We start from the raw sequence: 57,009 nt of genomic DNA, 5'->3' as shown, positions 1-57,009 counted from the left end.
GGCAGAATGCCGAGCCACCAATCACAGAAGATGTGGGGATATTTGTAGAGATCGTCGGAGTCCCCGGCATCAAGTTGCCTCTAGACAGTCTAGATACGCGGGACTTCAGGTTGCACGCTTGCCGCAAGGTTGGCGATCGCGAGGTTGCTCTGGTATTCATTCCTGAGACTCGTCGAGAAACGTTTCAAAGGAAGGTCACGCAATATCTTGACCCGGAGAAAGATGGGAAAGGTGGTCCTCGCAATCACAATTTGATCGACAGTATCGCCGAAATGCGCTTGGCGGACCTGCGTGCGTTTTGGACGGATGCCCCCAGCCTATTCCCCCAGGACTCCAATCAACAAATTTGGTGGGAGCTTTGGCTCAAGCGACGTAATGGCGAAGACCCGCAAATCATTGCGGCACAGCTATCAGAGAGGATCGGCGGGCGACTCGGAAATACCTCGCTAAGTTTCTTCGATAGCATGGTATTTCTGATCAGAGCTTCCTCTCAACAGTTGGAACGTGCCCCTGAGTTAATCTCTTCTCTTGAGGAGCTGCGGCGCGCCAAGGAAACTCCGAACGTCTTGGTGGAATCTTCGCCAAAAGAACAGCGTGAATGGGTGGGCGATTTGGCCGCACGGTTGAGAATTTCGGACGAGGCATCCGTTTCTGTAGCCATTCTCGATACCGGCGTAAACTACAATCATCCATTGCTATCTTCTGTCTGCAATCAGCCGCAATCGGAAACATGGCAGCCGCAGTGGCCGCGTTACGATGAGGTCAATGACCATGGCTCCAGACAAGCCGGCTTGGCGATATTCGGGGATTTGCATGACGCGCTGGTGAGTCGGTCTGAAATACCTCTACAGCATCGCATTGAATCGGGGCGTATTATACCGCCGCGCGGTGCGAATGACCCGGAACTGTACGGCGCAATTACTGTAGGTACCGCATACAAACTGGAAGCAACGAGACCCGAATGGCGGCGCGTCTATTCCCTGGCAGTAACGGCCGACTCGGAAAAGGAAGGCGGAATCCCTACCTCATGGTCAGCGGAAGTTGATCAATTCTCGTCGGGCGCAGAGGACGGGCAACAACGACTTTTCGTGATCTCAGCCGGTAACAATCGCTCCCTCTTGCCAAACGTAGACCACTGGGAGCAGCTACATCTTGCGGAGATAGAAGACCCGGCGCAGGCATGGAATGCCCTGACGGTTGGGGCATACACCGAGAAGACAACCAATGATGACCCAAGCTTTGATGGGTGGTCGCCCTTTGCCCGAGCTGGAGATGCAGCTCCTGCCTCTAGGTCATCTGTCAATTGGGGTTGGAAGAAGCAGGCACCTTATAAGCCTGATGTTGTAGCGGAGGGCGGCAATCGTTTGCTGTCTCCCGATGGGACGGCCATATCCGATGCTGACTCAGTTTCTCTTCTGACAACATCCGGAAAGGCGGCCGGTCAACTCTTTGAGGTATCCGCCGATACAAGTGCCGCCTGCGCATTGGTTTCACGCCAAGCGGCTATTCTCATGGATGAATACCCGGACTATTGGCCAGAGACAGTTCGTGGGCTCCTGGCACACTCAGCAGAGTGGACTGAGCGCATGTGGGAACGTTTCGGAGTTCTCAGCGGCCACCACAGCCCCAAGGTCGCCAAAGAGACGATGCTTAGGAGCGTCGGATACGGCGTTACCAACCTTGAGCGTGCGCGCTATAGCGCCGGTCATGAATTGACGCTGGTCGCACAAGATCATCTTCAACCATTCACCAAGAACGCGGATGCCTCGGGTTCGGCCGATCCCAAGCTTAACGAGATGCAGCTATATGAGCTGCCGTGGCCGGCAGATATTTTGCGCCAGCTCCCCCCAGAGTTAGAGGTGAAGCTGAGGGTAACGCTCTCGTACTTCATTGAGCCCAATCCTGGTCGGAGAGGCTATAGGCAACGATATAGCTACCAGTCGCATGGCCTGCGTTTCGAGGTCATTCGGCCTGGCCAGTCACTTGAGAATTTCCGAGCATTTATCAATGCGCTTGCAGATGCAGATGACTACATCGGTCCAGAAGGTGATGCAGATGGTTGGCAATTTGGCCCTCAGCTTCGGACGCGAGGCTCGCTGCACTCCGATATCTGGACTGGTTCTGCCGCAGCCTTGGCGGACATGCAAACAATCGCCGTTTATCCTGTGGGAGGCTGGTGGAAATACCGCGCAGCACAAGATCGCTGGCAGAACAGTGTTCGCTATAGCCTGATCGTCAGCATCGAGGTGCCAGATGAGACGGTCGACATCTATTCCGTGGTTGAGAATATCGTTCAGGCTCAAGTTGAAATCGCTGTCTGATATGCCCCGTAGGGCGTCCGTCGTGCTGCGGGCAATGCCTAGAAGGGGATGTCGTCAGCCCACGGAAGTCGTGATGCGTGTTGCTCTGCCGCCTTGGCCTTTGACTTGATCTTTATCTCCAGCGCCTTGATGAAGCGGATCGACGCCGCGACGTGATTGAAGATCAGCAGGCTTTACTCGTAGTTGAGGATAGGGTTGTCGTGAGCGAGGCTCTTGTTGTTGCGCACGTCATTGAAGGCTTCGAGCACCGAGATACTGGACTTCAAGATGCGCTCGGTCATGGCCGACTCAAGATGTCCACCATCTCGTAGCGCCTTGATGTACTCGCCGAAGACACTGTGCAGCGGCTTTTCACGAGTGATCGTGATGCCGTGTGGCTCGCACGTCACGCGGATGAACTTGTTGACGAAGGTATGCAGCCGATCCAGCCCGCCCTCGGGCTGATTCTTCTCGATGGCTTCGCGAACATGCTCTGCCACCACCTCGAAATCCCGTTCATCAGCGATGGCGGTCAGCGCATCCAATTCGGCCACTGGCTGGTCACTGAGAAGCCGCTGGGCGATCTTCCGACAGTCGTCGATGAGTAGAGGGTTGCTGTCGCCAAAGCACTGCTCATCGGTCGCATAGTCGATCAGCCCGCCAATGACACGCCCCGCGACATGATTGCCATCCACATCCCAGAACGTGCGCATCCTGTTGGCCTTGGAAGTGCCCCGTGCCTTGTACCTCTCGGCATCAATCTCGACTCGGTACTCATCGAAGAAATCGCCAAAGGTACGGTCGGAAAAGTTCAGGACGTAGCCGCCGCCCATGCCAAGCAGCTTTTCCAGCTTTCGACGCTCGCTCCCAGTCAGATCGGACATGAGCTCCCTTACGCCTTCATCTTGACCCACACTATGCCGACCGCGATGGTCAGGACGAGCCCGGCGAACACCGTGCTGGCATAGCGGTAGTACAGTTGTCTCAACGCCCAGCGCAAGGGCCGGGCCTCTGCTTTCTTCTGTTCAGCGATCAACTGGGTACACGCTCGTTCGCGCGCCTGTAACTCCGATGTGGCACGCTCCTCGGCATAGAGGACAGCCGCCAGATAATCGAGCATCCGGTGCTCGACGATGTTCTGCTTCCACGTTTCGACTGTAGCCAATGCCCCGGCCTGCATGGGGCGGGATCGCCCTTCGCGATGTTCGGGGTCGGTGTAGTCGAAGACCAGCCCGAACTGCTCATAAAACCAGTTGCGGCGCGCCTTGTTGTCACCGTGAGCCTGCCCGGCCAGCAGCTCGATGCTGTTGACAGTCGCCTCGGGCCACTGTTGCACCCACAGGACAATCTCATTCATCAGGTAGGTGCCGATCCGCTGGCCATCCAGCCCCGGCAGATCAAGAAACACCGCCCCCTTCGACATCGAGGGCGATGTCAGCGAGACAGAGTTGAAGTTGCGCGAATAGCTGCCATCAAACCGCCCTTTTCCGCCGTCCCGGTGCGAAAACTTGGCAGTGATGCGCTGATACGAGAGGCGGATCGACGCCTCGTAGATCGTCCCGTCGCGAGGATCGCGCCGATAGGTTTCCTCCCGCTCGACCAACACCCAGCCCAGTGCCTCGGCCTCCGGGCGCTCCTTGTCCTTGACCTCCAACACCAGAATGCGCGGTTTCACGCTCTGGCTGTCTCGCCACGCGTTATCGAAGGATGGCAGTGCCATGTCCACCTCTTTGGTTAGCAGGGCGTTGCACAAGCTAACCTACCAACCGGGCAGTCTTCGGGTCATAGACCACATCGGTGATTGAGCCATCCAGAATGCGCCGCACCGCTTCGTCGATCACATGCAGCGGTACAAGGAACCATTCCCTCGGCCTGACCGGGTGGCCGAAACGGTCTTGAATGGTGAGGTCGAGCTGCGCCGGCGCGAAAATGCGGTGGAAGATGCCTTCCAGCTTTGTTCGGTTGACACCCGCCAGCTTGTAGCTGGCGACAACCTCCACCTCCGCCAGCAGGTAGGTAGCATCGTGCGCCGCGTTGGCTATGCGGCTTTCGACCTTGCCGCCCGTGACTCCAATCTTATGAATCAGCTCCCGGTGTTCCGCAACGAAGGGATGACTGGACAAGCTGCGCAGCACGTAGATGGTGCCGCTCTCAATGTCATCCTCTTCCCAGGTCTCGCTGAACAGTGGCCCAGCGTTCGGGTCTGTCAATCTGCGCCCGGCCTGATCTTTGTACAAGGCGCGTTGCAGAGACCTGAGCAGGAGATTGCTTTCAGTGCCATTCGAGTAGATGACCCTGAGCCGCGCGTCCGGCTCACCATTCGGTGTTCGAAACACATCCCCCATTTCAGCGACGTAGACAAGCTGTCCGCCGAGAATGAAGAAGTTGCCTGTCGTGACGCTTGCATCTCTGCCGAAGGGGCGCGTCTGCCTGACGCCCGACTTGAGTTCGCTCTCCGCCTGCTGAAACAGAGGCTGGAAGCGGTCGAAATCCTCGCATCTCTCGCGGTTTGCGATTTCCTCTGCCGCCCGTATCTCGGCCCTGGAGCGAACATGGCGCAGTTCGGTGATATCGGATGGGCCTGCCGCGCCTTCGAGTTCGGCGAGCAGCTCTTCATCATCCATCGATTCCACTGAATCTGCCTGAGCGATTTCAGCCCCGCTTAGGAGCCCTTGATGATCGAGTGGAGCAAGGAGGGCTCGGCACTCATCCATCGCACGCAGACGATCCAAGCGAACAGCGTACAACCGTTCGAATATGCCCTTGTCTTCGCCGTGCTGCGGAGTGCGCCCGTGCCCCTCAACAAACCGCTGAATTTCCTCGAATCCCGCGATGATGCGCTCCTCGCGCACCGAGCGCCCGCCTTCCCTTTTGGGTACTGCGTACTCGGCCAGTTCTTCTCGCAGCTCGTTCAGATCAATCATAGCGCCCCTCGTCTTTGAATCGAACGAAGGCGGCGGCCCCTTCAGCCATTCGCTTCTCCCAGGCGTCAGTTGAACTGATCGACGGCAAACGGCCACGCTCTTTTTTGAACTTGACTGCCCGGACAGCGAGTTCTTTTGCCTCGTCGGGCGTCAATCCGGTGCGTTTGGCCGCAATCGCTGCTGCGACCTGTTTCAGGCTCTCCTCGCTCATCGTTTTGGCGAGAATCGCGTAGGCTTCGCTGAACGGATTAATGCGGTCGATAAGGTCGATGTCCAACTCCCGCACGTCCATCGCAAACTTGCGCACCCCATCAATGAGGGCTGTGTTGACGGCAGGCTCGCCATTGCCTTGGCCACCAAGTGCAAGTTGCTTGGCCTGCTGCGTCAGGTTGAGGGCGGCGATAGCATGTTGACGCACTGCTTCCTGATCCTCTTCATCAAGGTCCGGATACCTCTCCTTGATGATCTTGCCCATCCGAACCTGAGTCAGCTCCTCCGGGACCAGCTCTTCATCAAACAGGCCGCGCTCAATGGTGGTCTTGTCTTGAACGAAGGTTGCAATAACTTCGTTCAGGTCTTCCCGACAGATGCGGGCAGCTTCGTCGCTCTTGGGCTCGGACAGTCCCTTGATCTCGATCTGGAACTGCCCGGTGTCGTGATTGAAACCCACATTACACTTGTCCGGGTCATATCCCCCGTCGCCATAGTCGAACCCCGGTGCGGGCTCGTTGGTCGGATGTTTCGGCTTGAACTCGAAGCGAGGCGCAAGCACCTGCTCCATGAGTAAGCTAGCGGCGATGGCCTTAAGCGTATCGTTCACCGCTTCGGTTACGGCCTGCTCCGAAGCGTCGGGCTCGGCGATCAGATTGGTAAAGCGGGCGCGAGTCTTACCCGGCGCATCGCGGGTCGCGCGACCGATGATCTGCACGATTTCAGTGAGGCTGGACCGATAGCCAACTGTCAGCGCGTGTTCGCACCAAATCCAGTCGAAGCCTTCTTTCGCCATGCCGAGGGCGACGATGATGTCTACGTGATCGCGGTTGTTCTTCTGTGCCGGGTCTTTCAACGCAGCGGCCACCACGTCGCGCTTGGCTGAGTCGTCATCCACCAAGTCAGCGATCCGAAGAAGCCGCCCATTAGGGGTCATGACCAATTGGAAGCCAGTCGCTGGATCGGTCCCTTGCCATTCACCCAGTTCCTCGATGATGTGCTCGACCTCCCTGATCTTGTCCTTCGTGCTTTCGCGAGAGTTGACGTTCGGGATGTGGATGATGGTTTTCTCGGCTGGGTCGAGCACCTTGAGGATGTCATCGGCGTAGGAGCCCGAGTAGAAGAAGTAGCCGATGTCGAGCTGCTTCAGGTACTCGTAGCCATTGAGTTGCTCATAGTAGGTATAGGTGACGGTATCGAACTTCGACTCGTCCTGTGGTGCCAGCACGGCCTCGGCGTCACCCCGAAAGTACGAACCGGTCATCGCGATGATGTGCACCCGGTCGCGAGCGATAAATTGCCCAAGATGCAAGCCAAGCTTGTTGTCCGGGTTGGCCGAAACATGATGGAACTCATCCACCGCAATTAGCCGCCCGTCGAACGCCTCCACCCCAAACTGATCGACCGCGAAGCGGAATGTGGCATGGGTGCAGACCAATACTTGGTCATTGCTCTCAAGGAATGCGCCAAGTGACTTGACCTTGCCGCCGTTGTCCGAGCCGGGCGCATTGCACAGGTTCCATTTCGGCTCCACGCACCAATCGGTCCAGAAGCCGAACTTACTCAGAGGTTCATCGCAAAAACTGGAACCAATGGACTTTTCCGGCACAACGATGATCGCCTGCCTCAACCCTTGGTTGTGGAGCTTATCGAGAGCAATGAACATCAACGCCCGGCTCTTGCCAGAGGCTGGCGGCGACTTGATGAGCAAATACTGCTCACCGCGTCGCTCATATGCGCGCTCCTGCATCGGGCGCATACCGAGCGCGTTTGCTTTTGATGAACTTCCGTTGCGGGCATAAGAAACCGAGACGGATGGAACGGCATTCTTGAAAATTTCAGTCATTTCTGGCTCGCCTGTTTTCGTTTGGCGTTGTCATTCAAAATGGCTTTCTCAAGCCAGCCGGGCACGTCGGTGGTTTGGGAAGCAAATACGTTTTCTGGAACGTCCTGCCAGAACGCCACAATAGCGTCCGAGAATGCCTGAAATTGCGCATCACTCACCTTCAGGTGTGTGTGATCACGATATTCAACGCCAGATATGACGCCACCAGCACCTTGGAATGGGTCATCAAGATATTCGGGGTAATCTTGTTTCAAATCGACGAGAGACTTCCCCTCGCCATGCTTGTAGACATTCACCACCAGACGGCACGCATCAAGCGTGGGGAAATAGCGAGCGCCGCGAATTTTCCAGCCGAGGCAGTCCAACAAGTCGACGATCTGGCCGAAATCCGCAGACCAGACCTTCAAGGTCGTATTGTCTCCACGATGCCAGTGCCCTATTTCCCGCACGAGCCAGTCGCGCAACTGCTTATCCCATTCATGGAACATCCCGGCCACAACGCTTAGACGAGTTCGATCCCGCATGTCGCTCAGGAGACTATAGAACTCAATTCCCACGTCATTGGCAGCCTCATAGAAGGACGCGGGGTCATGTCGGTCAGGATCAAAGTTGTGGCGGCTTCTTTCCAGCCACTCTTCGGCTGCCTTGTCAGCCTCCGATTCAATGTCGTCAAACTGGGAGAGCAGGCGCTTGCGCGCCTGTTCAACGTAGAAGAGGTGGCCGTCGATCAGAGACTGCCGAAACGGCCCCCACATTTGGAACAGCACATAATCACTCATGCCGTTGTCGCCTTCCTCGCCTTCGACGTCTTGCCAGAAATGGCGATCATCTTTGTGTAAAGCTCAAACAGCTTTTCCAGCCGCTCGGTGTCATTCTTGAAGCGACGGCCGATGTAGATTCGCTCTAGCACCTCGTCGTTACGCTCGTGAGCCGCACGCAGGTTGTGCGGCATGTTTCCCGGGTCGTAGAGATCGGCAATAGTGGCCGGGAAATGCGCTTCGCGGGCTAGAAGGATGTCTTCAGCGCAGCGAGTGAGGTCTGCCTTGTTTTTCTCCGTCAGTGTTGGCACGGGGAAGGTATTCCAGCCCAAGGTGTTGGAGTAGCGGTAACGTGTTTCTAACTTGCCGCAGACGGTGGCAATCCAGACAAGGTGCAAGCGAGAGGCAATCAGCGCCAGATTCCAGAGGGGGGCGTCGTAGAGAGCGAGCGCCTGATCCTGAACCACGCACTCAGGCCCTAGCAGTCCAACTGGTAAGTAGGGGCGACTCTCTGAACTGACGCGCGGCATTACAAGCAAGTGCCTTGTAGCCGTTACCTGATCGCGGAATCGATATGGTGTTTCAGACAGCTTCTGCGCGGCCTTATCCTGCTTCGCAGCCCTTCGTGAGCGCACCACCTCGGTTGCCTTCGTGGCAACAGGAGCAAGCTGCATAGCTTCCGCTGCTTCGTGGTCTTCAATCCATAGGCACGCACGCGGCACAGCATTAATGAATTCTTGGGCGCCGTAAAGCGGACGAATATAGCGAGCGACATCGGGGGTTTCCTTAATCAGTTCACGAGCTTCCTCCACTGGAAAAATCAACGCCGCTCCATAATACGGGTGGTTGCCGAACTGCATGGGTGCCAAATCCGATAGCGGTGCAGACTGGGCTTGTATCTCGATGTTGGGCGCAGCTACCAGATAAGCGTTGATATTGTCGGTTTCACGTAGCACGGCTCCGCTTTCTTCACTGATGGAAAACAAGCGTCGTACTGGGCGGGCGTTACTGGAAATACCCACTATCACAACGGTCACGCCCGCGTTGTGAGCAGCAAGGTTGGCCCATTTAAAGGACGTATGGGCAAACTCGATTTGACAGCCAGTAGCGAAAACAGCCGGCCAGAGAATGGGAACTTGCTGCCCCTGACAAATGGAGTTAGTAGACACGAAAGCCGCCGCCGCAGGAGTGTGCTTGCCGTAGTCAGCGGCTTTCATGAACCAGCCGGCTACATAGTCCAGCGATTTCCAATTTTTTATCCGGCCATCAAAGATTCCGCCTAGTTCAGCCTTCTGCTCTGCCGATTGCCACTTTGAGCCCAAATATGGCGGATTGCCGCAGATATAGGTTTCACCGCCCTCATTCTCAAAATCAATTTGAGCCTGATTCAGTGGGGTTTCAAACAAATCATCGGCGTGCAGTTTTACACCAGTGCCGGTGGGCGGACAGATACTCAGCCAATCCAAGCGCAGAGCATTGCCGCTGGTGATCCAGTTCTGACTGCTGAGAGGCAGAAATTCCAGCAGGGCTTCTTTCTGCCCTCGATACAATACGTCGCACTGGTACTCGGCGATAATGAGCGCGAGACGTGCAATCTCAGCCGAGAAATCCCGTAGCTCAATGCCCCTGAAGTTGGTCAGCGGAATGTCACTCTTGCGGCCACGTTCGCCACGCCGTTCGTTGATCGTGTTTTCGATCTCCCGCATCTGCTTGTAGGCGATGACCAAAAAATTACCTGACCCGCATGCCGGGTCGAAAACTCTGATCCGCGCGAGACGTTTGCGGAGGTTGAGTAACGTGCGAGGGTTGTCACCGGCCTCTTCAAGCTTCATCCGTAGGTCGTCAAGGAACAGCGGATTGAGTACCTTCAAGATGTTCGGCACGCTGGTGTAGTGCATGCCGAGCTCCCCACGCTCTTCGTCATCCGCAACCGCTTGGATCATCGAGCCGAAGATATCTGGATTGATCTTTGTCCAGTCCAGACTGCCGATATGGAGAAGGTAGGAGCGCGCGATCTTGCTGAATCTCGGCACATCCACGCTGCCCGAGAACAGTCCGCCGTTCACATAGGGAAACCCATCGGCCCAGCGGGGCAGCTTCGCGTTCGCCCGGTCCGCGATCTTCGTGTTCATGGCGCGGAAGATTTCGCTGATCACCTCGTGCGTGTTCGAGGAGTCCCGCGCGCTCATCTGCTCGATGGTCGCAGTGAACAGACCTTCACCATTGAAGATGTCGGTGTCCTCCGCGAAGAAGCAGAAGATCAACCGCGCCATGAAGTGGTTCATCTCATGGCGCTGTGCAGCGGCTCCCCAGTCCGGATTGTCTTTCAGCAACTCGACGTACAGTCGGTTCAAGCGACTTGTTGCCCGGATGTCGAAAGAGCTATCGCGGACCTGCTTGACTGTCGTGATTCCGGCGAGCGGCAGGAAAAAGCCGAAGTGATCCGGAAATTGCTGGTAGGTACATGCGACCGTCTCCCCGGTCTCCATGTCCTCGGCTTCGAACCCCTCGCCATCGGTAGCTAGAATGAAGCGTGCTTTCGCCCTGGTCGTTGCCGAGCTGGCCTTCAGTGCAGCCAGCGTCTTCGTCACCTCTCCCGGCTGTGCAACCGCGATGTGAATGTTGTTCGTTTGAAGCACGCCGCCCAAGTCGGACTTGTTCGATGCGCCCGAACGCAGGCGCTTGATCGTCGTCTCCTTGTTTCCGAAGGCTTGTAGGAATGCAAACGGGAACTCCGTTCCATCGAAGGGCTGGAGCGCCAAGTCCGAGACGGCTGATTCAATTTCTACTGCGTTCATGAGGCATCTCGCCGGTGTGGCTCGGCTCCGCTTCCATCCGCCTGCGTGTCAGCAGCGAATGCGGGGCTGCGGGGGGCCACCTTGTATATGGTTGTGCGTGAGACCTTGTAGCGTTCCGCGATCTGACTGACCGGGATGGTCGGGTCAGACATCAGCCGCTTAATCTCCCGAATTTGTCGTGTATCCAGCTTCGGCTTGCGGCCACCGGCCCGGCCTCGTGCACGAGCAGCAGCCAAGCCTGCCCGAGTGCGTTCCCGGATCAGGTTGCGCTCGAACTCCGCCAACGCAGCGAAGACATGAAAGACCAACTTCCCAGCTGCGCTCGTTGTCTCGATCTTCTCGGCGATGCTCTCGAAGCCGATTCCCTTTTCTTCCAACTCGGCGACGATGTGCACGAGGTCGGGCAAACTGCGGCCAAGCCGATCCAGCCGCCACACCACCAGAGTGTCACCCGCTCGCAATGCCTTCAGGCAATGGTCCAGCTCTGGGCGGCCAGCAGTCTTACCGCTCGCGGCCTCTTCGTAGATGGACTGAACTCCCGCGAGGTGCAGCGCGTCGCGCTGCAAGTCCAGGTTTTGGTCATCTGTCGAAACTCGGGCGTAGCCGATCCGTTGATTCATGGACAGTTGCCGGACGATGAAAAAATGACGGGAATTTTAACAGGTCAGCGACCTTTTCGACAGCTATTCGGCATGTGCGCCACCAGTGCTCAGAAAACCACCGTTTTCTGGACGTGGGCGCTTATCAAGTGGCAACCCATCCCGCCCATGTCGTGGGTAGGCGATCATGGCTACTCAGCCATTGCCCGAGTTGGGGATCAATCCAGTTGATGACTGTCAAGCCGACAGCGTGCTGATCGAGCAGCGTTGGTGCCAGCCACAACAACGGCTCGTGATGAAAGACACGGTTTCGTAGGTCACGAATCTGGTTGAGTGCTGCCGAGATGTTGTGCCGCTGCCGTTGTGGTTTCGGGCAGCGGGCAAACACAAGGCGAAGGTCTTTCCAGAGGGAAGTCTGAAACTGCGTATTGAAAAGTGAACTCCAGAAGCCGAAAGTCAACTCGGCCAGTACCTTGTCCGGTGTCTGTGCTTCATGCCTTCGGGCCAGTTTCGCTTTGGCGTTGGCTACTTCTTTGTTCTGCCAGCTAAAGGCCGGATCGCCCACCCAGGACTCCCACCAATCTGTCCGGCCATAGAGCCTGCTCAAGCGGGCATGGATGCCGTTGCGCAAGGCGATCTCCAAGACATTGAGTAGCGGCACCATCGCTTCGGACAGCAGGACGTTGCTGGAATAGTCAGCCGCTGCCCTGGCGACATCGCCACCTCTTGCGGCCCGATAGCGCCCCAGTCGGGCAGGGGAAAAGTGCTTCTCTAGGTCGTTCCAGTTCATTCTTCGTCGTTTTGACTCATCGCGCAGTGCTGCTATACTGTGCGTGCAGCCCTAGGCTCAGTCCTCTCCCAGCCACCATACTGGTGATGACACTAGGTTCGTTCTGGCCCTGTTTGTGCAGGGCCACCCTCATTCCTCAACAAGCCCGCCTACTGGCGGGCTTGTTGTTTCTGGTTCCAACAATCGTAACCTAAGCAGCACATCATGCGCTTAGTTGTGCCCGCAGTGCCGCCTCTGCGGCGTCATCAAAGCCGACGTACCAAGTGCAGGCAATCAACCTGTCCCGGTGCTGCTGGAACTGCCACGCAGCATCGTCCAAAGCCAGCCACGGCTCATGCTCGCGCTCGGCCTGCCTTAACCAGTCGAGGATTTCGCCCTCGCGCCGGGCTGGCAGGTATTTGCCATCAATGCGCGGGGTGATTGGTGTTGCTCCGACGATCCGGGCAGCAATGTCGGGCGAGAATCGCGCCCGCAGGTCATCGAGCGGGAACTGCTCGCGCCACGTCGAGCTGATGACGATCTCCACTTCTGGATGATCGCGCATGACGGCCTCGAAGCGCGGTAGGTGGCAAAACGCTACGTCTGCCGGGGCGGCCTGCCTGTCATACTCGGGGTGCAGCACGCCGTCGAAGTCGAGGAACAGGATCACGTCTTGTCCTCGGTGTCGTCGGCTTTCATTCGCTGCGCAGACCATCGTTTCATCTTCTCCGCCTCAGTGGGGTCGTCCTCTATGGCATCCCAAACACTGGCGAATCGTTGGCTTGTCGCGTCGGCAGGCCGGAACTGGCCCATTGCCACGGCCAGCCAGTAGGCCGCCTGATACTGCGGCCACGCTGCAAACTCTGGATCACCTGCGCGATGCTGGACGCGCTCATAGAGCGTGCGTACTCGGTCAGCGACGGGGCTGTCCGGCTGCTCGATGATGGCGTTCAGCAGCCCGGAAAATGCCTCGCGGTCGCCACAGTTGATAATCTCGTCGATGCCTGCGAGTGACCCCAGCGGATCGCCGGAAAGTCGGACTGACTCCAGCTTCCCCGCCCAGCCCGCCGCAGCAATCTTGTTCATGTCTTCGATGGTTAAGGCCGGGGTAGTTCTGCCCGCACACAGGCCGAGGAAGCTGTCGATGGTCTGCTAGGCTCTCGGACGCTTGCCAGCTCTATCACGTCTGCAACGTCAAGCAATGCCCCGGTCAGGGCATCAGACCGCGCCTGTCTGGTATCGACGCGCATGTATTCATACTTCGGGCTGCAATAGGCGGTCGTGCCGCTGGCAACGGCCAGCGTCTTGATCGCCCATCGCCACCTGTCCCAGTGAGGACGATCCGGCCAGCGGTCACGCTGGGGCCAGTCGTCGGGGCGGTCGAGTGGATGCCGCCCAGCCTCGATGTCGTCCAGCATCTGCCCGAGGACTACCAGCGCCCGTGCCGCATCCGGCGACGGCTCGCCAAGCTCGGCAGTTAGTACAGCAAGCGCAGGGCGTGCTCTGGCGGCTGCTCGCTGTAGGTCGTTCATTCTGGCTCCCCTTTCGTCACCCAGATCGGCAACTCCAGCGGCAGGGCGATTTCGGCCCGGTCGCGGGCCTGCAATTGCGCCCGCGCCCACTGCCCGTCCCGCTCCATCTCTGCCCGCAAGGGCAGGGGATGGGCGGAACCCTCGAACTGCTCCCGGTCGAACAGCACCCCGGCTACGGTCAGCCGCTCAGGCATGGGCCGTTCCTGGCCGTGCTCGCGGACGAACACTTCGTCACCGCGCCGGATGATGTAGCACCCGGTCGGATCAGCGTTCAGCCGCTCCGGCACAGTATCTACAAAATCAGCCCGGTTCTCGTCGAACACCCAGATTTTCATGCGCAACCCTCCCGAATCGACATCGGATGGTGGCAGGAATGTGGCTGCATTGTGGTGAGGTGCCACGCTATTGCCACCATACGCACACACAGCCGCCACAGTGTCGCCACTGTCTTACCAATATCCCGCCACCATCGTCCCACCATGTCACCACCTTGTTACCGTCATCATTGACATCATGCCGCCACCGTCTTTCCACACTGTTCCCACCATTGCCAGTGGCATCATGGCGCGGGAGTGGCAACAGGGGAGTCCTCTTGTGGCGGTTGGGGATCGGCATCCCTCGCTGCCTGTTCCTGCATCACCCGGCGATCCTGTTCGGCCATGCCTTTTGCGCAGGCTTGAGCGAACATTTCCGGCGTCATACCCTGCTCCGCAGCGGCATCCATGTACGCTGCGAACTTCGCTTTGAGTCCAGCGAGCGGCGCAGCCAGCACGGTCAGGCTGAGGTCGTGCTCGAACTGAGCAGCACGCATAAATTCACGCTCGAAAACTTCCCAGCGAGAATCATTCGAGCCGGATTCCGGCGGCGCTTCTTCAGTCTCCTGAAGGTCGCGTAGTTCAGCTATGCGCCTCTCCATTGCCGCCATCGAGTCTTCAATGCGCTTGCGTTCGTGCCTCAGTCTGCGCAACGAGTTTTCCGCAAGGATGCCGCGAAGTAGATTGCCCCAGTAGGTATCAACTCCCTTGCGTTCGAGCGCAGCCGCTGCTGCTCCAAGCTTGACCTGTGGCAGCCGATCCAGCTCGGCAGCCTTCTCCAGATCGCCGCGCTCCAAAGCATCCTCACGCTGCACCGACAGCGTGCGGTGATCCCAGCGTTCATCCAGTCCGGCCTGCTCCATGTGCTTGTTGCCGATCAGTGCCCATTGCTCGCGCCAATATCGGAGCGTCGCTGGCCCAAGTTTCCGGTCGATGAACTCGCGCCCCTTGATCTTCGAGAACCCCTCTGGCGTCAGTTCGCGTGTCGGCATCAGAAGATGCGCGTGCTTGCCAACGGCACCTTTCTTGGAGCCATCCCATGCCTTTGGATCGTCGCCGTGGATGGCGACATCAACCGGTAATCCGTGCTGGTCAGCAACACTTTGGGCAAGATCGCGCACCATCGCTATTTCTTGCTCTGGCGTGAGTCCATGTGGCAGCACGACGATGAACTCGTGCGCCAGTCGCGCGTCCTTGCGAACCTCGGCGGCCTCTACAGCATTCCACAGCGCCTCGCGATGGCTGGCCCAGGACGGCGCACCGGGCGGCAGGACGATTTCCGTGTGACCGATCCGGCGCTTGCGCGTGTAGTCATGTACTACGCCTGTGCGGTAGTCCGTGACGATGCCGCCACTGCGGTAGGCAGCAGCGGCTGTGGCCGAAAAGCTGTGGCCTTGTTTGGCGGCATCCCGCTGTTTGCCCTTCTTGCCGCCGTCGCGGGATATGTAGTTCAGCTCCAGCCGGTACATGCCGCCACCCTCATTGAAAACCTGTTGGCACCGCCTCCCCCATTGAAAGCAGCTTGAGGGGGTCAAGGGGCGCAGCCCATTGCGCGGGCGTTGCGAAGCAATGCGTAACCGCGCTGTTGCGGCAGGCGCAACAGATGAAAACCACCACCATCTTGGCCCCACGCGAGGCGCACAACACACACGCAAATGATACCGCCAAAGGCGCGTTTTTGTCCTCAAAAAATAGTATTTATTGGCGGCGTGGCCGCAAGTTGAAAACTAGATGGCGGCACGTCCGCAGTTGCTCGCAAGCTACGAGCAGAGAAAATTTATTGCTATCCATATATGGACAATAGTCCATGTATCTATTTGATCTACAAAGAAAAATAACTATTTGAAAATACTGGGAAAACAGTCTTGAGAACCTCGGTACAAGAATCAAAAAACATGGACAACCTTGCTTTCAAGGTGCTTTGTAGAGCATTGACTATGCTTTATTTTGTGCAGATAGTTCAGTCTGGTACATGCCACATGGAGCAGAAAGAACGTGCAGCAGGCGGAGGAACAGAAGCGGGGGCGGGGACGTCGCCCGGCCAGTGAACTGGCAGAACAGCGCGAGCGGGAAATCGCTGCGTTGGCAGCAGCCGTGGAGAAACAGCAGAAGCGGCTCGAAGAGCTGAAAGCCGCGCAGCGCCGGGCGCAGAAGGCCGCACGGCGAACCTACATCAACCAGCGCAAGTATGCGGTGGGCGGTCTGGCACAGATCGCCGGGCTGCTGGAAGCCGATCCCGGTTTCGTACTGGGCCTGATGCTGGAAGCGGCGGAACAGCGCGACCGCGACGGCACATGGCCCAGCGCGGTATTCGAGAAGTACAAGCGCCGTGGCGATCAGGTTCTGGCCGAGCGTGCTGCTGCACGCAAGCGCCGCAAATCCACTGGCGACGACGATGATGACGATGACGTGGAGTTCGGCCCGGCAGCCGTGTCCATGCAGGAAAACCGCTATCAGGAAGGAGCACACTAAATGGCCGCCGCCGATCCATCCATGCCCTTTTCGCCCTGCGATTCCGCCGCAGGCGCTTGCACTGATGTCAGCGTCGGAATCCTTGAGTGGATCTTCGGCGGTGTCATCTCAAAACTGACACAGGGGGCCGATCCTGACACTGTTGATGCCAGCGTCAGCGTGATGGCTTCGATCTTCTCGGTCTTCAACTCGGGCCTGCTGGTTGTCGCCAGCTTGATCGTCAGCTACGTCGCCATCATGGGCGTTACCAACACGGCCAACGAGGGAGAAGCGATGGGCCGCAACTGGTCGTCGCTCTGGACGCCTGTGCGGATCGTCTCGGGTGGCAGCGTGCTGCTGCCGACCACCAGCGGCTACAGCTTCATTCAGCTCATCGTGATGATGTTTGCCTTGTGGGGAGTGGGCTTCGCCAACACCCTGTTCAAGATCGGCACAGAGAACGGGATCATCAACGGCGCACTGACTGCGACCAGCGCCCAGATGGGACTCGGAAGCGGCGCAAAGCCGAACCCGAACTATCCGCTCTACGACATCCGCCAGTTTGCGCAGGAATACCTGGCTGTCGCATGGTGCAAGCGCACCGTGAACGCATCGTTCGCCGATTTCGGCGGCGGCACGCCGAACGTCAGCGCAGCCGGGACACCTGACCAGACCATCGACGAAGGCGGCAGCAAAAAAGCGATGATCTATCAGGCGAAGGATCGAAATGCCGTCACCAATCTGGGTGGCGGTGTGCCGCTTTGCGGCTCGGTGAAGGTCTATAGCTATTCGGCTCCGGCTGCCATCGCCGCCGAAACCACCACGTCAGCGGCGTCCATCTTTGATCCGGCCAAGATTCAGGACAACGCCACGGCCATGTCAGCAGTCCGTGTCGCCGCTTTGAACGCCAAGGCGACCGCCGTCAACAAGGTGATGCAGGACATTGAGCAGTGGGTTGGTGAATGGCCCGCCACCATCAACGAATCCGGCTGGGAGAACGTCACGAGCGACCGTTTCAACCAGATCGTCAATCAAGCCCAAAGCACCCTGACCGCAAGCCTGACTGCTCAGATTGCAGCCGACACCACGCTGCAACAGATCATGCAGAAGTACGTCACTGACATCACCAAGGATGGCTGGGCAATGGCAGGCGGCTTCTATCAGCGTCTTGGGGGTATCAAGGAAGAGTTGGCCCGCATCTATGCTGAAAGCGTTGCGCAGGCTACCTCACCGAACCTCAACACGCTGCCGCAAGGGCCGCATTCATCGCTGGCTGCCAACAGCTATACCACGGTCTACAACGCCGTCATCAGCAAATCCGTGAGCGGTGCAAGCTACAGCACACCAGACACGCCACGGGCCGCCGATCTCAAGTCCAATTTGATTCCGGCCAGCTTGGATGACCTCAGCATCGACACGCTTGGCAGCCGTGGTGACAGCTTCATGTCGGGCTTCATTCAGTGGGGCATGGAGCGTGTGACCAGCACCATGATCGGCACCGATGGCGACGTGGACGCCATTGCTCGCATCAAAACCACCGGCGATGTGCTTGCGCTGCTGCAATCGACGGGTTTTGCTGCCGACCGGCTGATCCACACCTCGCTTTCTGGTCTGAAAGCCGCTGCGGCAGCAGTGGGCAGCGTCAGCTTCATGGGCAACAAGGTCGATGCCACACCGTTGGCCGATACGTTCTTGCAGTGGGTCATTTATAACTTCTTGACCCCGCTGGCCGAAGTCACAACGTGGCTCGGGCGGCTCGCGTTCTATTTCGGCGTGTTCCTGCCGAGCCTGCCGTACACCATCTTCATGATCGCAGTGGTGGGCTGGCTGATGGCGGTACTCCAGTCGATCATTGCCGCACCGCTGTGGGCCGTCATGCACATGACGCCTGACCGCACCTTCGTCGGCAGCCAGACGCAGGGCTACCTGCTCCTGCTGTCGCTCTTCATCCGCCCGGCGCTCATCATCACCGGCCTGTTTGCCGCGATGATGGTCGCCAATCCGGTGGTTGGGTACATCAGCAAAGCCTTTTGGGCGATGTATCACGCCAACGTCACCTCGGCGGAGTCTCTGGGCTGGTTCATTGAGTTCTTGCAGTGGAAGAACTGGCTCATCGTGTACGGATTCGTCCTGCTGCCCGTGATGTACATGATTTTCGGGCTGTCGCAGACCCTGCCGGACACCGTGCTGCGCTGGATCGGCGCGGGCATCAGCAGCATGGGCGAAACCCAGGCGACCGAGCAAATGCGGGCCAACTCGGAAAAATACGGCCCAAGCGCGTTGCAGGGTGGAACATCACCTCGCGGCAAAGACGATGCAGGCAATAGCAATCGCCTGAGCGGAGATCATGGCGGCGCTGGCAATCTGGGTGGCCCACGTAACCCATCTGGCGGCGGCGGAGGCCGCAGCGGTGGTGGCAACTATCCGCGCCTGTTGAGTGCCAACGGCCAAGGGGTTGCACCCCAGCAGCACGATGCTGCGCCTACCACGTCTGCATCAAGCGGTTCCGCAGCGCCCAGTGGGTCAACGCGCAGCACTGCCGCGGCGTCAGCCAGCGCCGGGTCATCACTCAATACCGGATCGCAAGGCGTTACCGGTACCCGCTGGGGTAACAGCGAAGACATCACCGACGCGGAATTCATCGAAGTGAAAGACACCCCGCGATCTTCTGCTGCACGCCCTGCATCCACTGGGGAAACTGCGGAAAAAGCCAGCAACGCCGTGCTCGCTCTTGGCTCCGCTGGTGTCATCAGTTCAGTTTCGGCGGATACCGCAGACAGTGACGTTGGCGGGAACGCTCCCGCTCTGCATTACGACACCCGCTATATCCCGCCGCCTGCCAGCACGGCTGATAGCGGCACCACAGTTATCAATCACGGCGACACAGCCGCTGATGGAGGGCAACCGGCATGAGCTATCAGTACGACTACACCGCCGAGGCGAATGGTCATGTCATCGGACTGCGGCGCGGATATGAGCAAGGGCACGCTGCTGGTCATGATGACGGCTGGAATGCAGCGGTTGCGGAATGGAACGCGCAGATAAAAAACCAGTGGGAGCCGCTCGTTGATCGGCTGACCGCCGAGCGCGACGAAGCCATCCGCGACCGCGACGAGCTGCTGGAGCGCGTTCGCCATGCGGGCCAGCAGACCCACAAATGGAGCAAGGCGTTTTACAGCCTGTTGTGCGCCCTCGATTCGGCGCTGGAGGTGCTCCAGGACGCACCGCAGGAGATGCGCACCCGGATGATGCTCGATCTCGCCAAGCGTGCCGAGTACATGCACGGCAAGGGCTGGATCGACTCGATGCCGCAGGACAACAGCGTCCTGCGTTCCCGCGCACGTCCAACCGCTGACCAGCTTCGTGGATGGTGGGATCAGGTTCTCCACCACGCCAAGAAGGCGGCGGAAACAGACCAGTCCCCCAGTTCATAAGGAAGGAGCCGTAGATGCCTCATCAAGAAGTTTCGCCCGGAAACGGGCGTGGATTGAAACCCGATACCGCCGTGCTGGCCGTCCTGCTCGCAGTTGCAGACGCCGTGCTGGCCCAGCGCAAACGCCGCAAACACCCTCGGAGGGCTTTCGGATGAACCTCAAGAACGGCGCGAAACGCGCAGCCAAATTCACGTTCGTCGATATGCCGCTGTCCATTCTCGGGTGGCGGCAGATCAAGGCCAACAATGGCTACATCCGCGATCTGTGGCGCACGCTGCGCAACCCGCAGTGCCCGGAGTGTGGGCGCGGTGTGATGCACCTGCCTGCCGATTCCCAGCCTGATGACAAGGCGCTTTATGGCTGGGAATGTTCGGCGCGGTGCGGTTTCCGTGTGCTAGCACCGGAAGACCCTGCCGAAATCCGCCGCATCGTGCAGGCACGATCCGAGACACGCGGCAAGCAACGATTGGCGTTTCTCGGCGACCCTGAGCGCGACAAGCTCATCGCCAGCCACCTGCGCAAGTCCCGCGCCTATTGGGGGGTCGTCGCCTTCGTATTCCTGATGGCCGTGTGGCAACTGGCCGTAGGCGCATCGCTGATGGTCGTCTTGAGCGTGCTGTCCATGTGCCTACCGTTCTCCATCCATGCGATCCGCTGGAGCTATCGGGCGTGGCAAGTGCGCTCCGGCACGCTGTTCGTGGAAGGCGCTTTCGGGCGCTACGTCTGCGACATGCTTTGGGTTCGGGGGATGCAGTGATGGGAGCCTCGATCCGCGCATTCCTGCTGCGCCTCGGCCGCGAGCGTGTCACCAAGGTGCTCTGCATCGTGGCCGCCGTGGCGGCTTTCATCCACGAGTACCGGCAGCTCGACAACCCAGCGCTACACGATCTGGTGGCTCCGCTGGCTCTCGCCATCGTTGTTCCGATCCTGTACCTGACGCCGCTTGTTTGGCTCCTGTTCCGCTATCTCACGAGGCCCGTCCATGAAACCCGCTGAAAGCTATCTCGTATTGCGCGTGTCGTGGCTGCGCGAGCACGACCAGGTCATCGGCGAGCTGGTCGAGCTGTGGCTCGACCGGCAGGCCAAGCAGCAGCCTGACCCCAAGCCCACCAAGCCCATGCGCATCAGGGCACAGCACAACAGCGACATCAGGAGCCATGCTCATGCATAGCAAGCACCTCATCACAATTACTGCGGTGGCGTTTTCCAGCATCGTCTGCGCCCAGATGCCCGTCCCGCTGCTCGACAACGAGCCAGCCGCACCCAACGCAGCACTCTGGGCCGTGGCTGGCCCGATGTTGCAGGCCGCGCTGGAGTGCCGCGAAGACCTGCCCGACCATCCTGCCACCCGTGCCATGCTGCCGCGCAAACCGGCTGGCGAGGAACAGCACTACCGGCTGACGCCGCCCAGCGGATTCAACGTGTTCGGCCTGCCTGTGGCCGAGATCGAGGTCTGGGTCGATGATGGCAGCGGCGATCTTGGCCATAGCTACACCTCGCACATCCGTGGCAGGACGCTGGCCGAGGTCGCCAAGGCTGCCAAGCTGAACAAGGGCAAGAGCTTCCCCAACCGCAAAACCAAAATGGGCAGCCTGATGGCCGATCAGCCATTTGGCCCGGAATCGGTGCAACTGACCTGCACCATCGACGGCACCTACGCCGCCCACGAAAACGAGTACCGGGAGCCATGACCATGCGCAACAAGCTGCTTGTTCTGGCCGCACTGGTGGCCGTGACTCCGGCACTGGCCGACACCTGCATGGTGTCCCCCACCGAAAAGCAAACCGTCTCCGGGCGCTTCGGCAAGTTCCGGGGCGGCGGCGCAGGGAACTTCGGTAGCGCCAATCAGAAGCCGCACATGCACGATGGTCTGGACTTCTCGACCAGTGGCGCGTCGCAGCCGCTGTACGCGACGACAGACGGGGTGATTACTTTCATCGGCAATCGGCGCTCGGCAGGCAACGCCATCTTGATCGAGCGCAGCAACGGTGACGTGGTGGCGTACTACCACATGAGCGGCTTTGCCACTGGCTTAAAGAAGGGCATGGAGGTCAAGGCAGGGCAGTACATTGGCTTGTCCGGCAACACGCCCAGCGACAAGATGGTGAAGCACCTGCACTTCACCTACGGCACAGCGCAGAAAGACGAGGCTCGTGCCAAGGCTTTCACTCAGAGCGCATCGAAAGGCACCTTCAACCCCGGCCAACTGCCGTTCGCGTTCAATCAGCAGCAGGGCATCGGCTGGAAGACCGACCCCGCCCCGTATTTCTGCGCAACGTTCCCGATCCAAGACGGCAATCCGCAGCACTACCCGATTCTGGGCAAGGACACGAAGGAGCAGCACGCGATCCTGTTTGGCAGCGTCCCTCCGGGCGGCGTGGCTCCGAACGTCAAGTTCGAGCCAGCGCAAGTCGCGGCGGCGAATGCGGACGCGGCGCTGGCCGCTGCCGAGGGCAAGTCGCCTGCCGAGTGGCTATCTGACACGGATGGCTACGGCGCTTTGCCGACTGCACCCATCGGCGGTTACGACACGATGAGCACACAAGAAATGCTGCTGACCGAGGCCGGACGCCGGTTCAGCGACGCCGAGTGGAACAACAGCGTCACCAAGGTATCCAGCCGGGCACTCTGGTCGGATTACGTCCATGCCGTTGGTGTCGGCAATTACATGGCCGAAGCGGTGTGCCGCAAGAAGGAACGGGTGGAAGCCCTGCTGGCCACTTACACGGCGCAGAAGCTCGCACGACAGCGCGAGCAGACTGCGGCAGCACATGATCGGGCGCAGCGCGGCGGCGTATTGCGCAGCATCCAATAGTGGAGGGAAGCAACATGTTTGTGTTTCTGCACCCTGACATAATGCAGCGCCTCTGCACAGAGCGAGAAGAGCGTCAGAGGTTTGTCCAGGCGATGCGATCATGCCCTGGCGTGATTCTGGAAATGCTGCCGTTCGCGCCCAGAAAGCGCAGGCCGGAGCCTAGGATCGTGCTGATCCCATCCAGTTGCCGACGACAGCGGGAGTACCGCCGCGAGGAACTGGTCATCTGTTGCGACCGATTCGATCTCATCGAGAAAATCACACTGCTGGCGTACATCTCGATGCTCCAGATGCGGATCGAGCTGGAGGTCATGGAGGGGCAGTAAGCCTACCCCTGCTGGGCCTTCATGATTGCGGCGGCAGCAACAGCCGCCGCTTCGTTGTCGGCAGCCTCACGCGCCCACCAGGCTGGCTGGGCTGCTGCACTCGACAGCGCCCCGGCTGCCCACATGGCAAGCTCCTTGTCACCCAGATTGACCGCCTGAGTGAATACTGCGCCAAGCTGCCGCAGCTCGTCGGCCAGTTTCTGATACTCGGCAGCGGTCGGCATCACTCACCTCGGCCCTTTTTGCCCGCCTTCGGCGCAACGCCTGCCGCAGCCAGCCGCTCTTCCAGGCTGGCAAGCTGCCGCTGAACATCGCCAGCCTTGGCGAGCTGGCCCTGAAGGTCAATCACCTGCTGCTCGGCCTTGGCAAGAGCAGAGCGAGTCTCGCGAAGCTCAACCTCCATGCGCGTCGCGTGCTCGGCACGTTCCTCCAGACGGCCAACCTTCAATTCCAGCGCCCGATTTGCCTCGCGCAGCGCGGCAAGCTCATCGGCGCGTACAGCGTCCTGCGCTTCCAGTCGGGCGATTTCTTCGGTCGCCTCGGCCAGTTCGGTCTTCATTGCGTTCACGCGGGCCTCCGCATCCTTGCGCACCGCCTCGGACTCCACCCGCGCCTGCTGGGCTACCTCGGCGTAGATGCTGCGCACGAGGTCTGCCCCGCGTGCCAACAGGGCGTCCGGCACTTCTACGGCAGCCTCTTCGCCTTTCTCGCGCCGGGCCTCCCAGTCAGCCAGCATCGGCTTGAGCGTAGTGAACGATCCGCCGACCCGCTGCTGGATCAGCCGGAAGGTGGGCTTGCCGCCTGCGGCGACGATGGCATCAGCGGCAGCATCAACTGCCTGTTGAGTGACGACTTGCTGCATGGCTACCTCCTTTACATCGTAACATCGTAACGTGTTACGTTATGATAACGTAACAGTAATGAAGGGACAAGAGGAAACAGCCTTTGCTCCCGCTGGTCGCTGCGCGTCCGCCCGTGGATAACGGCAAGCCGTTACCCACCGGCCTCCTTGCGGCTACTCGCATTTTTCAAATGCCTGATGGGCTACTTGCTGACGCCTCGCTGCGCTCGTTGTCGGCCAGCCGACAAGCGCGGAAAGCTGCGCATTCCCGCCTTGCCGACCGGCTCCGCTGGAAAACAGCCAGAAACGGCCTGTAGTGAGTCATTGCGTGCAGGCAATAGGGGGCATGGCCCGCTACGAGAAAACGCCGCACAGAGCGATTCTGGGTGTTTGCTGAAGGATTCCTGCGAAGGGGCAGGGTCAAGGGGTTGGTGCGGCCCGCAGCGAAGCGAGGACACGGCCCCTTGACGCTGAACCGTAGCGGACAGCCTGTGCGAGTGGGGGCAGGGACGAAGGGCGCAGCCCGCCACCCCTGCTCCCCGAGCCTCACGGCGGCGAGTGGCCCCCGGCAGGGCCGCCGGAGGCGTATTGGAAACAGCAGACGCCAAGTAGCCCATCCAGCATTTGAAAAATGCGAGTAGCCGCAAGGAGGCCGGTGGGTAACGGCTTGCCGTTATCCACGGGCGGACGCGCAGCGACCAGCGGGAGCAAAGGCTGTGGGGAACTCGCTTGCGAGTTATCCACAGTGCTCTTCTGGTAATAAGAAGGTAAAAAGAAGGTAAAGAGCGGTCGAACGCCCGGAAAGCCATATCTGGCGCGGGTTTTCAGAGGGGGGGAGCGACGCTATGCCACTAAAGCGCGACGCTATGCCACTAAAGCGCGACGCTATGCCACTGACGGCGCGACGCTATCCCGATGGTGGGAGCCACATAGCAAGCTGCGGCTTGCCCTTGGTGCTGTCCTCGAGGCAGCCCTTGGCGATGATCCCCAGCCGCTCCAGCTCGCGTACAGCGCGGGTTAGAGCGTCCCGGAAGTCGCGCATCCGCCCGCTGTACTCCATCTGTGCCTTGAGGCCGTCCAGCGCGTACCACTGCACCGGGTTGGCGCTGGTGGCGATCAGCCGTTGCAAGGTTTTGGCCATGTCCAGCCCACGCCCGATCTGCATCCGCTTATCCCAGTCGATCAGGCTGTATTCCCGGTTGCCAAACATCACTACCCACCGTGGGTCAAGGATGTAGGTGTACGTCTCGCTCTCGCCGTCGTAGTTGAGACCCTTCAGGATGTTGAAGGACTCCATCTTGCCCACGGTGTAGCGGGTTGAACCGTCTGGCTTGCGTGCCTCAAGGAACAAGATACCTTCGCGCAGTCGCTTCATGCTCCGATAGAGCCAGTCGTACTGGGTGCTGCCGATACTGCCCGGTTTGATCTTTCTCAGCAGCTTCTTGCGGTTCAGCGGCACAGGCGTACCCAACGGGAACGGTTGAGCGAAGGCGATCAATGCCATGATGAGGTCGCCGTCTGCTTCGTCCAGTTGTTCCCCGGTGTATTCCAGCACGCAATCCCGCCGTGTCACCATCACGGCTTGCCGATGGAATTTGCGTTTCCCTCGTGCGATGGGAGCAATGAGGCTCGATCTGTTCAGATGGTTTGGAAAGGCTCCAATATCGAAGCCAGGCAAGAACATCTGGCGGGGTTCATTTGCTGCCCGCTGCTCTGCCTGCTCTGCTACCTCGGCGGCTTTCTGCTTGATCCACGCCAGCGGATCGCGCTTGACCGTGGCTTCTGCCACGCCAGCGTCCAGCAAGCTGCCCAAGCTGCGCATCGTCGAATCCTGACCTTTGGCCTGCGGGAACGCGGCGATCAGGGATAGACAGCGTTGTTGCTGGCAGCGCGAGCGGCAGCGGCCTTCTGTTCGAGCCACGCATCAATCTCGTGCTCAAGCCAGCCGACAACTCTTTTGTTAAGCTGGATGGATACCGGGAATGTCGGATCACCACGCGAGATGCGCCAGAGAGTCGTCTCATTGATGTCGCCCAGCTTCTCGCAGACTGCCTTCTTGCGTAGAATTCTCATCGTCTTTACCCCTGCATTTCGATTGAATGCAGGCAGTCTCGGACGGCGGGCCGGTCTAGGTCACGGATTCCCAGAAGGGAATTTTTGCAGCAAAAAATCCGGCGGCAGCGATGCCGGACAGGCAAGCGATGTGCGGGCCTCGCTCCGGGTAGCAGCGGTTAAAGTGTATATGGAAGTGACTACAAGATGAGTGATAACAGAGGCAATGCCGCTTCCACACACGCTTTATGGCTAGATTTCTGGTTTAACGTCTGATCTTCCTTCCCTGGCAGTACCTGTGGCCCTGAAGCACCCTGGCATGACCAAGGTTCTCCAGGGCCACAGGCTTTCTGGCGGTAATGTCGGTCAGGTGCGCCTGCATCACCCCCAGACTGACTCCGCTCCATGGACTGTGATCCGCCGCCTTCCCCGGCAGCCTTCAAGCAGGGCTGGCGCAATGGGCTGCGGCATGGCGCAGAGAGCAGTGATTACGTTTTTGTCATCCGTCGGCTGCGCGCGAGCCGCTCATCGAGCAGGGTGGGCCGTCCGTCGCGGTCCAGGGCCGTCAAGAGGCGCGCTTGGAACCAGGGTAAATCCCGAGCCGATCCGGCGCGTTGGCGCTTCAAGTTTACGTTGCGTCATGGTTTACGCTTTCTGTCCTCAGGCCAGAGCGCCAGTCCGGCCGTATTCATGGAGCCAGCATGTCCGCCACTATCGTTTCCGATGATCGCATAGATACCCCGCAAGGCCAGTTGGCCGTCCGGCAATGGCAGCCGGCGCAGGGGCGGGCGGGCTTGGCGCCGATTGTTCTGCTGCATGATTCGCTGGGTTGTATTGCCTTGTGGCGAGATTTTCCGGAACGGCTGGCGGCTGCAACAGGCCGATGCGTGATTGCCTATGACCGGCTGGGCTTCGGGCAGTCCGACCCGCATCCCGGGCAGTTGTCCATGGATTATGTGCAGGATGAGGCCAGGACTTTCCTGCCGCAGGTCTTGGCACGGTTGCAGGCGGAGTCCTTCGTTGCGCTGGGCCACAGCATCGGCGGTTGCATGGGCATTGCCAGCGCAGCACAGCATGCCCATTGCCAGGGCTTGATCGCGATCGCCGCGCAGGCCTATGTGGACGATCGCATCGTGGCGGGGATAGTCGAGGCCAGAGATATGTTCGCGGATCCCGCACAGTTCGCGCGCCTGGAGCGGTATCACGGCGCGCAGGCGCGCTGGGTGCTGGAGTCCTGGGCAGGCACCTGGACGTCTTCGAGCTTCTCCAGCTGGAATCTGGATACCGAATTGCCACAGGTGCAATGTCCGGCCCTGGTGCTGCATGGCGATCGCGATGAGTATGGATCGCTTGCGCAGCCGCAACGTATTGCGGAGCGTGTCGGCGGACCGGTGACTTTGACGGTGCTGGAGGATTGCGGCCATATTCCGCATCGGGAAAAGCCGGAGGTTTTGCTGGGCACTATCGGGCCGTGGCTGGCCCGGATAGGGTAGTCAGGCCGCAGCGTCCTCGTGGGGGCTGGCATGTAATGCTGCAGGTGGCGCCAGCCGGTGTGCATAGTGCTCCCGGCTCAGGGTTTCCGACATTTGCGGGATGCCGGTCAGGCGTGCCAGTTGCGCTTCCCTGTCTTCCAGGAAGAGCGATGCGCCGATGGCATCCACCAGCCGGGGCACCAGCTTGGAGAGGCTGGAGATGTCTCCGACGCTGCGCGCGACTCCGATATGCGCCGCGTAATTGAAGATATGTATTTTTTCCAGCCAGGGCGCAGTGCCCGGTGTGCGTTCCTGCAAGGCGAAGCCTGGGCTGAGATAGGGAAATCGGGCCAGCGGGTTGCCTGAGTGGCGCGCCTCGGGGACGCGGTCGCTCCAGGTGGCTGCCTGTGTGATCCAGGGCTGGAGTTCAGGACGTAGCGCCAGATCGGTGTCAAAGCCCGTGCCGCACAACAGATGATCGAATTCGTGCGTTGTCGCCCCCGCCCGAATGGCGATCCGGCCTGATTCTGAATGGACGCTTGCCAGCGGCGCGTTCAGGTGCAGGCGGAAGTTTTCGTGGCGTGTGGCCCGTCCGACGGATTGAACCGGGGGCGGTGAACCTTGGTCCAGATAGTGCGTGGATATTTGCCAGAGTACTGCATCCGGGAGCAGGTGGGCATATTTGGCGCCGGGATAGGCTGCGGCCGCGAATTTGGCAATGGTTACGATTTCCGGGCGGCGTGACAGCATGTCCACCTGCCGCGCGCCAGCCTCCAGCGCGAGGGCGGCCATGTCGAATGCCGAGGTCGAACTGCCGATGACGCCGATGTGGCGGCCTTGGAGTTGCCGAGTGTCTATGTGTTCAAGGCTGTGGTGGTAGCGGTCTTTGGGCAAGGCCTGCCGAATGAGCTCGGGAATCCGTGGCTGGCCGCTACCTGCCAGGCCCGTGGCCAGAATCAGGCGTCGGGTGGTCAAGGTACGAGCCCCGCTGGCGGTGGCAAGCGTCAGCACCAGCAGCGAGCCTGCGGGACGAACGGCTGTCAGCCGGGTCTGGTAGGTGACGGGCAGTTCCAGGGTGTCGCGAAACCAGTCGAGGTAGGCTGCCCAGTCAGCGGTTGGGCATTTTTCCAGGGCGCTGAAAGCGGCTTCCCCATGACGGGCACGATACCAGGATGCTAGCGAAAGCTCGGGTACGCCCAGTTCCGGGCCGGGGTTGATCAGTGGTGTGCGTAGATTGGGCATGTAGGCGCGGGTATGCCACACGCCTTGTGCGTTTTCAGGCGCGGCATCGAGCAGGCGGATCCGGGAGATGCCTGCGCGTTTCAGTCCGAAGGCGATGGATAGCCCGGCCTGGCCCGCACCGATGATCACCACATCGGTATCGCTGCCTTCCTGTGGGGGCACCCAGTCCGGGGGAAAGCCGCCGATACTGTCCAGGGCGGTTCGTACCTGGGCGGCGTGGGCCGGGAGGCCCTGCGTGGAATCAGTCATGATGGCTCAGTCCGTAGTGCCCGCGCAGTGTTTTTGTCGTGTATTCCGTGCGGAACAGGCCGCGCTGTTGCAGCAGCGGCACGACATGGTCCACGAACTGTTCGGCGCCCAGGGGCAGCTCGGCAGGCATGATATTGAAACCATCGACAGCGCCGGAACGGAACCAGGTTTCTATTTTGTCCGCCACTTGTTCCGGTGTGCCGGTGATGGTGGCGTGTTCCCGCACGGAGTTGATTTCATGCAGGATATCCCGCACGGTGTAGTGGTTTTCCTTGGCGGTGCGCAGCACCGTGGCAGAGTGCCCGACGCCGTTCAGGGCTTCGGCAGGGATCTGGTGCCAGGGCAAGGGCTCATCCAGGCCGGTAGCGAGCACTTCCGGGGGAAGTTCGACAAAGGTGGACAGGCGGGCAAGGCCAGGGCTGACCGGAATGCGCTCCAAGAGATCCCGTGCGCGGCGCTGGGCTTCTTCTTCCGTGGAGCCGATGATAGTGACCAATCCGGGCAGAAGCTTGATGGTATCGGGAGAGCGCCCATGGTGGGCGGCACGCCGGCGGAGTTCCTCCCGATAAGCGCGAGCGCCGTCCTGCGTGGGTTGGGTGGAATAGACCGCATTGGCGTAGCGGCCAGCCAGGTCGGTGCCGCCTTCCGAGCCGCCGGCCTGGATGATGACGGGATGGTGCTGCGGGCTGGGCGGCACAATCAAGGGCCCGGCCACCTGGAAGTGGTCGCCCTGGTAATGGATGGGGCGTACTTTGGTTGCGTCGATATATACGCCGGATTCGGCGTCGGCCACGATGGCGCCATCCTCCCAGCTGTGCCAGAGCTGGCGCACGATTTCCACGAACTCCCGGGCACGGGCATAGCGCTCCTGCTTGGGCGGCGCGGCAGGCAGCGAGCTATTGCGGGCCTGCTCGTCGCCAGCGGTCACCACGACGTTCCAGGCGGCCCGGCCACCACTGACATGATCCAGGCTGAGCAGCCGGCGCGCCAGGTTATAGGGCGTGTTGTAGGTGGTCGATACGGTGGCGATCAGGCCCAGATGCGAGGTGTGTGCCGCAATGTAGGGCAGGCTGACGGTTGGGTCCAACGGGCGGAAAGTCCGGGATCCGGCAACGGGCGACCAGGAGGCCGTGTCGGCCAGAAAGAGTGCGTCGAGGTGGCCGCGCTCGGCAATTTTTGCCAGTTCGACGTAATGTTCGACGGTGATGAAACTGGCCGGATCCCGGTAGCCCGTACGCCAGCCGCTGGCGTAGATGCCGCCAGGAATCGGGTTTAGGTTGAGGATGACATGTGAGGCTTGCGACATGGGAATTTTTTCTGGGAAGGAATGGATATGCCTAGAAGAAAAAGCGGGGCAGCGGCGCATCGTTGACATGCAGATCGCCGATGGCCCTGGCTTTGAAGGCGGGCGGGTTGTGGCTGGCAATGGTGCGGGCGTTGCGCCAGTGGCGGTCCAGCGCCAAAGTGGTGCTGGTGGCTGAGGCGCCTGCGAGATCGAAGAGCCGTGTCGCAGCACGCGTGGCGAGGTCGTCCACGAGCAGCTTGGCCTGGGCCGCGGCCAAGGAGGCCGCCTGCGCTGCTTGCGCGGTCTCGGCCTCGGTGAGCCGGGCGCTGCGGGCTGCCTGCAGGGTGTCGATGGTCTGGGCGGCAGTCCGAATGGCGGCGCTGGCGGCAAATGACCAGGTGGAGAGATAGCCGATGCCTTCCAGCAGCAAAGGATCCTGGCGTGCGCTATCGGTCGTGCCGTGGGGGAAGTTGCGCGGGCGTTCCTGCAGGAGCCGGGTCGCATCGTGCAAAATGCCGTCAATCACGCCAGCGACCGCCGTTGTCAGGTAAAGCTGGGCAAAGGCGCCTTGTTTGGGCACGGCGCCAGGGCGGGCCATATCTTCCACCAGGATATCGGCGTCAGGAATAAAGACATCCGTGAAAACAGTGGTGCCGCTGCCCGTCAGGCGTTGACCGAAGCCATCCCAGTCGTCGATCAGCTCTACGCCTGGCGCTTGGGCCGGCACCATGACCCAGTGCTGGTGGCCCGCCGTATCGTATGCAGTGACGAACAGCCAGTCGGCATAGATGCAGCCAGTGCTGTAGAACTTGCGCCCGTTCAGGCGCCAGCCGCCAGCGATTTTGTGCAGCAGGCTGGCACCGCCCTTCGAGATCGGGCCGGTACGTTCGCTGTTGGCATCACCCAGCAGGGCACCGTCGGCAATGTGCAAGAGCCATCGCTGGCGCAGCGCGCCCGGCGGCAAACTCAGGATGATTTCAACGAACAGAAAGTGGTTGCGCAGGGCATGGGCGGCGTTAGGGTCGTGCGCCGCAATGAGGCGCACAAAATCCAGCAGTTGCGGAACCGTCCAGCCTGGGCCCCCCAGCTCTGCAGGCAGGCGCAGGGTTCCCAGCCCCCATTGCGCAAAGGTGCGCAGTTCGTCGAACAGCAAGGTGCGCTGCTGTTCGCGTGCGACCGCGCCCTCACGCAGCCGGGTGAGCCAGTGCTGCAATCCGGGCTGTTCAATGAATTGCGCGTTGTGGATCAGTGAAAGCGGTGCCGGCGCGTGGGTAGCGATACTCGGACTGGCCAATTCTGGCTCTGACATGGGGCAGGTTCCTGGGGACGGAAAGGCAACGGTGGAAAGCCGGGGCGGTGTCATGGCCTTTAACGGTCTAGCCAGACGTCATAGGCAATGGGGCCGGGATAGCTGCGCAACGGGGCGAAGGTGGTGTCGGCGTTCCTGACAGCGCTCGTGGCTGCAATGTTCTGGAATTCCTCGACAATGGGCAGCGCCAGCTTCAGATCCTTTTGCGTGTAGTCCGCCAATTGGCGAATCAGCTCGGTGCGTTGTGCGGGGTCCAGGGTGTGGCGCTGCTGGCGGTTCAGCGCATCGACTTTGGGGTCGGAGAGACGGCTGAAGTTGATGATGCCTTTGGTGGGCCACAGCAGGTTGAGTGCTGCGCCAACATCGAAGCCGGCCACCGTCACGTGGAAGATCGAGTAATCCCCTTTGTCGCGGTGGATGAAACCCTGTGCCTCGTCCGCGTTTTCAATGACCAGTTGGATGCCGGCTTTTTGCAGCAGCAGTTGTTGAGCCGCTTCAGTAAACAGTTTCTGGCGGCCGGTAAAGCCGCGGTTTAGCAATTTGAGCTCCAGGGCCTGGCCCTGGGCATTGGTGCGCACGCCGGCAGCGTTGCGGCCCGTCCAGCCGGCTTGATCCAGCAGTTGGTTGGCACGGTCGGGATGGTTGCCGTAGCTGCCTGCATAGCTGGGATCGTAGAACGCCGAGTCGGGGGCGATTTGCGACCAGGCATGTGCGCCGTTGCCACGGTAGATGGCTTTGACCAGGGTTTCCAGATCCAGTGCTTCGATGATGGCTTCGCGCACGCGAATGTCGGAGGTGCCGAAGCCGTCAGTATTGAAGAACCAGGTCCAGGGCACGATATTGCCGGTGCGTTCGATATAAACGTAGGCCGGATTGTCCTTGACCAGCGGGACATCATCCGGCCCCAGGGTCGTGATGAAATCCACCTGGCCTGAGGTCAGCAGGCCTGTGCGCACGGCAGGGTCCGGCACCCAGTTGAAGACGATTTGATCCAGATATGCCGGCCCATCGTGTCTGGCGGTGGGCGGAGCCCATTGATAGCGGTCAAAACGTTTGAAAACGAACTTCTGATCCGGCACGACTTCCACTAGTTCGAAGGGGCCTGTGCCTTTGAGCAGTACGCCACCTTGTTTGGCTTCGGCCTTGCTGATGGAGCTGGGAGAGGCAATGCCGGTGGCGTTCGATGCCAGGCTGGATAGGAAAATGGCGTCCGGTTGATTGAACCCGAAGCGGATGGTGTAGTCGTCGATCACATCCACGCTATCCAGGAATTCGGCCCAGTTGCGTTTGGGGGGCGTTAGCGTGAAGGTGTTGCTCAGCAGTTTGTCGAAGGTGGTTTTGACGGCCTGGGCATTGAATTTGTCGCCGTCCTGAAAAACGACGTCCTCGCGCAAGGTGAAGGTATAGACGAGGCCATCAGGTGAAATTTCCCAGGATTTGGCCAGCCAGGGATGGTAGTTGCCTGCGTCATCGGCTTTGACTAGGGATTCGAACTGGTTCTGGAACAGCGGAATCCAGCTGTTGTTATGTGACAGCAGGCCGGCCTGTGGCCAGCGATCAAAGGCGACGCGTAGCGTACCGCCATGTTTGGCGCCGGGCTCCACCCGTTTGTCCTGAGCGTGCGCGGGCGCCAGCGTAGAGAGGGAGAGAAGGGCACCCAGTGCCAGGGAGAGCAGCTTGTGTTTCATGGAGTGGCTCGGTACGGTTCAGGAGATGAAATGGGGAGTCAGGCCGCGACACGGGTCAGCGGATGCCTGGGCACTGCATTGACGAGGTCGATGACGTAGGGGTGGCGGGGATGGTGGAAAATGTCATCGGCGCTGCCGCGTTCGAGGATCTGGCCGTGGCGCATGACTAGGACGTGATCGCTGAGGTGGTGCACGACGCCCAGGTCGTGGGAGATGAACAGGTAGGCCAGACCGAATTCAGCTTGAAGGTCCCAGAGCAGATCCAGCACCTGGGCCTGGACGGAAATATCCAGTGCGGAGACCGGCTCATCGCAGACAATCAGGCGTGGCCGGGTGGCCAGGGCGCGCGCGATGGCCACGCGTTGCCGCTCGCCACCGGAGAGGTTGCGCAAGGGCTGATCGAGTTTGCGGGCACTCAGCCCGACGGCATCAAGCAGGCGGCTGATTTCTGCATGAACGGCGTGTTTGTCCAGGCGGCGGCTTTCCACCAGGGTTTCCTGCAGGCTTTGGGCCACGGTGTAACGCGGGTCAAAGACACCCAGCGTGTCCTGGGTGATGGTCTGCAGCGTGGTGCGCCGTGAACGGCGTTGCTTTTCAGGCAGCGTGCTCCATGGTTGTCCGTCCAGCAGGACCTCGCCCTGGTCTGGGGGCAAGATACCCATGATGATGCGGCCGACCGTACTTTTTCCTGAGCCGGATTCGCCCACCAGCCCTACGGTTTCACCGGCATGGATATCGAAAGTGATGTCACGGGCTACCTGGCGCGTGCTGCCGTCTCCCTGGCGATAGCTTTTCCAGACATGCTTGACGGAAAGCACGATATCGCCGTGGCTGCGATGTTGACGAGCGGGCAAGGGCACGGGGAGATCGGCATCCCCCGTGTGCTTGGCGCTTGCGGTGAGCGTCAGACGATAGCCGCGCGAGTCGCCGGACGGAATGGCACGCAGCAATTGCCGGGTATAGGGGTGTTGCGGGGCCGACAGCACCTGGCGGGTCGGCCCGGATTCGACGATTTCGCCATGACGCATGACCACGACGCGATCGGCAATGCGTTGGATCACGCCCATGTCATGACTGATGATGATCAGCCCGGCACCTGCATCGACCCTGGCGCGCAGCAGATCAAGTATCTGCAATTGCACCGCTGCGTCCAGCGCAGTGGTGGGTTCGTCGGCGATGATCAGCGCAGGGTCTGCGGCGATGGCGCTGGCGATCAGCGCGCGCTGGCGCAAGCCGCCGGAGAGCTCATGGGAATATTGCCGGGCCCGCAGCTCTGCATCCGCGATGCCGACGGCGCGCAGCAAGGCCAGGACTTTTTCTTTGGCCGTGCGCGCATCCAGGCGGGTATGGGCGGTCAGCGCTTCGCGCACTTCGTCGCCGATGCTGCGCAGCGGATCCAGCGATACCAGTGCATCCTGCAAGACGAGTCCGACACGGCGGCCGCGCAACCGGCGCCATTGTTTTTCCGCCAGAAAGCGCAGATCCTGGCCATCCAGTTCCAGGGCATCGGCCTGAACGGCCGTGCCTGTCGGGTTCAGGCCGACCAGCGATCGTACCGAGAGGGACTTGCCGGAGCCGCTTTCGCCCACGATGCCCAGAACCTCACCGGCATGAACCTGGAAGGATACGCCCTTGACGACGGGCCGCACTTGGCCCTGTTCATCCCTGAAGCCGATGGCAAGGTTGCGCACCTGGGCCAGGGGCGTGGCGGCAGCCGGACGGATGCCGGGCGGGACGGGCAAGGCCGGGGCATGCAGCACGGGGGGCAGGGGGAGCTTCATGCCGGGCGCCTTTTTTCGTAGGAGGCCTGCAAGGCATTGGCCAGCAAGGTCAGTGCGATGACCAGGCTCGTGATCATGACGCCCGGAAATACGCCCGCCCACCAGGCGACGCGCAGCGTGCTCAAGGATTCGGAGAGCATCAAGCCCCATTCCGGCGTTGGCGCTTGCGGGCCCAGGCCGAGAAAGCTCAATGAAGCCGTGCTGATCACTGCAAACCCCAGGCTGATGGTGACCAGCACTGGCAAGGTGCCGATGGCATTCGGCAGCACATGGCGCAGAATGGTTTTGTGGCGGGCTTGCCCCAGCAATGTGCCGTATTCGACATAGCCGGACAGCATGACGGTACGGGTCTGCGCGCGGATGACACGCATGAGTTTCGGCGTTGCGGCAATGCCCAGTGCCACGATCAGATTGCTGGTGCCCGGGCCGATGAGCGCGATGACCAGAATGGCCAGCAGCATTTCCGGGAATGCGCCCAGGATGTCAGTCAAACGCATGACAAAACCATCGACCAGCGTATTGCCGACACCCCCTGCGATGCCCAAGGGCAGCGCCAGCAGCAACGCGACCCCCATGGCGCCCAGGCCGATGCTGATGGAGTAGCGGGCGCCGTACACAATGCGGGAGAACAGGTCGCGTCCCAGCGCATCCGTACCGAAAAAATGTTCCGGACTGGGCGGAGCGAGCATGGCCATAAAGTCGCTGGCGTTCGGGTCACGGGTGGCGACCCAGCTTGGCGCCAGCGCCATGACAGCCAGTAGCACGAGCCAGGCGATGGCTAGCACCAGGCCCAGATGCCGGAGCGCCAAGGGGGAGCGGCGACGCAGGGTGGCCCAGCCGGAGCCGGCCAGGGAAAGGGAGGCGGACGGCATGGCTAGTTCCTTGCAGGAGACCTTGTCTGGCGCAGGCGAGGGTCGAGCAACCCCTGCAAGAGATCCACCAGGGTGCTGATGCTGATATAGACTGCTGCCGCGGCCAGCGCGATGCCCATGACCAGAGGCGTATCACGCGACAGCACGGCTTTGACGGTCAGCGTGCCCAGGCCGGTACGGCCGAACAGCTGCTCAACCACGAAGGTGCCGGTCAGCAGGCTGCCGACGATCCAACCGGCTACCGTGACCACTGGTAGCGCGGCATGGCGCAGGGCATGATGGTAGGAAAAGCCGATGGCGGAAATGCCGCGTGCCTTGGCGGACAGGGCGAACGGTTGTTGCTGCACCCGGCTGATTTCACTGCGCATGATTTGCAGGAGCTCGCCGCCGATGCGCAAGCCCAGGGTCAGGGCCGGCAGAATCAGAATGGCGAAAGCGTCCTGGCCCACGATCGGCAACAGGTTGAGCTTGAACGAGACCAGAAAGATAAGCAGGATACCGAGCCAGAAACTGGGGGCTGAGACCAGCAGCAGTTCCACCACGGAGGACAGGGCGGCAGCCCAACGCTTGCCGGTGCCGGTCAGAATAATGATGCCGAAAGCCAATGCCAGGGCGAACAGCATGGACAGGCTGGCCAAGGCCAGTGTGGCGGAGGAACGTTCCAGAATGACGTCCAGCACGGGGCGTCCGAGGATGTAGGAATGTCCGAGATCACCTTGCAGCAGGCGTGAAAGATAGCTGCCATACTGTTCCCATAGGGGGCGGTCCAGGCCCCAGGCAGTGGCGACTTCGGCACGGGCCAGTTCGCTGGTGGCTTGCCCGGCGATGATGTCCAGAATGTCGCCCGGTGCCAGCTTCATGCCGAAGAAAACCAGGGTGGCGGCAGTGAGCATGACGAATAGTGCGGCGCCCAGGCGCCGTGCAATGGCCAGCAGCCGCATCAGCCGCTGCGGCGTGGCCGGCCTGTGGTGCGTGGCTTGGGGCGTTACGGTGGGCGGGGCCGTGGCGATGGCAGGTATGGCCGTGAGATCCGTCATGATGTAGGCCTCAAGTCCGCCGCAGCAAGCGTTCGGCATTGCCGCCAGCGACGGCGGCAAGCGCGGCGCCGTGCAGGCCGGCACTGTTCAGGTGGGATAGCAGACGTGTTGCGTCAGGCTGTTTATCCACGATGGGGGCGTCGGAGCCGAACACCAGGCGCTCGGCGCCGAGCCGTTCGAGCAGATAGCGCGTGTTGGCGGGGTCGAAACCCATGGTGTCTAGATGGATGCCACGCCCTTTGGGCCCAAGCAGGGTACTGTCCAGGCCGTCGAAAAACGGTGCAAACCATAAGGCGCTGGCAGCGATGCCGGGCACGACAAGCTGCAGGTCATGCAATTCGTCCCACTGTGGCGCATCGAGCAGGGCCAGCAGGCTGCCTGCGTCCACGGCGCCGCGGGCCAGCAGCACGCCCGCGCGGGAGGTGCCGGCAAATGCGGCCGTCACTGCAGGCAAGCTGACCGGGTGGAAAAAGACGGTCAGCCGGCTATCGCGCAGCGCGCGCCAGGCCGGCAGGATTTGCGGATCATGCGCAAACGTCCCGGTGTTCATCTGGGCGGCGTCCACTACGACACCCGTAAAACCGAGGTCGGCGACACGCTGGATTTCCTGCGTGGCGGCCGGATTCCAGAGGTCTATTGTGGCCAGGCCGATAAGCGCTTCCGTGTGCTGCGCCACGACGCTTGCCAGATGATCGTTGATAAGCCTGATTTCTTCGGGATCGACGGCTGCAGTGCCGAAGACCATGGAGACTGGCGCGCTCAATACACGAGACTGAAACTGCCCGGCTTGGATCGGTGCCAAGACGTCGGCAATGTCCGTGATCCGTGCAGCGCTGTCGGGTAAGTGGGGCAGTGATCTCAGGACGCCGGTATGCCATCTGGGGCCGACGTAATGCACATGGAAGTCAGTGATTGCGGGTGGCATGGGAAAAAAACGTTCCGTAGTGGTTGGCGCTCACTTGCAAAGCAATCGAGGGGTCTGATTGCCGGTTTGAATAGCTGGCGGGGCGGTCGGATTGAAATTGTCGGAAATAATGAAAATTGCAATGCTGAAGGGAATGCAATGAATGATTCGTGGCCTTGTTGTTGGGCGGCGGCAGGATTCCCGATTGAATTGGCGTGACGATCTTCTATGCCGTCATTCAATGTATGGAAATAATTTCCAGTCATATGAAATGGTGTTAGGGTTTTGTGACTGGCCGGATGGGGCCAGTCTGCGTTTCAGATCCGATTTGCCCAGTGTCTGCATGGGTTCACGGACAGGTATGGAGGCAGCGGGATTTCAGTGGGCTTCATGAGCGACAGCTTTTTGTTTTGGGTTTTTATTTCGGTTTGTTAACTAATGAAGAGAATTCTATGTGGCCGAAATGAAGCCTAAAAAATACTATGAAGTAATTAGTTTATTTTTTGGTGAGCGCTGCTTTAATGATTTTCCGACCATGTCGGAAAAATGCGGACGATCGAAAATTGGATTTCAATGACGCGCAATAGATAGGAAAGTTTTTGATTCCATGCGCACATATTTTTTTGGGTTTTTGTCCCGATTGCAGGGAACAGGCTGCCCGGAGCATGCGTTGCCATCCTGACAATAGTGGGCGGGGTGGCACGGGCAGTCTTGTCTTGATTCAGCGTAAGCCTTTGCAAGCGCCTGCTTATGTTCATCTGATGAATACTTTTTTCATCATTACCACGAGAAATAGCTAGGGTTATTCCCAGTGGGATGTTCATCAGGTGAACAGTTGCAGGATTTCGATTGCCCTGCGCTTGTGGTGTGTGTGTAATCCACCGAACCTGCTGGACAGACCGATCTGTTAGAAAAAAAAACGGTGGGATCGCGCGGCAACGGGCCGGGGGCAAGCAAGGCCTTGCCCAGGCGAGGCCAGGCCCGGTGGCCAATCAAAATAAGGAGATAAAGATGAAACGAATTCTCATGGCGGCATTCTGTTCCGTGTCCCTGGCATGTGGAACGGTGGCCCTGGCCCAGAGCAAACCCACGACGCTGAAGTTCTCCAACTTCGCCGGCCCCACGGCCTACCTGACCAAAGGCATGTTCGAGCCCTTGATCAAGGATATCGAGGAAGATTCGCAAGGCACGCTGAAAATCCAGTTGTACTCGGGCGGTTCGCTGGTCAAGGCCGAGGATACGTTCGATGCGGTGCGCCGTGGTCTGGTGGATATGGGCTGGGGCGTGACGGGCTATACGCCAGGGCGTTTCAAGGTGGCCGATATTCCGGAGATTCCGTTCCAGGCACGTACGCTGCGGGAAGCCTCCACTGGCGTTTGGCGTCTGTACGAAGAGGGCCTGATGGATGGCTTCGATGATGTGAAGGTGTTCGCGCTGGTGTCCTCGGGCATCCTGACGGCGCATGGCGTGGGCGAGATCAATTCGCTGGACGATTTCAAGGGACAGCGTATCCGTGCCGCCGGGCCGCTGGCCAGCGCTTCGGTCGAGGCGCTGGGCATCATCCCGGTCGGCCTGCCTGTGCCGCAGACGGCGGAAAACCTGTCGAAGAAGACGCTCAGCGGCAGCCTGAACGATTGGAATGCGGTCTATACCTGGCAGGTGCTGGATTTCGTGCCGTATCACATTGACGTGCCGATGGGCTCCAGCACGGTGTTCCTGGTGATCAACAAGCGTGCCTATGACCGTCTGGCTCCGCAAGCCAAGGCCGCTCTGGAGAAACACGGTGGCGCCAACTTCGTCGATCGCTGGTCCGAGGGCCTGGGCGGGGAAAACGAGCGTCTGAAGCAATTGCTGCAGCAGAATCCGGCCCACACCATCGTGACGCCCAGCGCAGCCGATGTCGAGCGCTGGACAGCAGCCGTGCAGCCGGTAATTGAAAAATGGGTGGGCAGTGTTCCGCAGGGCGAACGTGTCTGGGAGGTCTATACCGAAGCCCTTGAATCGCAACGCGGAGCGCAATAAACATGAGCTCGGCCAATATCGCGGACACTGCCGCCAAGGCTGACTGGCAGGACCAGTTTTGCAAGGTCATGGCCTGGGCGGCCCTGACGCTGCTTCTGGTCGTGTCGGCCGGTACGCTGGTGGATATCCTGCTGCGTGCTTTCACGTCATATACGGTGCGCGGCCTGTTTGAACTGAACGGCTTGTTCATGGCCATTATTGTGGCCGGGTTCTCCGGGCTGGTGTTCGTTCGCCATTTGAACATCCGCATGGATGTGATGAAGGCCGTCGCTGGCCGCAACCAGACGGCAGTGCGTCTGCTGTGCGAGCTGGCGGAAGTCGCGGTATTTGGCTGGCTGGCCGTCGTCCTGTTGTTCCGTGCGCTGGATGCGCACGAGTACGGCGAAAAAACGATGGTCGTGGGCTGGCAGACAGCGGGCTGGTGGGCGGTTGCCGGGGTGCTGATGTCGCTGGCGGCGTTGACGGTACTGATTCAGGCGGCGCAGCGCTGGTATGCGATGCTGCGTGAGCGGGCCTACGCGCAGCCGGGGTTCTGGCGCGGCGCGCTGGTGACTGCCGGCACCATCGCCGCGTGTGCCGTCCTGATGGTGTTGTTCATCAATGAAGACAGCAGCCCAGGCATGCAGGCCAGCATGGCGTTTGTCGTGCTGTACCTGCTCATCGCCGCGCAGATTCCCATCGGGGTTTCGCTGGCGATTGTCGGGGTGGCCAGCCTGGCCTTGACGCTGGGAGGTGAGCAGGCGCTGGTCGTGTCGCAGAACGAGGTAGGCCGCGCGTTGACGAGTATGGATATGGCGGCCATCCCGCTGTTCCTGCTGATGGGAAATTTTGCCACCTGGGCAGGCCTGTCCGGCGATATTTTCAATTCCGGTACGGCCTTGCTGGGATCGCGTCGCGGTGGTCTGGCAATGGCATCGGTATTGGGGTGCGGCGGGTTTGGTGCGATTTGTGGTTCGTCCATCGCCACCACCGCTACCTTCGGCAAGGTCGCATTCGTGGAAATGGAGCGCCGCAATTACGCACATAGCCTGGCCGCCGGCTGTATCGCCGCAGGTGGTACGCTGGGCGCACTGATTCCACCGTCCGTGGTTCTGATCGTGTATTGCGTGGTGGTGGAGCAGTCCATTCAGGTCGCGTTCCAGGCCGCCCTGATTCCGGGCCTGCTGGCGTTGACGATGTATGTGCTGGCCATTTTCATCTCCGTGCGCCTCAAGCCCAGCCTCGCGCCTGATGTCGAGAAATTCAACTGGCAGGTAGCGCGTGACGCCATGATCAAGGCCTGGCGTCCGGTGCTGCTGTTTGCATTGGTGCTGGGCGGTCTGTATGGCGGCATGTTCACCACCCAGGAGGCCGCCTCGGTCGGCGCTTTGCTGTCCTTTGTCTTTGCTGTCGGCACCAAGGGCTTCACGCTGGAGAAGTTCAAGTCGTCCTTGATTGATACCGGTATCAATGCTGGCGCGATCTATGTGATTTTCATCGGCGCGAATATTTTCGCCAGCTTCATGAGCTTCACGGATATCACCCAACTGGTGTTGAGCCTGGTGGACATCAATACCATGCCGCATTGGTTGATCCTGTTCGGTCTGGTGCTGTTCTATCTGCTGCTGGGCACGGTGTTCGATACGCTGGCAGCCGTGCTGGTGACGACGCCGCTGGTCGTGCCCCTGATTGTCGGCATGGACTATGACCTGATCTGGTGGGGGGTCGTGACGCTGTCGCTGGTGGAAATCGGCATGATTACGCCGCCGCTGGGCATGAATGTGTTCGTCATGCGCAGCGTGGTGGGCGACCGCCTGCCCTTGGCGACCATTTTCCGTGGCGTGACGCCGTTCCTGCTGGCCGATCTGGTCCGGGTCATTCTGCTGACGGTATTCCCCATCATCACAATGTGGCTGCCAGGCGTTTTGAGCGGCAGTTGAGGAGCACAACATGAGTGAAAATCGCATTGCGCTGGTGACAGGCGCCGCAGGCGGCATTGGCCAGTCCGTCTGCCGTACGCTGGCGCAGCAAGGGCTGCAGGTGGTGCTGGCCGATCTGGACCCGGCGCCGCTGCCGGCCCTGGCCGCGGCGCTGCCCGGTCACGGTCATCGGGTGGCCGGCGTGGATATCAGCAGCATGGCTTCCGTCGAGCAGCTTTTCGCCCGCTTGAGTGAGGAGGGCGTGCGTCTGTCGGTGCTGGTCAATACGGCGGCGATTTCTCCGGTCGGTGACGGCGGTGCAGTCATCGACGTGCGCAATACCACGCCCGAACTGTGGGAAAAGGTGTTCGCCGTCAACGCTTTCGGCACTTATGCGGTCTGCCGGGCGTTTGTGATGCAGGCTGATACTTCGGTTCAGCATGGGCGCATCATCAACTTTGCTTCGTCGGCGGCGCAATTGGGTGGCTATCGCTCCTGCACGGCCTACGTGGCCAGCAAGGCTGCCGTCATCGCTTTCACCAAGGCACTGGCGCGGGAAATGGCGCCGTTGAATATCACCGCCAATGTGGTGGCGCCGGGCTTGATTGATACCCCCATGCTGCGCACCCGCCTGGATCGCAAGGATGATGCGGGAGCCGTGGGCCTGGTGCCGCTGGCACGCGTCGGGCAGCCCGATGAAGTGGCCGCTGCCGTGACTTATCTGGTGAATCCGCTGGCGGATTACGTGACGGGCAGTACGCTGGATGTCAACGGCGGCTATTACATGGTCTAAGGGAGCGGGGATGAAAATCTGGCATCAATCCAGCGTCGATCTGGACAACTACCCGGTGTACCGGGCATCGCTGGCGCGGCATTATGCGCGCATCGCCAATCCTGGTACGGAAATCGTTTTGCATGGTGTGCCGGAAACCATGTGGCACGGTAAATCGCCCAGTGAAGTGATGAAAGTGCCCTATGCCTATTACAAGGCGATGAGCCGGCAGCTGCTGCACAACGTGCATCGGGCCGAACAGGAGGGCTATGACGCTTTTGTGATCGGTACCTTTACCGAGCCGCTGCTGCGCGAATGCCGTTCACTGGTCGATATCCCCGTGATTTCCATGCCGGAAAGCACGGTCTTGATTTCCTGCTCCATGGCCCAGCAGATTGGGCTGGTGACCTTGAACGAGGAAAACCAGTGGTTCCTGAAGAATGCCATGCAGCGTCATCGCCTGGAGTCGCGCATCAGCGGCATCTATGTCATTGAACCGCAGTTGCCAGAGCGTGCCATCGAGCAGGTGTTCCTGGAGCCGGGTGATTACATTGAGGCCTTTACGGCCACTGCGCGGCGCGCCATTGCTGCCGGGGCGGACTTGATCGTTCCGGCAGAAGGCCTGGTTGCCGAGGTACTGGCGGCCAATGACGTTTATGAAATTGACGGCGTCAGCGTGCTGGATGGCGTGGGGGCTCCCCTGTCGTATGCGGAAATGCTGGCCAAGCTGCACCGGTTGACGGGTTTGCATGCCGGCCGGCGTTGGCATTACATCAAACCCAGTGCGGAGCTGCTGGCGCTGTATCCTCCCGACTGAGGAGAAAAAACGTGCAGCAAAACGATGTTTACCCCAGGGTTCGCGCCCTGGAGCGCGGCCTGGAACTGATCGGGGCGCTCAGCGACCTGGGTTGGGCCAACCCAGGCGAGCTGGCCAAGTACACGGGCATACATCGTGCCACGGTGTACCGCCTGCTGTTCACGCTGGAGCAGGCGGGCTACGTGTATCTCAGGCCGGGTGATGGGCGCTACTTCCTGACGACGCGCTTTCGCCGTTTTGCCGATAGCGTCAAGGATGAGGATTGGGTGGTGCAGGTGATCGGGCCCTACCTGGGGCGCTTGTTGTCGCAAGTGCAGTGGCCCAGCGACTTTGCCACGTTTTCATCTGGGCACCTGGAAATCCGGGAGTCCACGCACCGCTTCAGTCCGATGTCGGTCAATCGCGCCATGGTCGGCAAGACCCGGCCTTTGCTGCGCTCCGCATTAGGGGTGGCGATTCTGAGTGAAGTGGCCGATGAGAGCCTGGAGCAGATCCTGGATCTGGCCAGCATCATGAAGCATGATGGCTTTTCCAAGGAAGCGGTGCGGCATGAGCTGCAGCAACTGCGCTTGCAGGCGCGCGAGCGCGGCTACGCCGAGTCCTCAGGCGGCACCGAACCGAATATCAGCGCCATTGCCTACCCGGTGTGCTGGCGCAATCGGGTACTGGGGGCGATCAATATTATGTTTTTCAGGAGCTCGATGACGCCGGCCAAGGCCGCTGAGCGCTATTTGGATGCCTTGCATGAGTGTGTGCACGATATCGAGCGGGAACTGGATTCGCTGCCTTTGGGAGAATACGGATGGCTCAGGTACAAGCCTTGAGGGTATCGACGCCCTGGGCGTCGGACAGCACCGTGGCCGAGGTGTGGCCCGACGCTGAGGACGCGCCCAGCTACCGGCCGATTGAAAGTTTGCGGCGAGGCCTGGAAATCCTGCTCTGCCTGAATCAGGCCCAGGGCGGCCGGGCTTCCATCAAGGAAATCAGTGTAGCGACCGGCCTGCACCGGACGACGGTGCGGCGCATGCTGGAAACCTTGCAGAACGAGGGGTATGTACGCCGTAATTCCTCGGATGAACACTACAGCCTGAACCACAAGGTACGGCAGTTGAGCGATGGCTTCACCGATGAGGACTGGGTGTCCGAAATCGCGGGCCAGGCCTTGGGGCGCCTGCTGCAGAAAGCGATCTGGCCCTCCGATCTGTGCATGCTGGATGGCGATAGCATGGTGGTGCGGGAAACCACGCACCGCTTTAGCCCGCTGTCGTTTCACCGGGCGATGATACGGCGGCGTTTGCCCATTTTGTTCACGGCTGCCGGGCGTGCCTATCTGAGCGCCTGTCCGGCAGCGGAACGTGAGGAAATTCTGCGCTTGCTGCAACAGGGGGAGGACGAGCAGGCACGCCTGGCACGCAATCCGCAGCTGGTTGCGGCCTTGTTGCAGACCACCCGCGAACAGGGGTTTGGCTCCAATGACGGCGACTGGTCGGAACAGGCACGCATGAGTGCTATCGCCTTGCCCATTCACCAGGGTGAGCGGGTGCTGGGTTGCATCAATATTATTTTTACCAAGAAGGCGATGAGTACCCGCGAAGCCGAGCAGCGCCTGATGCCGGCCTTGCGGGAGGCGGTAGCGGAAATCGAAGGGCATCTGGGCAGGCAGGCCGGTGCGGGCGCATGGCCTGGGGGCGATGCGCCTGCACCGGCGGCGCAGCCCCGGGAAACCTGTTCGGGGCTGCTCTTGCCGGTTTGAGCGCTTGCACAAGCGCCGCAGCCCGGGGCGTGTCGCCGGCATACGGCCAGCCTGGGCAGCAGTCTTGCCCATGGCTGGCGCAGGCTCAGTCTTTGGTAAAGAAATCCAGCACCATGCGGTTGAATTTGTCCGCATGTTCCCACTGGGCCCAGTGGCCGCAGCGGCTGAAAATATGCAGTTCGGCATTGGCCATGCCCCACAGCAGGCGCAGGCCGATATCCATGGGCACGAAACGGTCGTCGCGGCCCCAGATGATCAGCGCCGGTGCCTTGATCTCGCCCAGGCGCGGCCCGAAGTCGGGGAACTGGCGCGGGTTGGCTTCCAGGCTCTTCACGAAATTTTCCAGGTGGTCGCGGCGCGACAACATGTTGTTCAGGCGCGCCTGGAACAATTCTTCGGTCAGATGGCTGGTATCGAAGACGAAAACCTGTATCATGCGGCGCAGGTTTTCGATGGTCGGTTCGCGGTAGAGCGCCTGCAACAGCTTGATGCCTTCGGCGGGCATAGGTACGAACTGGCTGGGGCCGCCGGTACCGCCGCCCATCAGTACGAGCTTGCCGATGCGTTCCGGGTTGGCGAGCGCAAAGGCGACAGTGCTATGGCCGCCCATCGAGTTGCCGATGAGATGGGCGCGTTCGATGTTCAGGGTATCCAGCAGTCCTTTGAGCGCGCGGGCGTTCAGGTCGGAGCGCGAGCCGGTGCAGACGATGGGGTCGCTCTTGCTCCAGCCCGGGCAATCCAGCAGGATGACGCGAAAACCGGCGTCAGCCAGCGGTTGGACATTGCGGTTGAAGTTGGCCCAGCCACTGGCGCCTGGGCCGGAGCCATGCAGCATGACGACCACCGGGCCTGTACCGCCAGTGTCGTTGTAATGAACCTGGAGTTCCAGATCCTGTTCCTTGATGCGGGCGTAGCGGCTGGTGCTGGCTTCGGTATGGAGCGTAGGGCTTGTTGTCATGGCAATTCCTGGTGGTGAATGGGGAACCAGAGGAGAAGGGACGGCCGGGTCGGATGCCCGGCTCGTCATGGCAGGGCGGGGACGACTTATTCGAAGTGGACGGAAACGTGCCCCAGGCCGGCGATGTGCACGCTGAAGTGCTGGCCGCTACGCGCCACGGCCATCGGCCCCAACGCGCCGGTTAGTACGATATCCCCGGCCTGCAAGGGACGGCCGCAGCGCACCATCGTGTCTGCCAGCCAGAGGGCGGCATTGAGCGGATTGCCCAGGCAGGCGCGGCCATTGCCACGCGATACCGACACGCCATCGCATTGCATTTCCATGGCGCAATCCGTCAGGTCGATGTCGCGCAACAGTACCGGGCGGCTGCCCAGCACGAACAGGCCGCTGGATGCGTTGTCGGCCACGGTATCGACGAAACGGATATTCCAGTCCTCGATCCGGCTGTCCACCACTTCGATGGCCGGCAGGCAGTATTCGGTGGCACGGATCAGGTCGGCATAGGTATGGCGCTCATGGCTCAGGTCGCGGCCCAGCACCAGCGCGACTTCCGCTTCCGCCTTGGGCTGAATCAGCCGGCCTGCGGCAATGGTGGCGCCGTCGCCGACGGACATATCATCGAACAGCATGCCGAAATCGGGTTGATCCACGCCCAGCTGTGCCTGGACTGCCAGCGAGGTCAGGCCGATTTTGCGGCCGACCAGGCGGCGGCCCTGTGCCAGCCCGTGCCGGGTGTTGGCCTCCTGGATGGCATAGGCGGCCTCAGGGCTGGCGGTCTGCAACCGGTCGCGCAGCGGCGCGATGGCTTGCAGCTGTTCAGTGGCCAGGCGCAGCGCATGGGCGGCGGCAAGGGTGTCTAGCGGCGAGGCCGGGATATCTTGGTTCATGTCTTGCATGTCCTGCAAAGAGGTGACGGGGCGCCGGTTCAGGCGGCGACGCGATGGGCGGCGGATGCCGGTTCGGCGCTGACCACGCCATAGCCGGCAATCCACTCGTTGACCGGGCGGTAGTAGTCGCGCCGGCCCTCATAGGCCCCCACAGCCGCCATGGCGGCGAAGGCGGCGACCCAGGTGCGTACTTCATGCGTGGAGCGTCCGGCAGTTTTGGAGATCACGTCGATTTCGAAATCGTCCACCTTGCTGAGATCCTTGCCGATGAGCAGATCCATGAAGGCGTGATCCCATTCCTCGTTCAGTGGGGTGAGATCGCAGGCGGGCGTGCCGAAAATCTGGCCGGTCGCCAGCGTGCGCGCCTGGCGGGCCGCCCGCGCTTCGGGGGTGGGGTTGCGGCCTGAAATCAGGAACTCGGCGATTTCCGGTTTGGCGCCTGAAAACACCGGTACTGGCGGCTCATGCGAGAGGCCGCCGGACCCCAGGATCAGGACGCGTTTGCCCAGCCCGGCGATGAAGCGGCCGACCGCCTCGCCCAGCAGGCGGACGCGGCGATAGGGGCAGAATGGTGGCGCGACCGAGTTGATGATGACGGGAATGACGGGGTAGCGCGTCAGGCTGCCGGTCATTTCCTCGAGGATCTGGGTGCAGCCGTGATCAACCTGCAGACGGTGCGACAGGGCGACGTCGATATCGCTGTCGAGAACATGGCGTACCAGATCCAGGGCCAGGTCATCGGGGATGGATAAGGGACCGGGCAGTGTTTTGTAATCCGCGACGGATTCGGCCGCCGTGGCAATGACGAACGGCGGCATCAGGTCATAGAACAGGCCGTTGTAGTGGTCGGGGGCGAAAACCACGATCAGTTCCGGGTCAAAGGCTTCGACCTCGGCCCGGGCGGCGGCGATGACGGCATCGACTTCCGCAACCACGCCGGGTGCGGGGTCATTCAGGCCACGCAAGGGGGTGTGCGACAGGCACTTGAGTTTGACGGTGCTGGTACTCATGGAATCTCCAGATTTCATGGCTGAACCGGCGGCATGTTTGCGAGGGCCGCAGATGCAGGGGGCTGGCGCTTGAATCAGGCGTGGCGGAAAAGTGCGCCTCATGCAGCGGCCTGGCGATGCAGCCGCTTGCGTGTGGCGGCTCGCCCTCACGCCTGTCTCCGTTTTTGTTGGTTCAGACCTCGGGTTCGCCGGCTTCTGATTTGTCTGAACTGATTGTAGGAATGGCCCTCGAAGCACCCAAAAAAAGTTGGTGCAAGGTGCACACTGCGCACCGTGGCGCTGGCGAGCTGGGCGCGAGCCAACAAAAACGGGGAGCCTGAGGCTCCCCGTTCTGGATGCACCGGCGCCGGGCCGGCGGATGGCAGGCGGCAGGTTTACGCGGCCGGGTAGATCCAGGCCTGTTGCGGGTCTATCCGTACCGGATGATGTCCGGCCGCCAGGGGCGCGCGGCCAAAGGCGCGCAGCGGTACGGTATGCGTGCCCGCCTCGCCCAGCCGGAAAACATATTCCCAGCGGTCGCCCAGGTACATGCTGGTGCTCAGTGGCAGTGTGAAGTCGCCGGCAGTCGGGTCCTCGGCCCCGACCTTCAGGCTCTCGACCCGGGCCACGAGCACCACCGGCTGGCCTGGCTTGAGTTCACCGACAGGCGTGCCCCAGACATGCCAGCCATCGCCCAGCACTTCGACGCGGCCGTGCTCGATACGGCCAGCCTTGCCCTGCAGGCGATTGTTGCTGCCCATGAATTCGGCTGCGTACAGGCTTTGCGGGCGGCTGTAGATTTCCTGCGGTGTCCCTTGTTGTTCGATGGCGCCGCCGTTGAGCAGCAGGATGCGGTCGGAAATCGCCATGGCTTCATTCTGGTCATGGGTCACCATCAGGGCCGATAGCCCCAGCCCGACGATCAGTTCTCGCAGAAAAACCCGCGCTTCTTCCCGCAACTTGGCATCCAGGTTGGAGAGGGGCTCATCAAGCAGGATGACGGGCGGGTTATAGACCAGGGCGCGGGCGATGGCGACGCGCTGTTGCTGCCCACCGGACAATTGGCTGGGGTAGCGTCCGCCCAGCGCACCCAGTCCCAGCTGATCAAGAATGGCCTGGACCTTCTGCTTCAATTCCGCCTTGGGTACTTTGCGCAGCATGAGCGGATAGGCGACATTCTGTTCGACGGTCTTGTGCGGCCACAAGGCGTAGGATTGGAAGACCAGCCCGAGATTGCGCGCTTCGGCAGGCACATCAATGCGCTGGGCCGAATCATAGATGGCTGTGCTGCCGATGGTGATACGGCCCTGGCTGGGGGCTTCCAGGCCGGCCACGGCGCGCAGCAGTGTGGTCTTGCCGCTGCCGGAAGCGCCCAGCAGGGACACCACTTCGCCGCGCTCCAGAGACATGGAGACGCCTTTGAGCACCGGATTGCGGTCGTAGGAAAGATGGATGTTTTCGACGGTCAGTTCACTCATCGCAGTTTCACTCCGAAGCGTAAGGCAATGCCCAGGCCGAAGACGACCAGGACAATATTGATGAAGGACAGCGCTGCCACAATGTCGATGGCGCCGGAGGCCCACAGCGACACCAGCATGGAGCCGATGGTTTCCGTGCCGGGCGTGAGCAGGTAAACGCCGGTCGAATATTCCCGTTCGAAAATCAGGAACATCAACAGCCATGCGCTGATCAGGCCGAATTTGGCCAGCGGGGCCGTGACATGGCGAGTGACTTGCCCTGGGCGTGCGCCGGCGCTGCGTGCGGCTTCTTCCAGTTCCGGGCCGACTTGCAGCAGCGTGGAGGAAATCAGGCGCAGGCCGTAGGCCAGCCAGACCACCGTGTACGCCAGCCAGACACTGAAGATGGTGCTGCGCAACGCCCTGAGCGGTTCAATGGCATGGACGCTCAGCCAATGGGCGAAGGGCAGGGCCGATAGCAGGCCGTCTTCCAGCGATTCATTCAGCCACATCGGAATGAAGAGGAAGCACCACAGGAAAGCCAGGCCGGCCAGCAGCCCGGGCACGGCGCGCGGCACCAGCACGCTGTAGTCCAGAAATCGGGTCACGTTATCCGGCTTGCGGTGCATGGCCAGGCCGATGAACAGATAGCAGGTGACGGCCAGTGCCCCGCCGAACACGCCGATGGCCACGGAGTTCACGATGGCGCGCAGCAGGCTGGCCTGGGCAAAGACCTGGCGGAAAGCATCCAGCGAGAGGACATCCAGCAATGAAATGCCTATGCCCCAGTTCGAGACAAAGGCGCGCAGCACCACACCGACGATAGGCACGATGATGGTCACGATCAGCCAGAAAGTCACGACCGAACCGGCCAGCCAGCGCCAGCGTCCCAGGGGCAGCGGGCGGGAGCGCGTGGCCTTGCCCTTGATGGACACAAAGCGGTTGGCGGAACGCATCAGGCGGCGTTGCAGCATGACCAGGGGAATGGTCATGGCGATCAGCACCACAGCGACGGCCGCCATCAGGTGATAGGACGGAATGCCGAGCTTATTGGTCAGCTTGTAGAGATAGGTGGCCAGTACCAGATGGCCTTCCGGGTCGCCCAGCACCAGCACCAGGCCGAAAACCTCCAGGCCCAGGAAGAACAGCAGCACGACGGCATAGAGAATGGCCGGGCGTACCATGGGCAGGCTGACCGCACGCATGACTTGCAGCGGGCTGGCGCCCGCCGTGCGCGCGGCTTCCTCGACATCCGAGCCGATGCTGCGCAGTGCGGCGGAAATGTAGAGGTAGGCATGCGGCACGTGCGTGAGGCCGGCGATGATGACAATGCTGGAGAAGGAATAGATATTCCAGGGGACGAAGCCGATCAGGTTCTGGGTCCAGACGGAAAAGAAACCCACCGGGCCGGCGGCGACGATATAGCCGAAGCCCAGCACCATGGGCGAGACGAAAATGGGAACCAGGATGAGCGGTTCGATCCAGGTGCGGCCGGGCAAGTCCGTGCGTACCATCAGGAACGCCAGGATGCCGCCCAGCGGAATGGCGATGGCGGCCAGGCCAAAGGCCATGATGAAGCCGTTGGTCAGGGCGTCGTAGAAGTCCGGGTCATCGAAAATGAAATGGAAGGCTTCCAGGCTGAAGTACTTGTCCGGCGAGAAAAAAGGTTCGGACAGAAAGCTCTGGATAATGATCAGGCTCAGCGGCACATAGATTGCCAGCGCCGTCAGCAACACGACGATACGGCGCGGCCAAGCCTGCATCCTTGCATAGAAGGCTTGCATAGTCTGGTGTCCTGAAAGAAGGAGTGGGAATGCCGGCAGGCGGGCTGCGCGTCAGGCAATCGGCCTGCGGGCCGGCATTCAGGCGGGCGCTGACCGCGTCAAGCGGGCAGCGGAGCAGGGCAGGCTTTACTTGCCTGCGGCAGCGCGCCAGCTGCGGATGAAGGCCAGCCGTTCCTTTTGTTCCAGGTATTGCAGCAGGCTTTCATCGACCGGGATCGGAACCAGGGTGGTTTCCGTCAGGCGGCTGGTCAGGCCCTGGACATCGTTATCTCCTTCGATATCCGCACGGATGGAAGTCAGGTTGGACTGGTTGGCCAGAATGCTCTGGCCTTCCGCCGACAGCATGAAGTCCAGGAACAGGCGGGCCGCATTGGGGTTGGCGGCCTTTTTGCTGATGAAGGCCACGCGCGAGAGGACGGGGGTGTAGTCGGCCGGATAGACGATGCCGATGGCCGGATCGTTGGCGGCGCGCGTTTCTGCATAGGAGCCCAGCAGGTTGTAGCCAATCAGGTTTTCGCCTGAGGATACCCGTTCCATCATGGTGCCTGTCGAAGACTGCAAGACCAGGTTGGCAGCACCCACGCCCTTGATGAAATCCAGGTAGTCCGGGTTGCGCAGATTGTCCTGGGCGGCCAGCATGTAGCCGACTGCGGATTTCTCGATGTCGTAAGTCGTGACCTTGTTGCGGAAGCGGTCGGGCTGGTTCTTCACCAACTCTGCCAGTGCCGCGTGCGTGCGCGGCACTTCGTCTTCTTTGATCAGGCGCGTGTTGTAGATGAAGGCGATGGGCTCATAGGTGGTGCCGAAAGCCGCGTTGTTCCAGACGGCCCATTCCGGCAAAGCCGGTTTTTCGGGGGATTCATAGCTATCCGCATAACGGGTTGCCAGGCGCATGGCCGAATCCATGGAGGAACTCCACAGCAGGTCGGCGCTGCCGCCGCCGGCCGCTTGCTCGCTGATGTAGCGGTTGTAGAGTTCCGTGCTGTTCATGTCGTGGTATTCCACCTTGACCTTGCCATGCTTGGCCTCGAAGGCTGCAATCAGCGGCGCGGCCGCTTTGGTGTCGGTGGTGGAATAGATGATGACCTTGCCTTCCGCGTCGGCCTTGTTGGCCAGGTCGTCGGCCTGGGCGGTGAAGGCCAGTGTGCTGCCCATGGCAGCGGCCAGAACCAGAGCGGCCGATGATGTCGGATGCAGTCGCATATTGTCTCCTCATGTCTTTCATGATGGCGTCTATTGCGCCGGGCTGCCCGGTTTCTACCGGGGCTGGAGACTATTATGGTGACGCACGCTGTCACCGACCTGTCATCGTTGACGGCAGCTCGGGCGTGTCGGTGACCAGGCGCGTCCAGTTGTCGAGAAAGCGTCGCCGCCGGGTCTGGTCCAGGCCGACCAGCAGTGCCGGGCCCAGTACGATGGGTTGCAGCAGGCCTTGTTTCAATTCGCCCAGCAGCGGGTCTTCCAGGCCGGTATCGTCTGGCAGCAACGGCGGCAGGCCCGCCTGCTCCATGGCAGTGCGCTGGCCGCGCGGCGAGAGCAGGTAGTCGATAAAGGTACCGGCGACCTCCGGCGAGGGGGCATCGCGATGGATCAGCGCGCTGCGCGTCAAAACGGTGATGTAGTCTTCCGGCACCACGACGGCAATATCGGCGCCGGCGCGCTGGCGGCTCAGGGCGTAGGGGCCCAGCACGTTGTAGGCGATATCGAGTTCGCCGTTTTCCAGGCGATCCAGCAATTCGGCGGTGGTGCCGTACAGCCTGACGCCAGCTTGCCCCAGCTGATTGGCCATGCCCCAGAAATTTGCGGAAGTGCGTTCGTCGTACAGCGCCAGCAGGTAGCCGGCGCCGCTCAGATGAATGTCATAGGTGCCGATCCGGTGACGCAGGCGTGCACCTTCCGCTTCCAAGAAACGCAGCAGTTCATTGCGTGACTTCGGACGCTCTTCGGGCGTCAGCCGGGAGCGCGAATAGGCAATGACTACGGGTTCCTGCGTGAACCCGTAAACCTCATTGCGCCAGCGTGCCCAGTCCGGAACACGTTGGGTATAGAGGGAGACATGGGCGCGGGCGTAACCGTCGTTGGCCAGCTTCAGCTGCAGGTCTGCAGCGGAGCTGATCAGCACATCCACGGGCGGCATTTGCCCGGACAGCACTTTCAGGTACAGCCCCATGCTGTCGATTTCCAGGTAGTCCACCGCCACCTGGGGGTGCAATTGCTGGAAATCCTGAATGAGCCACTGGAACAGTTCGGTATCCGTGGGCCCGGTGATGCGCAAGCGCGCAGGGGGCGTAGTTTCGGCGCCCGGCTGGGCCGGGTAGTGCGTGAGGCGGATAGCGAAGTCGGCTGCCTGGCGGTCATGGCCGGCAGGCGCGGAAAAAAGCGGCGCGGGCGTCGTGCTTTGGGGCTGGGCCTGCGCCTGCACTGGCGGGGCAGGAAAAGCCAGGCCGAGCCCCAGCAAGGCGGCGCCCAGTGCGCTGGCCAGTTTGCCGGTCAGTCCAGCCGGCACGGCCGGATTCGTTTCGCGGGCGACAAGCCGGGCCGGCAGGACGATGCGTACCGTCAGGCCGCCGCCGGGGCGGTCGCGCAAGATCAGCTCGCCGTCATGGGTACGTACGACGGATTGCACGATGGATAGCCCCAGGCCGGAGCCTATGCGTCCTTGGCTGGTGCTGCCACGCGTGAAACGTTGCAGCACACGCGGTTTTTCCTCGTCTGGAATGCCGGGGCCGCGGTCTGAGATATCAAAGACGATATATCCCTCGGGCCTGCTGTAAACCTGGATTTCGACTTCGCTGTTCTCCCCGTAGAGCAGGGCATTGTCCACCACATTGCGCAACATCTCGCGCAGGCTGATATGGTCGCCGTGCAGCATGGCGCGTCTGGCCGATGGCGTCATGTGCCAGCGGACGCGCGGCGCGTCGTCCGGGTTCAGCCGCTGCATGACTTCCTGCACCACGGCGCGTACCCGCAGTTCACTGGGTGCAGTGCTTTCCCGGCGATGGGAAATGGTGGCATCCATCAGCAACTGATTCAGCAACTGCGTGGTGTGGCCGGCATTCGCATGAATCCGTTGCACCCTGGCCTGCACGGCAGGTAGCTCCGTTTCGTCCAGCGCCAGTTCTGCCTGCATCCTCAGCGCGGCCAGCGGCGTGCGGATTTGATGCGCGGCATCGGCAACCAGGCTGTTGAGTGTGCCGATGGCGCCTTTGAGCCGCAGCATGAAGTCATTGAGGGCGTGCACCAGGCCGCTGATCTCGATGGGAACGCGTTGGGTAATCGCCTGCAGATTGTCGGGTGAGCGTTGCCGCAATTCGTTTTCCAGGGCGAGCAGGGGGCGCAAGGCGCGGCGCATGCCGAAACCGAGCAGGGCGACGGCAACGAGCATGATGACCAGCAGCGGGACGACGCTGCGCTGGAACAGGGTATCGCTCAAGAGTTGGCGGGTGCCCAGGGTTTCCGCGACGCGGATGGTGACCCAGCCTCTGCCGTGCATGCCGGTGACGAGCCTGCCGGTCGTGACCATGCGCACCGGCTGGCCAAGGTACTCCATCAGGGTGAAAATCGGCTTTTCGGATTGGGCGGGAGGCAGGGCAGCGCCCAGGTCGGCGTAGCCGGAAATCAACCCGCCATCGCCATGAATGGCGTAGTAGATGTGTTCCTGGTCGGACAGCATGGCCATGGCGGAGTAGGGCAGCTCCACCGTCAGCTGGCCATCCTCGGCCTGGACGGCATTGGCGATGGTCAGGGCGGAAGCGGCGAGCAGGCGGTCATAGGCGGCATCGGCGGCACGCTGGGCATAGTGATGCGATAGCCAGCACAGGCCCGCGAAACACAAGGCCAGGATGCCCAGCGCCATCAGCAGCAGGCGCCGCAGAATGGAGTAAGGCGGGCGCGTCATTCCGGTTCGACCAACACGGCGCTATAGCCGGTGCCGCGGATGGTATCTATACGGATCACCGCGCTGCCGAGCTTGCGCCGGATCCGGGAAATCAGGAGTTCCACGGCATTCGGGCTGCTCTCTTCATCGAAGTTGAAGAGCTGCGTCATCAGGCGTTCCTTGGAAACGACCTGACTGCGCCGCTGTACCAGGATTTCCAGCAGGCAGAATTCCCGGCGACCGAAGTCGATGGTGGCGCCATCGACAGTCACGCGGCGCGCGGCGCTATCGAGAATCAGATTGCCCAGGGTGGTGATGCTGCCGGTCTGGGTCGGATCCTGGCGGCGCAACAGGGCGCGCAAGCGCGCTTCCAGTTCGCGCAAATCAAACGGCTTGACCAGATAGTCATCCGCACCGAGATCCAGCATGCCGACTTTATCTTCAATCTCTGCCCGCGCTGTCATGACCAGGGTAGGAACATGCAACTGCCGTTGCCGCAGTTGCCGGATGATGGCAAAGCCATCGGAATCCGGCAGCATGATGTCCAGCAGCATGCCGTCCCATTCTTCGTGTTGCAGATAGCGCAGCGCATCGGCGCCGCTGCATACCCATTCAACCGTATGGCCGATGCGACGCAACCGGCTCTGAATGGCTTCGCCCAGGTCACTGTTGTCTTCGACGACCAGTATCCGCATATTGTCTCCTCGCCGCGCCATATATAGAGTGTGTTTTTCAGGTGGCATCACCGGCATGACCGGCGCGCCTGCGACAGGCTGGAATTATTCTATCCGCTTTGCCTGTCAGCACCCTGGCGTCAGGCAAGAGCGAAAAATGGGGCTGCCCCTGGACAAATGTTGTGAAGGCGTGAGGGCAAGCGGCAAGCCGTGCCGTTGCTCGGAACAGGGTGTTGTTCGGGAGCGCGGCATTTGGCTGGCGGCAGTAAGATGCGGCAGAGGGACGGATCTGACTGGCAGGCCAGCGCCTAGGGCCTGCCGATCAGCGCAAGCGGCCATGATGAGCCATGGTGGGGCGGACCTTGTGGCGGGGGCGTTCACGTGTGGCAGGTCGGACGGCGCCTGAACTGTCCATATAGGTGTCTATATAGAGATAACAGGAGCAGCTATCTGGGGCAGGAGCATCGGTAGGTGTAGCGCGACCATCCAAGAGGCGATCCGGGCGGTCGCGACGGCGGAGGGGACGCTGATCCCGGTGCGGTTCCCATGGGTATCGGCCGGTCTATCCGACTTGCCCTATAGATATAGGACGAGTGGCCAGGTTCTCTCTATATATATATAGGGAGAGGATGCGCCTGGGGTCTTTCGGGCCGGCGTGCCAGGGATATATCGTTGGCGTGGCAGCTTCTGTATCGGGATGGCAGCGGAGGGCGCACTGACTGGGTACGGCCAGGACAGGGGGAGCGGAGTCTGGTCAGCGGAACGGGGCTGGCTTCTGCTTGGCCGGGGCCAGGCCTGGAAACAGGCGGCTCACCGGTCTGGACGCGGACGGATTCCCGCTTTTTTTGGGCAAACGAAGATTTTCTGCGAAAAGTTTTACACGGCGATGAAAAGCGTGCTATATTTCATTTTCTGTTGAGCGACGCAACAAATTCTTCGGAAAGCGAAGCGAAGTTCAACGGGGCCGGAAACGGAGTTTGTTTTCAGGCGCTGCGGTTTGATCCCCAAGGGACGGCAGGCGGTGCGGGAAGCGGATTCGGCGGGAAGTGAAGAAGATGTTCAGCAGGTGTTGACAAGCTTCAAAACTTCATGTTAAAGTTTCTAGCTCGGTTGCTTGGTAACTCAGGGTTAACCCGAAGGGGTGGTTCTGATAAGTAACCGGAAACGAGGTCTGGTGGGTTTACCCAGGCGGCGTTTTTCAAGTAGTGATTCAGCAGATAGCCGCTAAGTGGCAAACGAAACTGAGTTGACAAACCTGAAAAACTGCTTCATAATCTCGTTTCTCTGCTGATGCAAATCAGCGAAACGCGAAA

The 57,009-nt window shown here is 60.8% G+C and carries 50 protein-coding genes (1 of these 50 only partly in view); 17 read left to right on the top strand and 33 right to left on the bottom strand.

All coding sequences use genetic code 11. The features are described from left to right. Positions 1 to 2,321, top strand: the 3' portion of a protein-coding gene (locus ACNA1V_RS11105; RefSeq protein ID WP_415833675.1) for a S8 family peptidase. It extends 169 nt beyond the left edge of the window; 2,321 of the gene's 2,490 nt are visible here — the last part of the coding sequence; its start codon lies beyond the left edge, outside the window; its stop codon occupies positions 2,319 to 2,321. Positions 2,322 to 2,494: 173 nt separating this feature from the next. On the opposite strand, the gene ACNA1V_RS11100 is transcribed toward ACNA1V_RS11105, so the two are convergent. From ACNA1V_RS11100 to mobQ, 12 genes are all read right to left on the bottom strand, one after another. Further along, positions 2,495 to 3,184 (bottom strand): abortive infection family protein, encoded by a 690-nt coding sequence (locus ACNA1V_RS11100; protein WP_415833674.1) that lies wholly within the window; start codon positions 3,182 to 3,184, stop codon positions 2,495 to 2,497. Positions 3,185 to 3,192: 8 nt separating this feature from the next. Further along, positions 3,193 to 4,020: a hypothetical protein gene (locus ACNA1V_RS11095; RefSeq protein ID WP_415833673.1), complete on the bottom strand. Its 828-nt coding sequence runs from the start codon at positions 4,018 to 4,020 to the stop codon at positions 3,193 to 3,195. 34 nt (positions 4,021 to 4,054) lie between these two features. Further along, complete coding sequence (locus ACNA1V_RS11090) at positions 4,055 to 5,224, bottom strand: GIY-YIG nuclease family protein (RefSeq protein ID WP_415833672.1); 1,170 nt, start codon at positions 5,222 to 5,224, stop codon at positions 4,055 to 4,057. Then, positions 5,217 to 7,280, bottom strand: a complete 2,064-nt coding sequence (locus ACNA1V_RS11085) for a DEAD/DEAH box helicase (RefSeq protein ID WP_012077399.1) — start codon at positions 7,278 to 7,280, stop codon at positions 5,217 to 5,219. Before ACNA1V_RS11085 ends, ACNA1V_RS11090 begins: the two co-directional genes overlap by 8 nt. Then, the gene (locus ACNA1V_RS11080; RefSeq protein WP_012077400.1) at positions 7,277 to 8,059 is read right to left on the bottom strand and encodes a BAR domain-containing protein; all 783 of its coding nucleotides are present in this window, start codon (positions 8,057 to 8,059) and stop codon (positions 7,277 to 7,279) included. The genes ACNA1V_RS11085 and ACNA1V_RS11080 overlap by 4 nt, the downstream gene beginning before the upstream one ends. Then, positions 8,056 to 10,836, bottom strand: coding sequence for a class I SAM-dependent DNA methyltransferase (locus ACNA1V_RS11075; RefSeq protein ID WP_415833671.1), 2,781 nt, complete (start codon positions 10,834 to 10,836; stop codon positions 8,056 to 8,058). Before ACNA1V_RS11075 ends, ACNA1V_RS11080 begins: the two co-directional genes overlap by 4 nt. Continuing rightward, complete coding sequence (locus ACNA1V_RS11070) at positions 10,833 to 11,456, bottom strand: recombinase family protein (RefSeq protein WP_415833670.1); 624 nt, start codon at positions 11,454 to 11,456, stop codon at positions 10,833 to 10,835. Before ACNA1V_RS11070 ends, ACNA1V_RS11075 begins: the two co-directional genes overlap by 4 nt. 124 nt (positions 11,457 to 11,580) lie before the next feature. After that, positions 11,581 to 12,225, bottom strand: a complete 645-nt coding sequence (locus ACNA1V_RS11065) for an Abi family protein (RefSeq protein ID WP_059309314.1) — start codon at positions 12,223 to 12,225, stop codon at positions 11,581 to 11,583. A 202-nt stretch (positions 12,226 to 12,427) separates the two neighbouring features. Beyond that, positions 12,428 to 12,874, bottom strand: coding sequence for an HAD domain-containing protein (locus ACNA1V_RS11060; RefSeq protein WP_059309315.1), 447 nt, complete (start codon positions 12,872 to 12,874; stop codon positions 12,428 to 12,430). Next, complete coding sequence (locus ACNA1V_RS11055; RefSeq protein WP_415833669.1) at positions 12,871 to 13,290, bottom strand: hypothetical protein; 420 nt, start codon at positions 13,288 to 13,290, stop codon at positions 12,871 to 12,873. Before ACNA1V_RS11055 ends, ACNA1V_RS11060 begins: the two co-directional genes overlap by 4 nt. Positions 13,291 to 13,732: 442 nt before the next feature. Then, positions 13,733 to 14,071: a hypothetical protein gene (locus ACNA1V_RS11050; protein ID WP_032977994.1), complete on the bottom strand. Its 339-nt coding sequence runs from the start codon at positions 14,069 to 14,071 to the stop codon at positions 13,733 to 13,735. 224 nt (positions 14,072 to 14,295) lie between these two features. After that, complete coding sequence (gene mobQ / locus ACNA1V_RS11045; RefSeq protein ID WP_282490875.1) at positions 14,296 to 15,519, bottom strand: MobQ family relaxase; 1,224 nt, start codon at positions 15,517 to 15,519, stop codon at positions 14,296 to 14,298. A gap of 526 nt (positions 15,520 to 16,045) precedes the next feature. Between mobQ and ACNA1V_RS11040 the strand changes: the two genes are divergently transcribed. The 9 genes from ACNA1V_RS11040 to ACNA1V_RS11000 all read left to right on the top strand — a co-directional run bounded on the left by ACNA1V_RS11040 (position 16,046) and on the right by ACNA1V_RS11000 (position 23,076). Further along, a complete protein-coding gene (locus tag ACNA1V_RS11040) occupies positions 16,046 to 16,522 on the top strand; it encodes a conjugal transfer protein TraD (protein WP_282490876.1) in 477 nt (158 codons plus the stop codon). Further along, positions 16,523 to 19,414 (top strand): DotA/TraY family protein, encoded by a 2,892-nt coding sequence (locus tag ACNA1V_RS11035; protein WP_415833668.1) that lies wholly within the window; start codon positions 16,523 to 16,525, stop codon positions 19,412 to 19,414. Continuing rightward, positions 19,411 to 19,935, top strand: a complete 525-nt coding sequence (locus ACNA1V_RS11030; RefSeq protein WP_415833667.1) for a FliH/SctL family protein — start codon at positions 19,411 to 19,413, stop codon at positions 19,933 to 19,935. Before ACNA1V_RS11035 ends, ACNA1V_RS11030 begins: the two co-directional genes overlap by 4 nt. Positions 19,936 to 20,086: 151 nt before the next feature. Further along, positions 20,087 to 20,692 (top strand): hypothetical protein, encoded by a 606-nt coding sequence (locus tag ACNA1V_RS11025; RefSeq protein ID WP_282490879.1) that lies wholly within the window; start codon positions 20,087 to 20,089, stop codon positions 20,690 to 20,692. Then, the gene (locus ACNA1V_RS11020; protein ID WP_282490880.1) at positions 20,692 to 20,931 is read left to right on the top strand and encodes a hypothetical protein; all 240 of its coding nucleotides are present in this window, start codon (positions 20,692 to 20,694) and stop codon (positions 20,929 to 20,931) included. Before ACNA1V_RS11025 ends, ACNA1V_RS11020 begins: the two co-directional genes overlap by 1 nt. Further along, positions 20,918 to 21,106, top strand: coding sequence for a hypothetical protein (locus ACNA1V_RS11015; RefSeq protein WP_282490881.1), 189 nt, complete (start codon positions 20,918 to 20,920; stop codon positions 21,104 to 21,106). The genes ACNA1V_RS11020 and ACNA1V_RS11015 overlap by 14 nt, the downstream gene beginning before the upstream one ends. Continuing rightward, on the top strand, positions 21,099 to 21,626 hold the full coding sequence (locus ACNA1V_RS11010) for a hypothetical protein (protein WP_282490882.1): 528 nt from the start codon (positions 21,099 to 21,101) through the stop codon (positions 21,624 to 21,626). Before ACNA1V_RS11015 ends, ACNA1V_RS11010 begins: the two co-directional genes overlap by 8 nt. Before the next feature lie 2 nt (positions 21,627 to 21,628). Next, positions 21,629 to 22,750, top strand: a complete 1,122-nt coding sequence (locus ACNA1V_RS11005; protein WP_415833666.1) for a M23 family metallopeptidase — start codon at positions 21,629 to 21,631, stop codon at positions 22,748 to 22,750. Between the two features lie 14 nt (positions 22,751 to 22,764). Beyond that, positions 22,765 to 23,076, top strand: a complete 312-nt coding sequence (locus tag ACNA1V_RS11000) for a hypothetical protein (protein WP_415833665.1) — start codon at positions 22,765 to 22,767, stop codon at positions 23,074 to 23,076. 2 nt (positions 23,077 to 23,078) lie between these two features. Here the strand turns inward: ACNA1V_RS11000 and ACNA1V_RS10995 are convergent, their stop codons facing one another. The 4 genes from ACNA1V_RS10995 to ACNA1V_RS10980 form a co-directional block, all read right to left on the bottom strand. Beyond that, complete coding sequence (locus ACNA1V_RS10995; RefSeq protein ID WP_032977973.1) at positions 23,079 to 23,300, bottom strand: hypothetical protein; 222 nt, start codon at positions 23,298 to 23,300, stop codon at positions 23,079 to 23,081. Further along, on the bottom strand, positions 23,300 to 23,938 hold the full coding sequence (locus ACNA1V_RS10990; RefSeq protein ID WP_032977971.1) for a DNA-binding protein: 639 nt from the start codon (positions 23,936 to 23,938) through the stop codon (positions 23,300 to 23,302). Before ACNA1V_RS10990 ends, ACNA1V_RS10995 begins: the two co-directional genes overlap by 1 nt. Positions 23,939 to 24,824: 886 nt before the next feature. Continuing rightward, positions 24,825 to 25,739 (bottom strand): plasmid-related transcriptional repressor protein, encoded by a 915-nt coding sequence (locus tag ACNA1V_RS10985; RefSeq protein ID WP_415833664.1) that lies wholly within the window; start codon positions 25,737 to 25,739, stop codon positions 24,825 to 24,827. Between the two features lie 38 nt (positions 25,740 to 25,777). Then, positions 25,778 to 25,990 carry a helix-turn-helix transcriptional regulator gene (locus tag ACNA1V_RS10980; RefSeq protein ID WP_080700915.1) on the bottom strand — a complete coding sequence of 71 codons (213 nt, stop codon included), beginning with the start codon at positions 25,988 to 25,990 and terminating at the stop codon, positions 25,778 to 25,780. A 680-nt stretch (positions 25,991 to 26,670) separates the two neighbouring features. On the opposite strand from ACNA1V_RS10980, the gene ACNA1V_RS10975 reads away from it, so the two are divergent. Next, the gene (locus ACNA1V_RS10975; RefSeq protein ID WP_415833663.1) at positions 26,671 to 27,462 is read left to right on the top strand and encodes an alpha/beta fold hydrolase; all 792 of its coding nucleotides are present in this window, start codon (positions 26,671 to 26,673) and stop codon (positions 27,460 to 27,462) included. Here the strand turns inward: ACNA1V_RS10975 and ACNA1V_RS10970 are convergent, their stop codons facing one another. From ACNA1V_RS10970 to ACNA1V_RS10930, 9 genes are all read right to left on the bottom strand, one after another. Further along, positions 27,463 to 28,932 carry an NAD(P)-binding domain-containing protein gene (locus ACNA1V_RS10970; RefSeq protein WP_415833662.1) on the bottom strand — a complete coding sequence of 490 codons (1,470 nt, stop codon included), beginning with the start codon at positions 28,930 to 28,932 and terminating at the stop codon, positions 27,463 to 27,465. After that, positions 28,925 to 30,238 (bottom strand): LLM class flavin-dependent oxidoreductase, encoded by a 1,314-nt coding sequence (locus ACNA1V_RS10965; protein WP_415833661.1) that lies wholly within the window; start codon positions 30,236 to 30,238, stop codon positions 28,925 to 28,927. Before ACNA1V_RS10965 ends, ACNA1V_RS10970 begins: the two co-directional genes overlap by 8 nt. A gap of 31 nt (positions 30,239 to 30,269) precedes the next feature. Then, entirely contained in the window at positions 30,270 to 31,526 is a 1,257-nt protein-coding gene (locus tag ACNA1V_RS10960; protein ID WP_415833660.1) for an acyl-CoA dehydrogenase family protein, read from the bottom strand. 59 nt (positions 31,527 to 31,585) lie between these two features. Then, a complete protein-coding gene (locus ACNA1V_RS10955; RefSeq protein WP_415833659.1) occupies positions 31,586 to 33,214 on the bottom strand; it encodes an ABC transporter substrate-binding protein in 1,629 nt (542 codons plus the stop codon). 38 nt (positions 33,215 to 33,252) lie between these two features. Further along, complete coding sequence (locus ACNA1V_RS10950) at positions 33,253 to 34,995, bottom strand: dipeptide ABC transporter ATP-binding protein (RefSeq protein ID WP_415833658.1); 1,743 nt, start codon at positions 34,993 to 34,995, stop codon at positions 33,253 to 33,255. Next, positions 34,992 to 35,867 carry an ABC transporter permease gene (locus ACNA1V_RS10945; RefSeq protein WP_415833657.1) on the bottom strand — a complete coding sequence of 292 codons (876 nt, stop codon included), beginning with the start codon at positions 35,865 to 35,867 and terminating at the stop codon, positions 34,992 to 34,994. Before ACNA1V_RS10945 ends, ACNA1V_RS10950 begins: the two co-directional genes overlap by 4 nt. Before the next feature lie 2 nt (positions 35,868 to 35,869). Beyond that, positions 35,870 to 36,904 (bottom strand): ABC transporter permease, encoded by a 1,035-nt coding sequence (locus ACNA1V_RS10940; protein ID WP_415833656.1) that lies wholly within the window; start codon positions 36,902 to 36,904, stop codon positions 35,870 to 35,872. A gap of 10 nt (positions 36,905 to 36,914) precedes the next feature. Beyond that, entirely contained in the window at positions 36,915 to 37,829 is a 915-nt protein-coding gene (locus tag ACNA1V_RS10935; protein ID WP_415833655.1) for an amidohydrolase family protein, read from the bottom strand. A gap of 497 nt (positions 37,830 to 38,326) precedes the next feature. Continuing rightward, complete coding sequence (locus ACNA1V_RS10930; protein ID WP_415833654.1) at positions 38,327 to 38,632, bottom strand: hypothetical protein; 306 nt, start codon at positions 38,630 to 38,632, stop codon at positions 38,327 to 38,329. A 187-nt stretch (positions 38,633 to 38,819) separates the two neighbouring features. Here ACNA1V_RS10930 and ACNA1V_RS10925 point away from each other — a divergent pair, with 187 nt between their 5' ends. The 6 genes from ACNA1V_RS10925 to ACNA1V_RS10900 are packed head-to-tail and all read left to right on the top strand — an operon-like array spanning position 38,820 to position 45,070. Further along, a complete protein-coding gene (locus ACNA1V_RS10925) occupies positions 38,820 to 39,830 on the top strand; it encodes a TRAP transporter substrate-binding protein (RefSeq protein WP_415833653.1) in 1,011 nt (336 codons plus the stop codon). Between the two features lie 2 nt (positions 39,831 to 39,832). Then, positions 39,833 to 41,749, top strand: a complete 1,917-nt coding sequence (locus ACNA1V_RS10920; protein WP_415833652.1) for a TRAP transporter large permease subunit — start codon at positions 39,833 to 39,835, stop codon at positions 41,747 to 41,749. Positions 41,750 to 41,759: 10 nt separating this feature from the next. Beyond that, positions 41,760 to 42,521 carry an SDR family NAD(P)-dependent oxidoreductase gene (locus ACNA1V_RS10915; protein WP_415833651.1) on the top strand — a complete coding sequence of 254 codons (762 nt, stop codon included), beginning with the start codon at positions 41,760 to 41,762 and terminating at the stop codon, positions 42,519 to 42,521. 10 nt (positions 42,522 to 42,531) lie between these two features. Beyond that, a complete protein-coding gene (locus tag ACNA1V_RS10910; RefSeq protein WP_415833650.1) occupies positions 42,532 to 43,317 on the top strand; it encodes an aspartate/glutamate racemase family protein in 786 nt (261 codons plus the stop codon). A gap of 11 nt (positions 43,318 to 43,328) precedes the next feature. Beyond that, complete coding sequence (locus ACNA1V_RS10905; protein ID WP_415833649.1) at positions 43,329 to 44,141, top strand: IclR family transcriptional regulator domain-containing protein; 813 nt, start codon at positions 43,329 to 43,331, stop codon at positions 44,139 to 44,141. Further along, on the top strand, positions 44,120 to 45,070 hold the full coding sequence (locus tag ACNA1V_RS10900) for a DNA-binding transcriptional regulator (RefSeq protein ID WP_415833648.1): 951 nt from the start codon (positions 44,120 to 44,122) through the stop codon (positions 45,068 to 45,070). Before ACNA1V_RS10905 ends, ACNA1V_RS10900 begins: the two co-directional genes overlap by 22 nt. Before the next feature lie 85 nt (positions 45,071 to 45,155). On the opposite strand, the gene ACNA1V_RS10895 is transcribed toward ACNA1V_RS10900, so the two are convergent. The 8 genes from ACNA1V_RS10895 to ACNA1V_RS10860 form a co-directional block, all read right to left on the bottom strand. Beyond that, positions 45,156 to 46,028, bottom strand: coding sequence for an alpha/beta fold hydrolase (locus tag ACNA1V_RS10895; RefSeq protein WP_415833647.1), 873 nt, complete (start codon positions 46,026 to 46,028; stop codon positions 45,156 to 45,158). 86 nt (positions 46,029 to 46,114) lie between these two features. After that, on the bottom strand, positions 46,115 to 46,915 hold the full coding sequence (locus ACNA1V_RS10890) for a 2-keto-4-pentenoate hydratase (protein WP_415833646.1): 801 nt from the start codon (positions 46,913 to 46,915) through the stop codon (positions 46,115 to 46,117). 38 nt (positions 46,916 to 46,953) lie between these two features. Next, complete coding sequence (locus ACNA1V_RS10885; RefSeq protein ID WP_415833645.1) at positions 46,954 to 47,925, bottom strand: 3-carboxyethylcatechol 2,3-dioxygenase; 972 nt, start codon at positions 47,923 to 47,925, stop codon at positions 46,954 to 46,956. Between the two features lie 374 nt (positions 47,926 to 48,299). Further along, entirely contained in the window at positions 48,300 to 49,382 is a 1,083-nt protein-coding gene (locus ACNA1V_RS10880) for an ABC transporter ATP-binding protein (protein ID WP_415833644.1), read from the bottom strand. After that, positions 49,379 to 51,145 carry an ABC transporter permease gene (locus ACNA1V_RS10875; RefSeq protein ID WP_415833643.1) on the bottom strand — a complete coding sequence of 589 codons (1,767 nt, stop codon included), beginning with the start codon at positions 51,143 to 51,145 and terminating at the stop codon, positions 49,379 to 49,381. Before ACNA1V_RS10875 ends, ACNA1V_RS10880 begins: the two co-directional genes overlap by 4 nt. A gap of 126 nt (positions 51,146 to 51,271) precedes the next feature. Next, positions 51,272 to 52,348, bottom strand: a complete 1,077-nt coding sequence (locus ACNA1V_RS10870) for an ABC transporter substrate-binding protein (protein WP_415833642.1) — start codon at positions 52,346 to 52,348, stop codon at positions 51,272 to 51,274. A gap of 91 nt (positions 52,349 to 52,439) precedes the next feature. Beyond that, entirely contained in the window at positions 52,440 to 55,043 is a 2,604-nt protein-coding gene (locus ACNA1V_RS10865; protein ID WP_415833641.1) for a sensor histidine kinase, read from the bottom strand. Continuing rightward, positions 55,040 to 55,717, bottom strand: coding sequence for a response regulator transcription factor (locus ACNA1V_RS10860; protein WP_415833640.1), 678 nt, complete (start codon positions 55,715 to 55,717; stop codon positions 55,040 to 55,042). Before ACNA1V_RS10860 ends, ACNA1V_RS10865 begins: the two co-directional genes overlap by 4 nt. Positions 55,718 to 57,009: the final 1,292 nt, after the last annotated feature.

It is taken from the genome of Kerstersia similis, assembly GCF_965139615.1.
In the GTDB taxonomy this organism is placed as follows: Bacteria; Pseudomonadota; Gammaproteobacteria; order Burkholderiales; family Burkholderiaceae_B; genus Kerstersia; species Kerstersia similis.
The sequence above is the reverse complement of the archived record's forward strand: the minus strand, read 5'-3'. Positions and strand labels throughout refer to the sequence as shown.

Excerpts from the sequence above, each read along its gene's own strand:
- ACNA1V_RS11100 (WP_415833674.1), bottom strand. The coding sequence starts at position 3,184 with ATGTCCGATCTGACTGGGAGCGAGCGTCGAAAGCTGGAAAAGCTGCTT.
- ACNA1V_RS11095 (WP_415833673.1), bottom strand. The coding sequence starts at position 4,020 with ATGGCACTGCCATCCTTCGATAACGCGTGGCGAGACAGCCAGAGCGTG.
- ACNA1V_RS11090 (WP_415833672.1), bottom strand. The coding sequence starts at position 5,224 with ATGATTGATCTGAACGAGCTGCGAGAAGAACTGGCCGAGTACGCAGTA.
- ACNA1V_RS11085 (WP_012077399.1), bottom strand. The coding sequence starts at position 7,280 with ATGACTGAAATTTTCAAGAATGCCGTTCCATCCGTCTCGGTTTCTTAT.
- ACNA1V_RS11080 (WP_012077400.1), bottom strand. The coding sequence starts at position 8,059 with ATGAGTGATTATGTGCTGTTCCAAATGTGGGGGCCGTTTCGGCAGTCT.
- ACNA1V_RS11075 (WP_415833671.1), bottom strand. The coding sequence starts at position 10,836 with ATGAACGCAGTAGAAATTGAATCAGCCGTCTCGGACTTGGCGCTCCAG.
- ACNA1V_RS11070 (WP_415833670.1), bottom strand. The coding sequence starts at position 11,456 with ATGAATCAACGGATCGGCTACGCCCGAGTTTCGACAGATGACCAAAAC.
- ACNA1V_RS11065 (WP_059309314.1), bottom strand. The coding sequence starts at position 12,225 with ATGAACTGGAACGACCTAGAGAAGCACTTTTCCCCTGCCCGACTGGGG.
- ACNA1V_RS11055 (WP_415833669.1), bottom strand. The coding sequence starts at position 13,290 with ATGAACAAGATTGCTGCGGCGGGCTGGGCGGGGAAGCTGGAGTCAGTC.
- ACNA1V_RS11050 (WP_032977994.1), bottom strand. The coding sequence starts at position 14,071 with ATGAAAATCTGGGTGTTCGACGAGAACCGGGCTGATTTTGTAGATACT.
- mobQ (WP_282490875.1), bottom strand. The coding sequence starts at position 15,519 with ATGTACCGGCTGGAGCTGAACTACATATCCCGCGACGGCGGCAAGAAG.
- ACNA1V_RS11035 (WP_415833668.1), top strand. The coding sequence starts at position 16,523 with ATGGCCGCCGCCGATCCATCCATGCCCTTTTCGCCCTGCGATTCCGCC.
- ACNA1V_RS11030 (WP_415833667.1), top strand. The coding sequence starts at position 19,411 with ATGAGCTATCAGTACGACTACACCGCCGAGGCGAATGGTCATGTCATC.
- ACNA1V_RS11025 (WP_282490879.1), top strand. The coding sequence starts at position 20,087 with ATGAACCTCAAGAACGGCGCGAAACGCGCAGCCAAATTCACGTTCGTC.
- ACNA1V_RS11020 (WP_282490880.1), top strand. The coding sequence starts at position 20,692 with ATGGGAGCCTCGATCCGCGCATTCCTGCTGCGCCTCGGCCGCGAGCGT.
- ACNA1V_RS11015 (WP_282490881.1), top strand. The coding sequence starts at position 20,918 with ATGAAACCCGCTGAAAGCTATCTCGTATTGCGCGTGTCGTGGCTGCGC.
- ACNA1V_RS11010 (WP_282490882.1), top strand. The coding sequence starts at position 21,099 with ATGCATAGCAAGCACCTCATCACAATTACTGCGGTGGCGTTTTCCAGC.
- ACNA1V_RS11005 (WP_415833666.1), top strand. The coding sequence starts at position 21,629 with ATGCGCAACAAGCTGCTTGTTCTGGCCGCACTGGTGGCCGTGACTCCG.
- ACNA1V_RS11000 (WP_415833665.1), top strand. The coding sequence starts at position 22,765 with ATGTTTGTGTTTCTGCACCCTGACATAATGCAGCGCCTCTGCACAGAG.
- ACNA1V_RS10995 (WP_032977973.1), bottom strand. The coding sequence starts at position 23,300 with ATGCCGACCGCTGCCGAGTATCAGAAACTGGCCGACGAGCTGCGGCAG.
- ACNA1V_RS10990 (WP_032977971.1), bottom strand. The coding sequence starts at position 23,938 with ATGCAGCAAGTCGTCACTCAACAGGCAGTTGATGCTGCCGCTGATGCC.
- ACNA1V_RS10985 (WP_415833664.1), bottom strand. The coding sequence starts at position 25,739 with ATGCGCAGCTTGGGCAGCTTGCTGGACGCTGGCGTGGCAGAAGCCACG.
- ACNA1V_RS10980 (WP_080700915.1), bottom strand. The coding sequence starts at position 25,990 with ATGAGAATTCTACGCAAGAAGGCAGTCTGCGAGAAGCTGGGCGACATC.
- ACNA1V_RS10975 (WP_415833663.1), top strand. The coding sequence starts at position 26,671 with ATGTCCGCCACTATCGTTTCCGATGATCGCATAGATACCCCGCAAGGC.
- ACNA1V_RS10970 (WP_415833662.1), bottom strand. The coding sequence starts at position 28,932 with ATGACTGATTCCACGCAGGGCCTCCCGGCCCACGCCGCCCAGGTACGA.
- ACNA1V_RS10965 (WP_415833661.1), bottom strand. The coding sequence starts at position 30,238 with ATGTCGCAAGCCTCACATGTCATCCTCAACCTAAACCCGATTCCTGGC.
- ACNA1V_RS10960 (WP_415833660.1), bottom strand. The coding sequence starts at position 31,526 with ATGTCAGAGCCAGAATTGGCCAGTCCGAGTATCGCTACCCACGCGCCG.
- ACNA1V_RS10955 (WP_415833659.1), bottom strand. The coding sequence starts at position 33,214 with ATGAAACACAAGCTGCTCTCCCTGGCACTGGGTGCCCTTCTCTCCCTC.
- ACNA1V_RS10950 (WP_415833658.1), bottom strand. The coding sequence starts at position 34,995 with ATGAAGCTCCCCCTGCCCCCCGTGCTGCATGCCCCGGCCTTGCCCGTC.
- ACNA1V_RS10945 (WP_415833657.1), bottom strand. The coding sequence starts at position 35,867 with ATGCCGTCCGCCTCCCTTTCCCTGGCCGGCTCCGGCTGGGCCACCCTG.
- ACNA1V_RS10940 (WP_415833656.1), bottom strand. The coding sequence starts at position 36,904 with ATGACGGATCTCACGGCCATACCTGCCATCGCCACGGCCCCGCCCACC.
- ACNA1V_RS10935 (WP_415833655.1), bottom strand. The coding sequence starts at position 37,829 with ATGCCACCCGCAATCACTGACTTCCATGTGCATTACGTCGGCCCCAGA.
- ACNA1V_RS10930 (WP_415833654.1), bottom strand. The coding sequence starts at position 38,632 with ATGAACATCCCACTGGGAATAACCCTAGCTATTTCTCGTGGTAATGAT.
- ACNA1V_RS10925 (WP_415833653.1), top strand. The coding sequence starts at position 38,820 with ATGAAACGAATTCTCATGGCGGCATTCTGTTCCGTGTCCCTGGCATGT.
- ACNA1V_RS10920 (WP_415833652.1), top strand. The coding sequence starts at position 39,833 with ATGAGCTCGGCCAATATCGCGGACACTGCCGCCAAGGCTGACTGGCAG.
- ACNA1V_RS10915 (WP_415833651.1), top strand. The coding sequence starts at position 41,760 with ATGAGTGAAAATCGCATTGCGCTGGTGACAGGCGCCGCAGGCGGCATT.
- ACNA1V_RS10910 (WP_415833650.1), top strand. The coding sequence starts at position 42,532 with ATGAAAATCTGGCATCAATCCAGCGTCGATCTGGACAACTACCCGGTG.
- ACNA1V_RS10900 (WP_415833648.1), top strand. The coding sequence starts at position 44,120 with ATGGCTCAGGTACAAGCCTTGAGGGTATCGACGCCCTGGGCGTCGGAC.
- ACNA1V_RS10895 (WP_415833647.1), bottom strand. The coding sequence starts at position 46,028 with ATGACAACAAGCCCTACGCTCCATACCGAAGCCAGCACCAGCCGCTAC.
- ACNA1V_RS10890 (WP_415833646.1), bottom strand. The coding sequence starts at position 46,915 with ATGAACCAAGATATCCCGGCCTCGCCGCTAGACACCCTTGCCGCCGCC.
- ACNA1V_RS10885 (WP_415833645.1), bottom strand. The coding sequence starts at position 47,925 with ATGAGTACCAGCACCGTCAAACTCAAGTGCCTGTCGCACACCCCCTTG.
- ACNA1V_RS10880 (WP_415833644.1), bottom strand. The coding sequence starts at position 49,382 with ATGAGTGAACTGACCGTCGAAAACATCCATCTTTCCTACGACCGCAAT.
- ACNA1V_RS10875 (WP_415833643.1), bottom strand. The coding sequence starts at position 51,145 with ATGCAAGCCTTCTATGCAAGGATGCAGGCTTGGCCGCGCCGTATCGTC.
- ACNA1V_RS10870 (WP_415833642.1), bottom strand. The coding sequence starts at position 52,348 with ATGCGACTGCATCCGACATCATCGGCCGCTCTGGTTCTGGCCGCTGCC.
- ACNA1V_RS10865 (WP_415833641.1), bottom strand. The coding sequence starts at position 55,043 with ATGACGCGCCCGCCTTACTCCATTCTGCGGCGCCTGCTGCTGATGGCG.
- ACNA1V_RS10860 (WP_415833640.1), bottom strand. The coding sequence starts at position 55,717 with ATGCGGATACTGGTCGTCGAAGACAACAGTGACCTGGGCGAAGCCATT.